Here is a 57,671-nt window from a genome sequence, read left to right on the forward strand (position 1 = left end):
AATTGTAGAGGTAGTAAAACAAACACAAGAAAATATAAACGAAGAGACTACCAAAGAAACAATTGCAGAAAAAAGAGTAAATAATTTTATTGAATACACAAAAGAAAAGCCTAAACTTAATTTTGAAATCATAGGGCTAGCCAATGGTAAGAAAGATGATTTAACAAGAATTGAAGGAATTGGACCTTATGTACAACAAAGACTTAATGAAATTGGTCTCTTTAATTTTGAGCAAATAAGCAATTTACGCTCTACAGATATTGTTGTAATAACAGAGCTTATAGATTTCTTTCCAGAGAGAATTGAACGTGATAACTGGGTAGAACAAGCTAAAAAACTAAAATTCCAACATTCTCGATAATGACATTAGCAACACTAGACTGGGTATTAATTATTTCTTTTTTTGCTATTTTTCTAGTTATTGGTGTTGTTGTCTCCAAAAAAGCTGGAAAAAACACACAAGAATTCTTTTTGTCTGGCAGAAATATGCCATGGTGGTTGCTGGGTATTTCTATGGTTGCTACTACTTTTTCTGCTGATACTCCCAATCTTGTTACCGATATAGTTAGACAAAATGGTATTTCTGGAAATTGGGTTTGGTGGACTTTTTTAATAACTGGGATGCTAACTGTCTTTGTATATGCAAAACTTTGGCGACGCTCTAAAGTTCTTACCGATTTACAGTTTTACGAATTACGCTATAGTGGGAAAGAAGCTGCTTTTTTAAGAGGGTTTAGAGCCTTGTATTTAGGGGTTTTCTTTAATGTTATGATAATGGCATCCGTTTGTTTAGCTGCTATTAAAATTGGAGGAATCCTATTTAATCTAGCACCCTGGGAATGTGTTTTATACGCTTCTATTATCACAGTAGCATATAGCTCTTTTGGTGGGTTACGCGGGGTTATTTTTACAGATTTTATTCAGTTTATTATTGCAATGATAGGTTCTGTTTGGGCTGCTTACTATATAATTAATATGCCCGAAGTTGGAGGATTAGAGAATTTACTTACTCATGAAAACGTAGCCGATAAACTTAATTTTCTGCCTGACTTTAACGACACTAAGTCTTTACTTGTTTTATTAGTTATTCCTATTGCTGTACAATGGTGGAGTGTTTGGTATCCAGGAGCAGAACCAGGTGGAGGCGGGTATATTGCCCAACGTATGTTATCTGCAAAAGATGAAAAAAATGCAATTGGAGCTACCCTGCTCTTTAATGTTGCGCATTATGCATTACGTCCTTGGCCATGGATTTTAATTGCATTAGCATCATTAGTGTTATACCCTCAGCTATCAGACATTGGCGAAGAGTTTCCAAATGCGGTCTTAGGACATGATTTAGGATACCCTGCTATGCTTACTAATCTACCTGCTGGATTGTTAGGATTGGTAGTAGCCTCATTAATTGCTGCTTTTATGAGTACAATTTCTACACACTTAAACTGGGGCTCCTCTTATATTTCGTTAGACTTTTATAAACGATTTATGAAACCTGAAGCTTCAGAAAAAGAACTAGTAGCTGTTGGGAGAATTTCAACTTTAGTTTTAATGGCATTATCGGCTCTTTTAGCATTAGTGCTTAGTAGCGCTCTAAGTACGTTTGCTATCTTATTACAAATTGGAGCTGGTACAGGACTCATTTTTATTTTACGATGGTTCTGGTGGCGCATAAACGCATACAGCGAGATAACAGGTATGATTGTATCCTTTGTTGTTGCTCTATTTTTCGAATTTACAGAGTTTGGAATAGAAGATTACGAAAAACTTATCATTGGAGTAGGAATTACAACTGTAAGCTGGATTCTTGTAACCTTATTAACGCGTCCAACCAATAGTAAAACGTTAAGTTCATTCTATAATGCTGTAACTCCATATGGAAGTGGCTGGAAAAAATTTAAAACACACGCAGCTCAAAAAAACATCTCTCTAAAAAACACTACAGATGTTTTTACAATAGACTTCGCTTCTATGTTACTAGGAATTGTCTTTGTGTATTCTTCACTATTTGCAACAGGCTATGTTATCTATGGAAACCTAATGGGAGCTATAATACTTATTGGGATTGCTGCCATTTCAGCATTTAGTATTTTTAAACTTTGGAGGAAAAGAAACAGAAATAAACTTCCTCAATCATAAAAAACTTTTTATATAATTTATCATTAAATATATTTCTGCCTTCGCAGAAACTATATTAAAACCCTAAATCTCTTTCAATTTCTTCCATCTCCACTATGTCTCCTGCTTCTTGAAGTGTTGGCACTACTATCATTTCCATAGGTATATCATCTACACTTATAGCATCGCTTACTAAAACGAAAGATTGTTTTGTTTTCCTGTGTAGGTTAGAAACTTTTAAAAAGAATAATAATTCTTCAAGTGATAGGTTTTCATTTTCAGTTAAATCAATTACCACATTCTGACCTTTAAACTTATTAGGAATCTGGTATTCTAAAAATGAAGCAAATTCTTTTAAATTACCTCTATCATCAGCTAGAATTACGTAAGAGTCTTTATTTTCTATTTTCATCTATATATACTATTTGAATAAGGGAGATGGAGTGCCCTAATTATTTATCTTGTGTGAGTTTGTAAGTTTTGTTACTGAAGATTTCATTTAAATTCTTGAAAGTAAATAGCTATTTACTCTTTATGTTGAATTTTTGAAGCAAGCAAATATAATACCGCCATTCTAACAGCAACACCGTTTTGTACCTGGTCTAAGATAATTGCCTGTTCGCTATCTGCTACATCACTTGATATTTCCACTCCTCTATTAATAGGACCCGGATGCATTACGATTATTTTTTTGGATAGACTATCTAGTATTTTTTTGGTTAAACCAAATTGCTGTGTATATTCTCTTGTAGAAGGGAAATAACTAATGTCCATTCTTTCATTTTGCACACGAAGCATATTCGCCACATTACACCACTCCAATGCTTTTTTCAAGTTTGGCTCAAAGACAACACCTAATTTTGAAATATATTTTGGTATTAAGGTCTTAGGGCCACATACTTTTACATTTGCACCTAATTTTTGCAAGGCAAATATATTTGATAATGCTACTCTACTATGCAATATATCACCAACAATTACAACATTTTTACCCTTTACTTCTCCAAATTGCTCTCTAATTGAATAGCTGTCTAATAATGCCTGGGTAGGGTGCTCATGGGCTCCATCACCAGCATTTACAATACTTGCGTTGATGTGTTTTGACAAAAATACACCAGCTCCAGGGTTAGGATGACGCATTACAATCATATCAACCTTCATAGATAGGATGTTATTTACCGTGTCTATAAGTGTTTCACCTTTTTTAACAGAAGAAGATGCTGCCGAAAAATTTATTACATCTGCAGAAAGTCTTTTCTCTGCTAATTCAAAAGAAAGCCGAGTACGCGTACTGTTTTCAAAAAATAAATTGGCAATTGTAATATCTCTAAGCGAAGGGACTTTTTTGATAGGACGATTAATCACTTCTTTAAAATGATCTGCAGTTTCAAAGATAAGTTGTATATCATCTTTGGTAAGATACTTAATTCCTAATAAGTGGTTTACACTTAATTCGCTCATTATTACTTTTTTTAACTCTTAACTAAATACACAGCATCTTTTCCTTCATTTTCTTTCCAACACACTTTCACTTTTTCTCCATTAATAGCATCTACTTGTCTACCTCTATAATCAGGTTGAATAGGTAGGTGTCTACTAAATCTTCTATCAATTAAAGTAAGTAGTTCAATTTCGCTAGGACGTCCAAAAGACTGTATTGCTGTTAATGCAGAGCGAATACTTCGCCCTGTAAATAATACATCATCTATAAACACAATTTTTTTATCCTCTACAATAAAATTAATGTTGGTTTTGTTTGCCTCAAGTGGTTTATCGCTTCTTCTAAAGTCATCACGGTAGAACGTAATATCAAGATATCCTAACTGAATATTTTTTATTTTATATACAGTCTCTAGTAGTTCTTTTAATCTATTTGCAAGAAAAGTTCCACGTGGTTGAATACCTATTAGAACAGTTTCAGTAAATGTATCGTGATTTTCAATTAATTGGCAAGCCAGGCGATGTAGCGCTATGTTAATTTCGGTAGCGTTTAATAACACTTTTTGGCTCATAGGAAGTCTCTGAATATCTATTCAGAAAGCAAATTTAAGGGTTTTAATTTAAAATATATCAAATTGTTCGTATTACTGTAAATAAAAAAACCTCTCAAAATTGAGAGGTTTTTAAAATTTATAAGAAAAAACAGATTATTTACCGTCCATTTTATCTTTAAGCTCCTGTAGTTTTGAATTAGCATCCCCTAATGTTGGTTTTGCTTCTTCAGCTTGCTTCGCTGCTTTTTTAGCTGCTTGCTTAACTATTTTCGCTTCTTCTTCTTTATGAATAGTCATGTGAGAAGCTACCACTTTCTTATATTCTTTATTGAATTCAATAATTTGGAATTCTGCTTCTTCACCTTTCTTTAAATTATCACCATCTTCTTTTTCTAAGTGACGTGTTGGAACAAAGGCAGTAATATCATCATTTAATACAACTGTAGCTCCTTTATCTACTATTTCCTCAATAGTGGCAGTATGTTTTGTGCCAACTGCGAAGTCTGTAGCATATTTATCCCAAGGGTTTTCTTCGGTTTGCTTATGTCCAAGGCTTAACTTACGGCCTTCTACGTCTAACTCAAGTACAACAACCTCTAGTGTATCCCCAATATTCGTAAACTCACTTGGGTGTTTTACTTTTTCTGTCCAAGAAAGGTCGCTAATGTAAATAAGACCATCTATACCTTCTTCAAGTTCTACAAAAACACCAAAGTTTGTAAAGTTACGTACAATCCCTTTGTGTCTTGAACCTACAGGGTACTTCTTAGTAATATCTGTCCATGGATCTGGCGTTAATTGCTTAATACCAAGTGACATTTTACGTTCTTCACGATCTAGTGTTAATACCTGTGCTTCTACTTCGTCTCCAACATTTACAAAGTCTTGTGCACTACGTAGGTGTGTTGACCAAGACATTTCACTTACGTGGATGAGTCCCTCTACTCCTTCTGCAACTTCAATAAATGCACCGTAATCTGCGATTACAACTACTTTACCTTTTACCTTATCTCCAACCTTAAGCTCATCACCAAGGGCATCCCATGGGTGTGCGTTTAATTGTTTAAGACCTAATTGGATACGTGTTTTATCCTCATCAAAGTCAAGAATAACAACGTTTAGTTTTTGGTCTAATTCTACAATCTCGTTAGGGTGGTTAATACGAGACCAAGAAAGGTCTGTAATGTGTACTAATCCATCAACACCACCAAGATCTACAAAGACTCCGTAAGAAGTAATGTTTTTAACAACACCTTCTAATACTTGTCCTTTTTCTAATTGACCAATGATTTCTTTTTTCTGTTCTTCGATATCCGCTTCGATAAGTGCTTTATGAGAAACAACAACGTTTTTAAATTCGTGATTGATTTTTACAATCTTGAATTCCATTGTTTTCCCTACATACGCATCGTAATCACGAATAGGCTTCACATCTATTTGAGAACCTGGTAAGAATGCTTCGATACCAAATACGTCTACAATCATACCACCTTTAGTACGACATTTAACGAATCCGTTAACGATAGTTCCTTCATCATGTGCTTTATTCACACGATCCCAAGCCATTATTGTTCTAGCTTTACGGTGAGAAAGAATTAATTGCCCTGTGCTATCTTCACGAACATCAATTAACACTTCTACCTTATCCCCTACCTTAAGGTCTGGGTTGTAACGAAACTCATTTAAAGAGATAACACCTTCAGACTTTGCATTGATGTCTATAATAGCATCACGATCTGTAATGTGAATCACTTCTCCCTCTACAACTTCGTTATCTAAAGTATCAACAAAGTTTTCTGCAACTAACTTTTCAAACTCTTCTAGTTTACCATCATCAATAGGATCAATTCCTTCCTGATAATTGTGCCAGTTAAAGTCTTCAAGAAATTTTTCTGGATTTGCTTGTTGAGGTGTAAGTTCCTCTTTTGGAGTTTCTACTTTTGTTTCTTCAACAGTTTCTGTTGCTTCAACAACTTCTTTAGTAGCTTTTTCTTTTACTTCGTCAGCTTTTTTTGTTGCTTTCTTAGTAGTTTTTTTTGGAGCTTTAGCTTTCTCTGCTACTGCTTCCTCTTTTTTTGCTTTATCAGCCATAAATTTAATTCGAAGGATTAAATTTCTTCCGTGACTACGGAAGTCTTAAAAAATGATTTCCTTCGAGCTTTGTATTCTGTGTTGTTACAAGAAGTTAGTACGACAATCCCACAGAAGGGTTTAGTTTTGATTTTATATAGTTCCTTTTACTCTTGCTTTGTCGTTAAAAGGGCTGCAAAAGTAATAATATTATATCAAATATCATATTTATTGTATCTAAACATTAGTAAAACTACTGTTTTTTGTTAAAATATGTTAAAATAGTACCTTGCATAACATAATACTGTAACAAAAATAGTAGTTATTAGTCTTGTAAGTATACATCAAATAATTTAAACAAATAAATCATGAAAACTTTAAACAATTACACGCTAAAAGACACTCCTAAAAACACTTTAGGAAATGCTTGGAACTCAAAAAGAAGGTTCTAAATAATTATTAATATATCAATCAAAAACAATCAAATCATGAAAAAGTTAAACAGTTACACGCTAAAAGATACTCCAAAGACAACAATAGGAAAAGCTTGGAATTCTAAAAGGAGATTTTAATCAACGTCTCTAGAATTATTACATCAATCAAAAAAACGACAGTTATGAAATTTGGAAATTCATTATACAGAAAGGTTAAGTTGGAAACCCAAAGAAGACATTTACAACTTAAAAAAGAAATACAAAATCCTAACGTTACTTATGGGTTTGTAACTTTGAGATAAAAAAAGGCTTCATTTCTGAAGCCTTTTTTTATACTCTTCCAGCAATTCTATCTTTTGCTAGTTGTAAAATAATATGAAATTGATCTTCAAGATTCATTTCACTATTATCTATTTCAATAGCATCTTTGGCTTTAGTTAAGGGAGAGTCTTCTCTTGTAGAGTCTATGTAATCTCTTTCTTTTACGTTTTGCAAAACATCTTGAAAAGTAACCTCCTCCCCTCTATCTAAGAGTTCTTTATAGCGACGTTTTGCGCGTTCTTCAGCTGATGCATCCAAAAATATTTTTAGCTCCGCATCTGGAAATACAACGGTGCCTATATCGCGTCCATCCATTACAACACCCTTTTCTTTTCCCATTTGTTGTTGTTGATCTACTAGTTTTCTTCTTACTTCAGAAATAGTAGCAATAGGGCTTACAAACTGAGAGACCTCTAGAGTCCTAATTTCTTTCTCTACTGAAATACCGTTTAAGCAAATTTCAGCTTTATCTGTAGCTATATTCTTTTTAAAATATAATTTAATACTTGGCAAGGCAGTTATAAGTTTTTCAGTATCAAAAAAACCTTCAGAAATAATATTATTATTAATTGCATACAATGTAATAGCACGATACATAGCGCCTGTATCTACATATATATAACTAAGCCAGTCTGCCAACTGTTTTGCTATTGTACTTTTTCCTGTAGAAGAATAGCCATCAATGGCTATAGTAATTTTGTGCATTATTGAAGGTCGATATTTAAACCAAAAAAACTTGAATTTGCAGCTGTGCTATATTGTGAGTAAGCATAACTAAGGCGTAATTTATTCAATTTTATGGAGAAACCAGCACTCAATCCGGCAAATGCACGTTGTTCAACAATTCTAAGTTCTTCGGCACGGCGCAAATTATAGCCTAAACGAATATTGAATCCGCTTTCAGGAAACAACTCAATACCCACAATCATATGCCTAAAGGCATTATCAATAAAGTTAATTTTTTCACTTGTTGAATTTCCCTCTAAATCGTTTTCATCTCTGTTTGGGTTTGCAAAGGCTACTTTCCAGCGTTGCATATTTTCTAGTGTAAAATGCCAACGAATAGGTATGTTTTGAAGGGTTTGAGAAATACCTAAAATTAACTCGAAAGGTAGCGGCTCGTATATTTCATCGTAAGGTGTAAATTGAGTTCCTATATTTCTACCAACAGCAGTAATATGCAAATCCCAATCTTCGTAAATATACATAATAGCTAAATCTAGCGACCCTCCAAAAGATGAATACTGTTCTAATTTTGAAGAAATAAATCGTACGTTCGCTCCTACATGAAAGTTAGTAAAAGCAATATTTCGTGCATGCCCAAAAGATAATGCAACTTCTCCCCCACTAAAACTACTTGTGGCATTCCCTTGTTCATCAAACCCATCAAACTTTCCATAATTAATGTAAGTTATACCAGTATGTAATACTTGAGTTCGTCTATCCCATAGATAAGCATAAGCAGCACTACCGTAATTTACATCACCAATATAGTTTGAGTAATTAATAGATAATTGATTATCCATTGCTGGGTTAATGCTAGCTGGATTAAACAATCCTTGTATAGGATCATAATCATAGTTAGTTACTATTTTTCCACCTAAAGCTGCTTGTCTAGGATTGTTTACTAAATTAAGAAATTGATAGGTAGAACGTCCTCCCACTTGCGAAAATGCAGTAGTTGAAATAAGTAAGAATAATAAATAATATAGCTTCTTATTCATTAAGATGTTATCGTTCTAGAGTTAAAACGACTGCAATGATAATTTATTTTTGAATTAGAAAAAAGCTTTTACATTCTCTAGCTTCTACAATTTCTTGGCATTTTTAACCTTCTCTTTTGTCAATGCTAAATCTAAAACATCACTCATCTCTTTCACATAATGAAAGGTTAGTCCCTTAAGGTACTCAGGCTTAATCTCTTCGATGTCTCGTTTATTGTCTTCACAAAGTAAAATTTCTTTAATTTTGGCTCTTTTTGCCGCAAGTATTTTTTCTTTAATTCCTCCAACCGGTAATACTTTTCCACGTAATGTTATTTCACCAGTCATAGCAATGCTCTTTTTTACTTTACGTTGCGTAAACAAAGAAACTAGAGACGTTAACATAGTAATTCCGGCACTAGGCCCATCCTTAGGAGTAGCCCCTTCTGGAACATGAATGTGGATATTGTATTTTTCAAACACTTCAGGGTCAAGTCCTAATTTTTTTGCATTAGACTTTATAAATTCTAGTGCAATAGTAGCAGACTCCTTCATCACTTTCCCTAAGTTCCCTGTCATGGTAAGGTTTCCTTTCCCTTTTGATAGTATTGATTCTATAAATAAAATATCGCCCCCTACTCTAGTCCATGCCAAACCTGTAACCACTCCAGCTACATCATTATTCTCGTATTTATTACGTTGTAGTTTTGCAGGTCCTAATGCTTCCAAAACAACTTCATTAGTTACTTTTTTGTCATATTCTTCCTCCATAGCAATTTTCATTGCTGCATAGCGCACCATTTTTGCAATTTGTTTTTCAAGACCACGCACACCACTTTCCCTTGTGTACCCTTCAACTATTTTTTCTAACTGTGGTTTTCCTATAGACAAATCTTTTTTAGTAAGTCCATGCTCTACCAGTTGTTTTGGCAATAAATGTTTTTTTGCAATCTCTACCTTTTCTTCAATAGTGTAGCCAGAAACATTTATAATTTCCATACGGTCACGTAATGCAGGCTGTATAGGTGCTAAGCTATTTGATGTTGCAATAAACATTACTTTAGAAAGGTCATATCCTAACTCTAAAAAATTATCATAAAAAGCGCTATTCTGTTCTGGATCTAAGACTTCAAGCATAGCACTTGATGGGTCTCCTTGTCCGCCAACTGAAAGTTTATCTATCTCATCTAACACAAAAACTGGATTACTTGTACCAGCTTTTTTAAGGCTTTGAATAATACGTCCCGGCATGGCACCAATGTAGGTTTTTCTATGCCCTCTTATTTCTGCTTCATCTCTTAAACCACCTAAAGAAATACGAACATATTCTCTACCAAGCGCTTCAGCAATAGACTTTCCTAAAGATGTCTTACCAACTCCAGGAGGTCCATATAGACAGAGAATAGGTGATTTCATATCATTCCTTAGCTTTAAAACTGCTAAATATTCTATAATGCGTTTTTTTACATCATCTAAACCATAGTGATCTCTATCTAATATTTTCTTTGCTCTTTTTAAATCGAATTTATCTTTACTAAACTCTTCCCAAGGCAAATCTAATACTAGCTCAAGATAATTACGTTGTATGCTATACTCGGCTACTTGAGGGTTCATGCGTTGCAATTTAGAAAGCTCTTTTTTGAAATGCTTTGCTACATCTTCATTCCACTTTTTAGACTTCCCTCGTGTGCGCATTTCTTCAATCTCAGCTTCAGAAGAAGTTCCTCCTAACTCTTCTTGAATTGTTTTTAATTGCTGATTTAAAAAGTATTCTCGCTGTTGTTGATTAATATCACTTTGAACTTTAGACTGAATATCATTTCGTAACGACAGTTTTTGTCGTTCTATATTCATGTACTTTAACGTTTCAAGTGCTCTATCTTTTAAATCATTTATTTCTAAAAGCTTTTGCTTCTCTGCAACGTCTATATTGAGGTTAGAAGAAATAAAATTTATTAAGAACGAATTACTTTCAATATTTTTTATTGCAAAGGCCGCTTCAGAAGGTATATTAGGACTTTCCTTAATTATTTCTAGAGAAAGTTCTCTAATTGAGTTAATGATTTCATTGAACTCTTCATTCTCTTTTGCAGGCTTAGCCTCCTTTACAGAGTTAACTTTTGCAGTTAAATAGGGTTCCTTGGTAATTATCTCATTTACCTTAAACCTTTTTTTTCCTTGAATAACTACTGTTGTATTTCCATCTGGCATTTTGAGTACGCGTAAAATTCGCGCAACTGTCCCTGTTGTATTAATATCATCAATACTAGGGTCTTCTTTAGACTCATCTTTTTGAGACACAACTCCAATAGTTTTATTTCCATTATTTGTGTCTTTTATGAGTTTAATAGATTTATCACGTCCAGCAGTAATAGGTATTACAACTCCTGGAAATAATACTGTATTTCTTAACGGAAGAATAGGAAGAATTTCTGGAAGCTCTTCTTTTTCCATAGCATCTTCATCTTCTGCAGATAATAATGGAATTAAATCTGCCTCGTCTTGCAATTCTTGAAATGACAAACTGTCTATTGTTTTTAATTTTGTTTTGGACATATATATAAGTACGACATTGTGTCACCGAAATAGAGTGTACAACAATGCTATTTTACAATTAGTATTTTATTAATTTACTGAAATACAAATAATTACATATTATTACAGTAATACTTCACCCTAATAACGCCAATAGTTATGCCACATACTAAAAATTTATATAACAAATTTTAAATACAACTGTAACAATTTAATACAAGGCGTATCTTTATAGAAAACCATACAAGTTTTTGTCATTAACCAACCAAAATATTGAATCGTTATTACCCCTTTGTAAAAAAGGAAATCAGCTAGCACAACTAGAAGTGTACAACCGATACCAAAAAGCTATGTACAATACAGCAATACGCATTGTAAAAGATACCGCAGAAGCAGAAGATGTAATGCAAGAATCTTTTATTACAGCTTTTAACAAACTACATACTTTTAAAGGGGACGCAACATTTGGAGCTTGGCTAAAAAGAATTGTTGTGAATAATAGTATTACACAATATAAAAAATCACAACGCTATGTAGCTATAGCAGAAGAAAACCTATTAGAGGTTGAAGAGGCCGGAAGTAGTATTACAGAAGAAGAATACAAATCCATGAAAGCATCTCAAGTTCTCGAAAGTATGGAGTCTATTCATGACAATTATAGACAAGTATTAAGTCTTCATTTTATTGAAGGTTTTGATTATGAAGAAATCTGTGACATACTACAAATAAGCTATGCAAATTGTAGAACACTAATTTCTAGAGCAAAAGAAAGTTTACGAAAAAAAATAGCACTTGCATCATGAAAAATGATATAGAAAAAATTTTTAAAGACTTAGACGGTAGTTTTGATGTACACGAAACTCCTCTTGGACACCAAAGTAGGTTTTTAGCAAAGCTGGACAACAATAGAAAAGCACCCGTTAAAAAAATAAATTGGTGGAAACCATTATCAATAGCTGCTTCATTAACACTTTTGGTCACACTTGGATTTAACTTTTTTACATCTAAAGATCAAGTTAGTGGAGAATTAGCTAGTGTTTCTCCAGAAATGGAAAAAACACAATCCTTTTTTATAACAACCATCAATAAAGAAGTTTTAAAGCTTAAAAGTTTTGAAAACGCCGAAACCAAAGTTTTAATTGATGATGCACTTTTACAAATAAATACACTTGAAAAAGAGTATCAAGGATTAAAAAAAGATTTGATAGAGAGCGGTAATGATAAGCGAGTAATTTATGCAATGATTACCAACTTTCAGAAGCGAGTAGATTTACTTGAACAGGTTATTACAACCATAGAAGAAATAGAAACACTTAAAGAATTAAAAAATGAAACAATTATTTAACACACCCTTGCTATTATTATTGCTAGTACCAGCTTTGGTATTTGCAAATAATGATAAGTTTAAGGGAAAGTACACAAAAGAGAAAAAGATAAATAAAGAGTATTCAGTAAATGCAAATGCTGGGCTAAGAGTGAACAACAGCTATGGAAATATAGATATTGTTACTTGGAGTGAAAACAGAACGGTAATAGAAGTTACAATTAAGACAAATGGTGACGATGAAGAAATGGTAAAAAAGCGATTGGATGAAATTACTGTAGATTTTACTGCCAATGGATCTTTAGTTACTGCTACAACTAACTTTGGAAACAAAAAGAAAAACAATTCTTGGAGCTGGTGGGGTGATGGAAACAAGAACAAAAAAGTTTCTATGGAAGTAAACTACAAAATTAAATTACCAAAAACGAATACTGTAGATCTTGATAATGACTACGGAGCAATTAATATTAATGACTTAGATGGTAATGCAAAAATTAATTGTGACTATGGGCAACTCATCATTGGATCTCTTAATGCTGAAGATAACTACCTAAATTTTGACTATACAAACAAGTCAGCAATTGGATTTATGAAGAGCGGAAAAATAAATGCAGATTATTCTTCATTTAGTTTAGGAAAAACTGAATCTTTAGAATTAACCGCAGACTACACAAAATCTGAAATAGGAACAGTTACTAATATCAATTATAACTGTGACTATGGAAAAGTGCAAATTGGCAAAGCAGGAGATATAATAGGTCGTGGCGACTATGTAAATCAAAGCATAGGGACTGTTTCTGGAAGTATTAATTTAAATACAGATTATGGTTCTATCTCTATAGATAGATTAACCAGTACGGCTAAAGATGTAACTATTCGCTCAGAATACACCGGAGTTAAACTAGGCTATGATAGTGGTTACAGTTTTAATTTTATTATCAACCTAGAATATGCTGGACTAAATGGAGAGGAAAACCTTGTAGTAACTAAATCCTCAAAAGATGGTTCAGATAAATCATATGAAGGATATCACGGAAACAACAATAGTGGAAACACTATGAATATTAATTCAGATTACGGCGGCGTAACACTTAAAAAGTACTAATTAAACAAAAGATTATAACCATGAAAAACTTGAAAAAAGCAGCATTTCTATTCCTTACTGTAACATTTATTACTAATGCTTCAGCACAATGGGGAAAAAATAAAAAAGTAGTAGGAAATGGTAATGTAACTACCAAAACAGTTTCTACAGGAGAATATGATGCAATAAAAGCACAAGGCTCTATGGATTTTATTCTAGTAGATGGTAACGAAGGTTCCATTTCGGTAACAACAGATGATAACTTACATGATTATATCATTATTGAAACTAATGGAGATGAACTTATTATTAAAAAGAAAAAAGGCGTAAACCTTAGAACTAAAAAAGGAATTAAAATTGAAATTCCAATTAGAGACATTTCTGAAGCAACCCTAACAGGAAGTGGAGATTTATATGGTAAAACTAAAATTAAAGCCAATAATTTTGCAACTAAACTTACGGGTTCTGGAGATGTTAGGTTAGAAATTGATGCAAGTAATGTTTATGCTAAAGTTACGGGTAGTGGCGATATGAGTTTAAGAGGGTCTGCTTCAAATTTTGAACTAACACTTACTGGTAGTGGAGATTATGATGGTAAAGAATTAAAAGCAGATAATACGGAAGTTACAGTATCTGGTTCTGGAGACGCTAGTGTATATGCAAAAAATAGTATTAAAGCTAGAGTTAACGGCTCTGGAGATATAGAGTATTACGGAAACCCATCTAACAAAGACACCAAGGTTAACGGCTCTGGAGATATAGATGGAAATTAATACAGAGGAAGTCATTCATCAAATCAAAAAAGCGGCTCTAGAGCCGCTTTTTTAATTGTATAAAGTTTGCTTACTTTTTTATAACTGTAAAAAGAACAATCCGTTGGTAATTTCATAAACTGTTGGGTCAACACCTGCCGGGTCTGTAGCTGTATATATAAAGCTTGCTTCCATTTCTCCTGTTTCAGGATCATAACTGCTTACTACAAAAGTTCCTGCTACTGACGTGAAGTTAATTTCTCCATTTTCAAAATCTGGATTATATGACGCTGTAACTTCATCTCCGTTTACAGCTTCAGCAACAAACGTATATGAACCAGTTGTAATTTCAGTTGGAAAAGAGATTCTAATTTCTTGTTCTGCTGGGTCTATAGTCCTAACTGTTGTGTACTCTATTTCGTTAATTACAGAATTAAATGTTTGTATATTATCTGGTGTGTAAGTCACATCATCTACATCTGCAACAAAAGGTTCTGTAGATGGCTCAGGTGTGTAGTTTACAGAAAAGCTACCCTCTGTTACTTCAACTGAATCTGCACCTGTTCCTGTTTGATCTACTCCTGTAAATTCAAAAGTAGCGGTAATTTTACCTCCTTGCGTACTAAACTGTGTAATTGTAATTGTACCAGGGTCTGAGGTTAAATTAGGAGAACCATCTCCTAAATTAAATATTCCAATAAGCTGGGTACCATCAGATATATTTACCATGTCAAAAGTCCCTACTCCAGTAGCTTCTGGTATATCTATACGAATATTTCTACCGTTTTCATTTACAGCAATAATTTTAATTACTGGAACTTCTGCAATAACTTCTCTAGTTACATTAATCTCTACTGGCACAAAATCAGAATCATTAACTCTAGCAAAGAACTCATCTACCTCTTCACCACCCGTATCTTGATCAATTGTGTAAGGAATTTGATTAAAAGAACCTCCTTCGACAGCTATAGTTTCAATTACAGGGTTTCCATTATCATCAAACAATGGATTTCCAGAACTGTCTTGTGCTTGTCTAACCCCTAAAAAATCAAAAGCACCTGTAACAAAAAGTTCTTCTGTGTTAAATTCTGTAATTGTTAAAGACCCTGTACCACTTTGTGCTCCAAGGGTTGTGTATGGTTGATCCGCTTCTTCAGCAAGTACATAAGATGCAAAATTAGGAACTCCACTTCCGGCAGTTAGATCAAAAGTACCAACATTAGCATTTTCAAAAAATAGTGTTACAGTATCACCCGCATCATTTGTTGCGATAATTGACATAGAGCCATCTTCAAATAAAGTAGCAGTAATATCTGCTGCTTCAAAAGTACCATCACCAGGATTACATAAAAATTGTCCAGGTTCTGCAGTAACATTTACTTCATCAATAAATTCTCCAGATAGCGGTTCGTTATCACAAGATGAAAGTAAGATAAGGGAAAGTAGTAAAACTAAACTTTTAACAAGTCGAAGTTTTTTCATAACTAAGTAGATTTATTTGGTAATAACAGCAAACATAAATAAAAATTGTCTATTTGGTGGAAAATCTTGGTACTCTAAGCAATAAAATAACACCAATTCCGAAGAAAACGATAAGAAATAAAACAGAGTTCCTCATACTTCCTGTTACTTGATCTATAAAACCATAAATTAACATCCCAATGACTATTCCTATCTTTTCAGCAACATCATAAAAACTAAAATAGGATGTAGTATCGTTTGTTTCTGGGAGAAATTTAGAATATGTTGAACGAGATAAGGATTGAATACCACCCATCACTAAACCTACTACTCCGGCAGTAACATAAAACTCCATTGAACTAGTTATAAAATAAGCAGTAATACAAATTGCTACCCAGATACCATTAATAACAATAAGCGTATTGATATTTCCAAACTTGGTAGATGCACGAGAGGTTAGTATTGCTCCAACTACAGCTACTAATTGGATAATGAGTATACTAAGTATAAGCCCTAATGTTTTTTCATCGTCACCTCCCCAATTAATCTCTTGTTCTCCAAAATAAGTGGCTACAAGCATAACTGTTTGTACTGCCATACTGTAGATAAAAAATGCTCCTAAATATCTTTTAAGTTGAAAGTTTTCAGAAAGTGAATTATATACCTTCCTTAATTCAGAAAAACCATTAAATAAAACTTTACTAGTAACTTTTCGATTTGATTTGTTTCCTTTCGGTAAAAAATAAAATGAATATTGACTAAAACCAATCCACCATACTCCTACAGTTACAAAAGAAACTTGCATAGCCTTAATCGAAGCTGCCCCTTTTGCGGTATCCAAAGCAGTTTGAATTTCAGCTTCTGTACCATTCTCCAAAATTGAATTTGAAATACTAATATCAAACCCAAATACAGAGGGAAACATTACCATTGCTAAATTAAAAATAAGTAATACGACACTCCCAATATAGCCTAGAGAATATCCCTTCGCGCTAATACTATCTTGTTGTTCTTTAAATGCCACATCTGGCAAATATGAATTATAGAACACCAAACTTCCCCAAAAACCAATTAATCCTAAAAAATATAAAAGCAAGCTTGTGTATATATGCTCTAAACTAAAAAAGTACAATCCAATACAAGACAAACCTCCTAGATAACAAAAAAACTTCATAAATGTTTTCTTGTTACCTACATAATCTGCAATTCCAGATAGTAATGGAGATATAAATGCAACAACTAAAAAAGCTGCTGCAGTCACATAACTAATAAGAGGTGTGCTTCTTATTTCACCTCCAAAAACAACTATAGTTTCAATTTCTGCTTTACTAAATAGCGCTCCATAAAATATTGGAAATACAGCAGAGGCAATAACTAAGCTATATACACTATTTGCCCAATCATAAAATGCCCAAGCATTTAATAGTTTTTTACTTCCTTTTGCTAAGTCTGCCATGAGGTTAAATTTAAAAAGCCACCCTTTAAGGTGGCTCTAAAGTAACAAATTCTGTTTTAAGGCAATGTTATTTTCTAAAAGAAGTAACCCCAAATTTTCGTGCCTCTGCACGAGCTTCTGGTGCCCATTGTTTAATGTTATTAATACGGGTGTCACTAGAAGGGTGCGTACTTAAAAACTCTGGTGGAGCTCCTCCTCCAGCATTTGCTTTCATACGTTGCCAAAGCTCTGCGCCCACTATAGGGTCATATCCTGCTATAGCCATTAGTGTTAAGCCAATACGGTCTGCTTCAGTCTCATGACCCCTACTAAAAGGAAGCATAACAGCAACATTGGAACCTATACCATATGCTTGATTAAAAATTTGCTGATTTTTTGGGTCCTTACTTAAGGCTACATTACCAGCTACAGCACCTAAAGCCTGTAATTGTCCTGCACTCATACGCTGTTGCCCATGGTTAGCTAATGCATGAGCCACTTCATGACCCATCACGGCAGCTACTCCTGCTTCATTTTGAGTGATTGGTAATATACCTGTGTAAAAAACTATCTTTCCGCCAGGCATACACCATGCATTTACTGCTGGATCATCTACAAGGTTGTAGTCCCATTGGTATTCTGACAAATAACCAGCATAACCATTTGCCGTAAGGTAACGTTCTGCTGCAACCGAAATTTTTTGTCCAACATTTTTAATCATTCTAGCGTCAGATGTTCCTGTGACTACTTTGTTTTCAGATAAAAAAGCATCATACTGTTGAAATGCCATGGGAAGTAACTGTGAATTAGGTACTAATGCAAGTGTTTTTTTACCTGTAAAAGGGTTTGTTGTACAGGCAGAAATTGCCAAAATAACTATAAGAAGTGCTACTACTTTTTTAAGTTTCATAATGTCGATGTGTTAATTATCTATAAAATTAAGGATATATACTATCAAACAAAACAAAAAGTATGCAAAAAAGTATTCTCAAGATTATTTTTCGATAAAAACACTAATTGTGTTGATAAAACAAAAATGGAACGGCTTTTGTTATCCTTATACAAAACACACTTATTATGAAAAAAATATTTATCCTTTTTACAATCGCAGCCACTACTTTATTTACATCTTGTACAGATGAAACTATTATTGAAGAAAACTTCTTCTTGGCACAAACTTTTGAAGTAACTACAACATTATTTTTTAATTCAAATACAAATATTTACGAAACAGATTTTATATCTATCCCTAGTAATATAGAGGTTTTTGAGAGTGATGCAATCTTAGCATATCGATTAGAAGCTGTTGCCAATGGTAACGATGTGTGGAGTCAATTACCTCAAAATTTCTTTTTAAGTAATGGAGATATCATTCAGTATGTGTTCAATCATACTTTCTTTGATGTTCAGGTGCAATTAGATGGCCAATATGACCCTAATACGTTACCTGTTGATTTTACAGACAATCAAACATTTCGTTTTGTAGTGGTGCCATCAGAATTTGCAAATGCAAATATGACAATGGAGCAAGCTATTGAAACCTTTAATCTTCAATACTAATTGTATTTTTTTATGATAGTATTTACAATTTATTACGACTATTCGTAAAAAATCATCGTATATTAAATACAATCATTAAAATACACACATTGTTATGAAAAAAATTAGTCTCTTACTCTGTATTATTTTACTATACAGTTGTAAGTCACCTGCACAAGACAAAGAAAAAGAAGTTACATATCCTGTTTCTAAAACAGAAACAGAATGGAAAGCAGAACTTACCGAAATGGAATACTATGTACTTAGAGAAGCAGGTACAGAACGACCATTTACAAGTGAGTTAAATAAAAATCACGAAAAGGGAACCTACGTATGTGCCGCATGCCAAACACCTTTGTTTAAAAGTCAGCATAAATTTGATAGCGGTACTGGTTGGCCAAGTTTTGATAGAGAAATTGAAGGTAATGTTGCTTTTTCAACAGATTATAAGGTTGGTTATGCACGTACCGAAGAACATTGTGCAACATGTGGTGGCCATTTAGGACATGTATTTAATGACGGTCCTAGAGATACAACTGGAAAAAGACATTGTATAAATGGTGCAGCCCTAGATTTTATACCAGCAAAAGATGGAAAATAAGAAATATCCTATTCACAAAACTGAAGACGATTGGAAAAAAGAGTTAGGTGAAGCTAGGTATAAGATTCTTCGTGAAAAGGGAACAGAACGTCCTTTTACTGGAGAATATAATTTAACTTTTGAAGATGGCACCTATGCATGTGGAGCATGTAAAACACCATTATTTAAAAGCGGTAGTAAGTTTGAAAGTGGTTGCGGCTGGCCTTCTTTTGATGAATCTATTGAAGGTGCTGTAGAATATGTAAAGGACACTACCTTTGGAATGATGCGTACAGAAATAGTATGTGCAACCTGTGGCAGTCACTTAGGACATGTTTTTAATGATGGTCCTACACAAACTGGACAACGTTACTGTGTTAATTCCTTATCAGTAGACTTCCAAAAAAAATAACATAAAAAAGAAATACAACAAAAAATCCCAAATTCTGATAGTATTTGGGATTTTTCTTTTGGAATTTGGTTTTTGTAATTTGAGATTTTTTGGTTATCATTTCGTAAATTTGTGCATTATAACAACCATTTAATTATACAAAATGAGCAAATACGATATTATAGTTTTAGGTAGTGGCCCAGGTGGCTATGTAACTGCCATAAGAGCATCTCAACTAGGATTTAAGACAGCTGTTATTGAAAAAGAAAGCCTTGGAGGTGTTTGTTTAAATTGGGGGTGTATCCCTACTAAGGCATTGCTAAAAAGCGCACAAGTATTTGATTATTTAAAACATGCAGAAGATTATGGACTCATAGTAAAAGATGCAGACAAAGACTTTACTAAAGTAGTTGAGCGTAGCCGTGGTGTAGCAGATGGGATGAGTAAAGGAGTTCAGTTTTTAATGAAAAAAAATAAAATTGATGTTATTGAAGGTTTTGGAAAACTAAAACCAGGAAAGAAAGTTGACGTTGATGGAAAAGAATATAGTGCAGATCACATTATTATAGCAACAGGAGCTCGTTCTAGAGAATTACCTAATTTACCACAAGATGGAAAAAAGGTAATTGGATATCGTGAAGCGATGACACTAGAAAAACAGCCAAAAAGTATGATAGTGGTTGGTAGTGGTGCAATTGGAGTAGAGTTTGCACATTTCTACAATGCAATGGGAACAGAAGTTACTATAGTTGAATACTTACCAAACCTTGTTCCATTAGAAGATGAAGAAGTATCAAAACAGTTTGAACGTTCTTTTAAAAAGTCTGGAATTAAAGTGATGACTCAATCTTCAGTAGAAAAAGTAGATACCTCAGGTAAAACAGTAAAGGCTACAGTAAAAACTAAAAAAGGGGAAGAAACATTAGAAGCAGACATTGTTCTTTCTGCTGTAGGTATTTCATCAAATATTCAAAATATTGGCTTAGAAGGTGTTGGTATTGTGGTAGATAGAGATAAGATAATGGTAAATGACTGGTACCAAACTAATATACCTGGCTATTATGCAATAGGTGATGTTGTACCCGGTCCAGCCCTAGCTCACGTTGCTTCTGCTGAAGGTATTACTTGTGTGGAAAAAATTGCCGGAATGCATGTAGAAGCTATGGATTATGGAAATATTCCTGGCTGTACGTATGCAACCCCAGAAATTGCAAGTGTAGGAATGACCGAAAAACAAGCAAAAGAAGCTGGTTACGATATTAAAGTAGGAAAATTTCCCTTTTCTGCAAGTGGTAAAGCAAGTGCTGCTGGTACAAAGGATGGATTTGTAAAAGTAATTTTTGATGCAAAATATGGTGAATGGTTAGGTTGCCATATGATAGGTGCTGGCGTAACAGACATGATTGCTGAAGCAGTTTTAGGACGAAAGCTTGAAACTACAGGACATGAAGTACTAAAAGCAGTTCACCCTCACCCAACTATGAGTGAAGCTGTTATGGAAGCTGTAGCAGATGCTTATGACGAAGTAATTCACTTGTAAGAAAAGTGTAACAATATGTAAAAAGGACTGTAAATTACAGTCCTTTTTTTATAGAATATAACCAACTCCTAGAAAAGTAATATTTGGAGATAACTCCTCGAAACCTTGTGTGTACTTAAGGTTTAGCTGAAATGTTTCAGTAAAATGATAAACTGCAGAAACATCTCCCCTTACTTTAAATTTGTTCGTAAAAAAATCAAAAAAATAATTTAAGCTTGGTCCCAGCAACAGACTAATATCATTATTAACATAGTATTCTACATAAATAGGAGCGTTAATGAATTCGAAGTCACCTATACCTTTATATAAAATTTCTGGCTGGAAATGAAACCTCTCACTAATAGGTACATTTATAAACAATCCGCCAAAATAGCCTAATTCAGATTTTGGTGTTTCTCCAAACTGGGATTGACTCTCATTAAAGAAAGTTAAATTAACTCCACCTTTACCCCCTATTTTGGTTTGGCTACTGCCAGAAACTGAAAAAAAGATAAATAAGAAAAAAGGAAGGTAAAATTTCATTTTAAATATATTACTCTAGAAAAGCCTGTAATGCTAAATCATAACTGTGTAAGCCAAACCCAATTACTATTCCTTTTGAGTGAGGTGCTACAAAAGATTGATGTCTAAAGTCTTCCCTAGAAAAAGTATTAGAGATATGTACTTCTATAACAGGTGTTTTTATTGCTTTTACAGCATCACCAATTCCTACAGAAGTATGTGTATAAGCAGCAGCATTTAATATTATACCATCGTAGTCAAAACCAACCTCTTGTATTTTATCTATTAATTCTCCCTCAACATTAGATTGAAAAAAAGTTAATTCAACTTCTTTATGCTTAAATTGAAGTTGCGAAAAATAGTCTTGAAAAGTAGTTTTTCCATAAATTTCTGGCTCTCTAGTACCTAGCAAGTTTAAGTTAGGGCCATTAATGATAATAATTTTCATACACCAAATATAAATAAAAAAGGAAGCTAGCTATAGCTTCCTTTTAACAAATAGTAAGTAAAAGTAGTTATCCTAAAAGAACCAACCAACAGATATGCTTAGGACACTATTTTTTGCATCAAAAGTTTCACCTTCAAAATCTTCGAAAATAGAATTAAAGCCTACAGTATAACGTAGTTGAGCAAATGCTCCTATATCTTCTAAATAATACTGAGCTCCAAAACCGCCAGATAAATCTAAAGTATTAACTCCTTCGATATCTTCTGTTTCGCCATCAAATTCATCCTGAGCAGTAATATTAATTCCAATTTGTGGTCCTGCTTGTAGACTTAGACCTTCAACAACAGTAAAGCTAAGCAGAACAGGAACATTCACATAACCTAGCTTAGTCTTAAACTCACCATCTTCATCATCTTTTGCTCCTTGTCCAGAGAAAACAACTTCTGGTTGTATTGCAATAACATCAGACAAGCCTATACTTGCAACTGCCCCTACATTAAACCCTGTGAGACTTGATGCATCTTCTACATCATCTCCAACAATTGAAGCAAAATTAACCCCAGCTTTAACACCAAACATTGTTTCTTGAGCGTTTACACTCGTAATACTAATTACTGCAATTGCAGCGAATACTAATAGTTTTTTCATAATTGAATAGTTTAAATAAGTTATACTTCAAATCTACTAGTAGAATAAAATTTAAAAAATACCCATTACAAGGTATATTTTGATTAAAAAAAGGGAAGCATTTGCTTCCCTAATAAATTTTGATTGAGATATTTTCTTAAAATGAAAAACCAATCGAAAAGGACAATACAGAGTTTGTTAAACTATCACCAAAAACTTCATCATCATCTCCTACATCAGAGACACCAAACATATATCTTCCTTGAAAAAATAACCCATTAGTTAGCCTGTATTCTAAGCCTCCTCCAATACTAATATCTGTTCCAGAGACACTATCACTAACATCCTCGGTTCCTTCAAGTTCATTTCCGCCATCTCCTTCAACTTCAACCTCCTGCTCTGCTGTAGCTGTAAAACCTATTTGGGGTCCTACTTGGATACTTAAACCATCGGTTATATAATATTTACCCATAATTGGAACATTTATGTAGTCAAGCTTAAATTTACTTTCAACTTCGACATCTCCAAATTGGTCTTTAGATTGTAATCCCTGTTGAGAAAAAATTATTTCTGGTTGTATAGAAAATTTTTCAGAAACTGGGACCTCAACAAGACCTCCAATATGAAATCCTGTTTTTCCATCTGCATCTTCAATGTCTTCTCCTGTTAGTTTTGCTAAGTTAACACCAGCTTTGGCTCCAAATCTAACCTCACCTGGAGCTTGCGCATAAATCATTGAAAAGGTGAAAAATATAGCTACGAATAATAAAATTTGTTTTTTCATAAGTATTATTTTTAAAATTTAAGCTAAAGTATATATTGAAAATCTTAAAAATATCGAATGAAATGATAAGTTTATGCAAAAACAAAAAAGAGCTCAATGAGCTCTTTTTTTAAAAAAATAGTAGGTTTCTAATTAGTTAAAGAACCAACCCACAGAAATTGATGCTACAGAGTTTTTTGCATCTACATCAGATATTACATCAGAAAAACCGATGACATATCTAGCTTGGAAAAACAATCCTAAATCAGGAAGTCTATACTGTGCACCAGCGCCAAAACCTAAGTCAAGTGTTTCGTTATCTTCTAAATCCATAGTTTCACCATCAAATTCAGCTTGAGCATTAATGTTAAACCCAACTTGTGGTCCACCTTGTAAGCTTAAACCATCAGCAATTTGAAAATCTGCAAAAATTGGTAAGTTAACGTAATCTAGTTGTAATGTTACATCATCTGCTTCAGAACCTTGCATCGAGAAAATTAACTCTGGTTGAACAGAAAATAATTCAGATATCCCAATATTAGCAACACCTCCAACATGAAATGCTGTTCTTCCATCAAGATCATCTGCATCATCACCATTAAGTCCAGCAAGGTTTAAACCTGCTTTGGCTCCAAAGGATACTCCTTGAGCGTTACTTGTTGTAACTGCAAATGCAATAATGGCAGTAAATAAAAATAGTTTTTTCATAATTCTTGTTTTATTAGTTAATTAATATCATAAAGTTACTAAAAAATTAAAGCTATCGTATAGGACAATTGCCGTATTTTCTTAACATAGTTTTTAACATACTGACTATCAATAAAAAAAGCAGGCAAATTGCCTGCTTATATTTATTAATCCTATGTAAGTTCTTATAAAAAAGAATACCCTAATGATAGTGTAATTACACTATTTTTCCCTTTGTCAAAACCATCATTATCTGGCACATCGCTTAAACCAAAGTTGTAACGTCCTTCTACCCTAATCCCTAATGGGATGTCCAGTCCTACCCCTACTACTCCAGACAAGTCAAAATCATTGGTAGCAATATCATTTATAGTCTCACCTACTACAGTTTGAGTGTCATCATCTATTAAAATTCCGAATTGAGGTCCTAATTGCACATTTACAATATCGGTTAGGTAATATTTTAAAACAATAGGAACATTTACATAGTTAAGGTCAAACTCTCCAAGTTCAAACTCAGCTCCTTGTTGGGAATATAGTAGGTCAGCCTGTAACCCAATCTTATCGTTAAACTTACCCCCTACAAATACACCTCCTACAAAGCCTGTTCTATTATCAAGTCCAGAGGCATCTGTTATTGTTGCAAAGTTTACCCCTGCTTTTATACCTAAGTCTAATCCTTGCCCAAAAAATGTAGAAGTGCTAATTAAAGCGAGAGTAATTAAAATTAGTTTTTTCATAAATCATATTTTTAAGATGAATACTATAAAGATACTAACGAAAAAAAGACTACCATTATTTCTTTCCTTATTTTTACGTTAAAAGATTTTCATAATGAAGTGGAGTAATGCCATTAATGACTATAAAAACTTTTTAAAGATAGAGCGAGGACTTTCAGAAAACTCTATCACTAATTATGTTTTAGATATAAAAAAATTAGTAGTCTGGTTAGAAGAAAATGATATAAACCTCTCTCCTATTTCAATTTCAGAAGAAGAGATACAAGCCTTTATTTATTCCATAGCAAAAAAAGTACAACCAAGAACTCAAAGTAGAATTATATCTGGTTTACGTGGTTTTTTTAACTATTTAGTTTTTGAAGAATACCGCAAAACAAACCCATTAGAACTTATTGAAAGTCCAAAGATAGGTAGAAAACTACCTGACACTTTATCAATTACTGAAATAGATACTCTAATTAATACAATAGATTTAAGCAAACCTCAAGGAGAACGCAACAGAGCTATCCTAGAAACTCTTTATGGTTGTGGGCTACGTGTAAGCGAATTGATTAACCTCAAAATATCAGATTTATTTTTTGAGGAAGGTTTTATTAGAGTAACAGGAAAAGGTGACAAGCAGCGACTTGTGCCTATAAGTGATACAACAATAAAGTATATTGAAATTTATAAGAATGAGATTAGAAATCATCAAGAAATAAAACCACAAGCATTAGACACCTTATTTCTTAACCGAAGAGGTAATGGTCTAACTAGAGCTATGATTTTTACGATAATTAAACAGTTAACCGAAAAAGCAGGAATACAAAAAACAATAAGTCCACATACCTTTAGACACTCCTTTGCTACACATCTTCTTGAAAATGGCGCAAACCTTAGGGCTATCCAGCAAATGCTTGGACATGAAAGCATTACTACTACCGAAATTTATACTCACATTGACAATACCCATCTTACTGAAGTAATTAATAAATTCCACCCAAGAAAGTAAACGCGTTAAAATACTGCTAAATCAACTCTTTTACTTTATAATGCTTTCCTGGTTTTGTAACTTTAAAAGAAAACTAGATAATATATGAAAACATTAAAATTTGAAAATAACGATACCATGCACGCTATTGGGTTAGGTACATGGAAAGCAAAAGGAAACGAGTTAAAGAAAGCTATAAAATCGGCTCTTAATACTGGAGTAAGGCACATAGACACCGCTGCCATATATGGCAATGAAGAAGAAATTGGAGAGGTCTTAGCCGAAGTTTTTAAGGAAGGAACAATTAAACGTGAAGATGTCTTTATTACTTCAAAACTTTGGAATGATGCTCATAGAGAAAGTCATGTGATTCCAGCACTTCAGGATTCATTAAAAAAACTACAGCTAGATTATCTGGATTTATATCTTATCCATTGGCCAGTAGCTTTTAAGCCGGGTGTTAGTTTCCCTTCTACTCCATCAGATTATTTATCACTTGAAGAAGTTCCAATTGAAGAAACTTGGAAGCAACTTGAAATTGCTAAAGAAAATGGCTTCACACGGCACATTGGAGTTTCAAACTTCAGCAAAGAAAAGCTTAAAGATTTATTGGAGAAAGCTAAACATAAGCCAGAAATGAACCAAGTAGAGATGCATCCTTTACTGCAACAAAATGAGTTAGTTAGCTTTTGCAAACAAGAAAATATTTTTCTTACTGCCTATTCTCCCTTAGGATCTGGCGACAGAAGTAATGAAATGAAAGCTGAAGATGAGCCAAGTCTTATGGAAATTGATTCCATTAGAGAAATTGCAAAAAAACATGATGCTACACCTGCTCAAGTCTTAATAAATTGGCATGCTAATAGAGGGACGGCTGTTATACCAAAGTCTACAACTCCAAGTCATATTGAGTCTAACTTTAGAGCTGCAAAAGTTGAGCTAGATAAAGAAGACATGGAAACAATAGCTTCCTTAGATAAGAATTACCGTTTTATTACTGGAAAGTTTTTTGAGGCACCAGAGAAAGGATACGTTAATATTTATGATGAATAAAAAATGAAAATTCAAATAATAAATCCCAAATATCAGTACTGATATTTGGGATTTATTATTTAAGTTAATCTACTTCGCAATATTTACAGCTCTAGTCTCACGTATAACAGTTACTTTAACTTGGCCTGGATATGTCATATCTGTTTGTATTTTTTGTGAAATCTCAAAAGAAAGTTGTGCAGCCTTGTCATCGCTAACTTTTTCGCTTTCAACCATCACACGCAATTCTCTACCCGCTTGTATTGCATAGGCTTTATTAACTCCGTTAAACCCAAAAGCAATATCCTCTAGATCTTTAAGACGCTGTATGTAAGAGTCTAAAACTTGTCGTCTTGCACCTGGTCTTGCGCCACTAATTGCATCACAAACCTGAACAATAGGAGATAACAAGCTAGTCATTTCTATTTCGTCATGGTGTGCCCCAATAGCATTACATACCTCGGGTTTTTCACCATACTTTTCTGCCCATTGCATTCCAAGGATTGCATGAGGCACTTCAGTTTCGGTTTCTGGAACTTTACCAATATCATGTAATAACCCAGCGCGTTTAGCAAGCTTAGGGTTTAATCCAAGCTCTGCTGCCATAACACCACATAGTTTTGCTACTTCTCTAGAGTGGTGTAGTAAATTTTGTCCATAAGAAGAGCGGTAACGCATACGCCCTACTGCTTTAATAAGTTCTGGGCTTAGTCCATGGATTCCTAGATCGATAACAGTACGTTTTCCAACATCAATTATTTCTTCTTCAATTTGTTTTGATGTCTTACGTACTACTTCTTCAATTCGTGCCGGATGTATACGTCCATCTGTCACTAATTTATGTAATGATAGCCTTGCGACTTCTCTTCTAACCGAATCGAAACAAGATAATATAATAGCTTCAGGTGTGTCATCTACAATAATCTCAACGCCTGTTGCCGCTTCAATAGCTCTGATATTTCGTCCTTCTCTACCAATTATTCTTCCCTTTACATCATCACTCTCAAGATTAAAAACAGATACACAATTATCTATCGCTTCTTCTGTTCCAATACGCTGTATGGTATTAATAATAATTTTCTTGGCTTCTTGCTGAGCTGTCATTTTAGCTTCTTCTACAGAATTCTGAATAAAAGCCATTGCATCTGTCTTTGCCTCTTCCTTAAGGCTTTCCATAAGTTGTGTTTTTGCATCTTCGGCAGAGAGACTAGAAATAACTTCTAATTGCTCTATTTGACTACGGTGCATTTTTTCAACTTCACTTTGCTTTTTTTCTAAATAATCTAGCTTATCGTCATAACTCTTCTTCTTATTTTCAATATCTGCATTAAGTTTTTTAGTTTTTGCTAACTCACTAGAGATTTGAGACTCTTTATCTCGTGTACGCTTCTCTGCATCTGCCATCTTTTTATCACGATTTAAAATTACTTTCTCGTGTTCGGCTTTGAGTTCCAAAAACTTTTCTTTTGCTTGAAGTATTTTGTCTTTTTTTATGGTTTCGCCTTCAGATTTTGCATCCTTTAAAATAGAAGAAGCACTCTTTTTAGCATTTTTAATAAGTTGTGACGCATTGTTTCTTTCTAGAACCTTTGCTATTAAAAAACCAGCTGCAATACCAACAACAGCGGCGATTATTATTAGTAATATATTATCCATTTGATTATATAATTAACTCAATAGTTTAGTTACTATTGAAAGTACTCGTGATAATGAGTACAAATAAAAAAGCCTACATTAATTATGTGATTTTGAATAAACTCCTTAAAGAAAAGTTTAGGGCTAACAAGTTGGTCAAGTATCCGCTCAATGACGGCTCGCTTTTGCAACTTCAACTCACCCTTTTTAAAGAATTCACGTTGAGTTTACCAAAAAATAAAATTAATGTAGGCAGTAACCTTATATGTAAAGAACGTTATGAAAACTGTTCCAGTAACAATTGATTTAAAGCGGTAAGCTTCTCTTCTACTTGTCTAGAATCATTTTCTTTATCTATTGTTTTTTGTTCTACTTGGGCGGCAAACTGCAAGGCACTCATTGCCAATACATCCTGTTTGTCACGCACCGCGTAGCTACTTTCAAACCTTTTAATCATTTGCTCAATTTTCTTAGCGGCTAATCTAAGACCTTCTTCTTGAGAAGGGTCTATTGTTAAAGGGTATACCCTGTCTGCAATAGAGAGTTTTATTTTTAATTGGTTTGACATTTTATTGTTTTATTCAGAAAGTTGAGTTATACAACTGTCAATTTCCCGAACTAAAGCATTTATTTTGAGCTTTGTATCTCTTTTATATTCATTACTGCCAAGCATTGAATTTGCCAACTGCAACGAATTACACTTCTCACGCCAAGTAGCAATTTGCGTTTCGCTTTCTTGTTGTTTTTCTTTCAGCAAATTAAGTTCTGCTTCTAATTTTGCATTTTGCTGCTTCATCTTTTGATGTTTGTGCAACAGTTTGCTTACTCTATTTTCCAGCAAATCAACAATTTCTGAAAGGTTACTCATCACAATTTCATTCAATACTATCTACACAAAGTTAAGATACCGCTGTTAATATGACAACTGTTTCTTATTATTTTTTGTATTATTGAGCAAGATAAACAATAAAACTGCCAAACTCCCCTTATTTAATAATGCTAGAAGAAAATTATAATTAATGAAAAAAGTATTTATTGCATGGCTGCTTTTGGCAACAGCCGTTCAAGCTCAAAAAAACATTCCTACAGATTATTTTGACAACCCAATTAAAATTCCATTAATTCTTTCTGGAAGTTTTGGTGAGTTGCGAAGTAATCACTTTCATAGCGGTCTCGATATTAAAACACAACAAAGGGAAGGCGTTCCTATTTATGCACCTGCCGATGGCTTTGTTAGTAGAATTAAAGTTGCACATTATGGTTACGGAAAAGCACTTTACATAAAACATCCCAACGGCTACAGTACAGTATATGCCCATTTGCAAAATTACGCTGGAGACATTCAAGAATATGTAAAGCAACAACAATATAGTAAAGAATCTTTTGAGATTGAATTGTTCCCAGAAGCAAATCAGTTATCAGTAAAAAAAGGCGATCTTATAGGTTATACAGGAAATAGTGGTAGTAGTGGTGGTCCACACTTACATTTTGAAATACGTGACTCAGCATCTAGACCTATGAATCCTATGCTTTTTGGTATTGAAATTCCCGATACTAAAATTCCATTAATTAATAGCGTATTTGCTTATCCTCTTGGGGAAAATGCCCATGTAAACAAGTCAAACAAACCAACTAAAGTTAGGTTACAACTTCAAAAAGATGGTAGTTACAAGGCAGAAAGCATTCAAGCGTTTGGTGATATTGGTTTTGGAGTTTCAAGTTATGACCAACAAAATGGTGCTTCAAACAAAAATGGTGTTTATAAAATAACTACAACGTATAATGGTGAGCAACAAATAGAAGTGCTTTTTGATAAGTTTTCCTTTTCTGAAACAAGATACTTAAACAGGTTTATAGATTATGAATACTTCAGAAAAAATAAAAGCCGTGTTCAAAAGCTTTTTAGAGAACCTAACAATCCATTAAGTATTATAAATGATACCCCAGAAAATGGAATTATTTCTATTGAAGATGGTTTTAACTCTACTTTTTTAATTGAAATTGAAGATTTTAAAAAAAATAAAATAACTATTAGAGTTCCCATTTCAGGTAAAAAAGATACTCCTATTACAAAAAACAACAACTTACCTGAAGATTATGTATATGCAGACCAAGCAACATCTATTACCAAAGGTAAGTACAGTATATATATTCCTGCAAATGCATTATATGAAAATGAATATCTAGATATTGATGTAAAAGGAGATACACTTCATTTTCATGAAGATATTGTACCTATTCATAAAAATGTAACTATTTCTGTAGATGCATCAAATTATTCGGATACAGACAAAGGAAAACTTTATTTAGGAAGGCTTAACTATAGAGGAGAGCCATATTATAATACTACTTATAGAAAAGGGGATAAACTTTCTACCAGAACAAGAACAATGGGCTCATACGTTTTAGTTTCAGATACAAAGAGTCCAAAAATTCAGCCTGTTAATTTTACAGATGGAAAGTGGATTAGCAAAAACAAAACACTAAAAGTTAAGATTGAAGATGACTTGAGCGGCATTAGTAGTTATAGAGCAACTATAAACGGAAAGTTTATTTTAATGGAATATAATTACAAAACAGACGTTTTAACTTATGATTTTGATGATAACATAATCTCAGAAACCGAAAATAATTTGAAAGTAATTGTTACCGATAATGTGGGAAATAGTGCTACATTTGAGGCAACTTTTTTCAGGAAATAATTAGACCATTTTACTTTTGAAAGCAAAACTACTACCACTACTACTACTTTTTTTAGTTTCAGCAACTAGCCTTACAGCTCAACAAGCAACCATTAGAGGGATCATCCTAGATGAGGATAACAACCCTGTTGGTGGTGTAAATATTTCATATAATGGAGGTGGGGCACAAAGTAATCTTGATGGGTTTTATGAACTTAAAATACCTGCAAACCAAGATGTAAAAGTTACATTCTCTTATGTTGGACTAAAAAATATTATACAAACATTCAATCTCTCAAAGTTTGAGGATGTAGAATATATTCCTGTTATGATGGTTGATGTAGAACAACTTGGCACAACTATAATTACAGGTAGAAAAAATAAACGTATAGAAGGTGTTACCGTACTTGACATTAAAGCCGCAGAAAATATACCTACCGCAAATTCTGGAGTTGAAAGTCTACTAGCATCGTTACCGGGTGTTTTTATTAATGATGAATTAAGTACACAATATTCCGTAAGAGGAGGTAATTTTGATGAAAACTTAGTATACGTAAATGAAATTGAAGTATACAGACCTTTTTTAATTCGTAGTGGACAGCAAGAAGGATTGAGCTTTGTAAATAGTGACCTTACAAAGTCAGTTGATTTTTCTTCAGGTGGATTTCAAGCAAAATTTGGAGACAAATTATCATCAGTATTAGATATTCAGTATAGAAAACCTACGCGATTTGAAGCATCCGCAGATTTGAGTCTTTTAGGTGCAAATGTATCTGCAGGAGGTATAAGTGATGATGGTAGATTGACTGGTCTTATAGGCTTACGTTATAGAGACAATAGCTTATTTGTAAACTCTAAACAAACAGACGTTAATTTCTTTCCTGTGTTTGCAGATGCACAAGCCTATTTAACGTATAAGTTTAGTGACAAATTGCAAGTTGATTTTCTAGGAAACCTTGCTATTAACGAATACACCTATCAACCTGTTACAAGACAAACCAACTTTGGTACGTTACAGGATCCTATCGCACTTTTAATTTTTTATGAAGGACAGGAAGAGGATAGATATGACACCTATTTTGGTGCTTTGAAAGCAAGTTATGAGGTTTCTGAAAACTATACAGCAAAATTCATAACATCTGCTTACCAAACACAAGAGCAAGAGTATTTTGACATTCTGGCGGAATATAGAATTGGAACACCAAACACTAATATAGGGAGTGAAGATTTAGGAGAAGTTGAGTTTACTGAAGGGATTGGAGCTCAATTACGTCATGCAAGAAACGACCTTGACGCATTAATTATTAATGCAGAACATAAAGGTTTGTTAGACATTAATGACAATAACTTTGAATATGGTATTAAATATACCCACGAGGATATTAGAGATCGTATTCAAGAATACGAAATTATTGACTCTGCAGGGTTTTCGGTTCGTCCTCCCCTAGCAGATTTTGCAAATAACCAACCTTATGAACCATTTACAGAAGATATAGTTCCTTTCACACAAGTAAGAGCAACCAATAGTGTGCAAATTGACCGCATCTCTGGATATGGACAATGGAGTAAAAAAACATCTCTAGCCAATGGAGACTTGTGGCTAAATGCTGGGGTGCGTTTTCATAATTGGACCGTAAGTGGTGACAATTTAGAAAGTAATACTCAAACTGTAGTTAGTCCAAGAGCACAAGTTGCATATAAACCTGATTGGGATATGGATATGCTTTTTAGGCTTTCGGGCGGGTTATATCATCAGCCACCCTTTTATAGAGAACTGCGAGACCTTAGTGGAACTGTAAGGCCAGAAGTAAAGGCGCAACAATCTGCACACATTGTTCTTGGTAATGATTATAGCTTTAAGCTTTGGGGAAGGCCTTTTACTTTAAATAGTGAGGTTTATTACAAAGACCTAACAGATGTAAATACCTATACGTTAGAAAATGTTAGAATTAGATATAGAGCTAATAATAATGCAACTGCTTATGCTTATGGTCTTGATACAAGACTAGCAGGAGAGTTTGTGCCTGGAACTGAAAGCTGGGTAAGCTTTGGGTATTTAAAAACTGAAGAGAATCAAGATGGTCGTGGAAATATTGCAAGACCAACAGACCAGCGGTTAAAATTTGCTGTTCTTTTTCAGGATTATGCCAAATTTATACCAGATTTAAAATTATACTTAAACCTTACATACAATACAGGTTTACCGGGAGGATCTCCAGCTTTTGCAGACCCTTATGACTTCCAAACTCGTTTACGTGACTATCGTAGAGTAGATATTGGGACTTCTTATGTTTTAGTAGATGAAAATAAACTAAAAGAAAGTGGATGGCTTAAGGTCTTTAGGGAGTTTACTATTGGAGCCGAAATCTTTAATATTTTTGATGTTAGAAACTCGATTACAAATACCTTTGTTAGAGATGTAGACACACAACAACAGTTTGCTGTGCCTAATTTTTTAACTCCAAGAGTATTTAATGTACGTGTAAAAATGAAGTTTTAATAGCGCTTTTTAGTTTTCCATAAACTCTTTTAAAGTAGCCACTACATAATCAATCTCATCTTTTGTATTGTAACTTGAAAATGAAAAACGTAGGGAAGGTTTCCCTTTATCCTCATCGGGAAGTATTTCGTACAATACATGAGATCCTTTACTACTTCCGCTTTGGCAAGCACTCCCTTTAGAGCAAGCTATTCCCTTTAAGTCTAATTGAAAAAGCAACATCATTGCCTTTTCTGGTGGTAATGGCAAGCAAACATTTAAAAGTGTATATGTACTCTTTTTATTATCATGACAACTACCATTAAACTTAATCGCAGCAATTTCAGAAGTAAGTTTTTCTTTAAAATAGTTTTTTAAGTCTATGATATATGCCTTTTCTTCGGCTAGATTCTTATAAGCAATGTTTAGTGCTTCGGTCATTCCAGCGATAGCATAAACTGCTTCCGTACCAGCCCGCAACCCTCTTTCTTGTGAGCCTCCAAAAATTAAAGGCTGTAATCCTGTATTTTTTCTTACAAAGGCAAAACCAGCTCCTTTAGGCCCATGAAACTTATGAGCTGCAGCTACTGCAAAATCAATAGGGACTTCAGAAAAATCTAATTCAAAATGTCCTACAGATTGCACCGTATCACTATGAAACAAGGCATTGTTAGATTTACACAACTTTGCTACACGTTTAATATCTAGAATAGTTCCAATTTCATTGTTTACATGCATTAAACTAACAAGGGTCTTCTTTTCTGAAGCTTGTAAAAGTTGCTCTAATCCTTCATAATCAACTGTACCACAAGTTCCATGAGTAACATATTCAACCTCAATATTTTGATATTTTTCTAATTGCTGTACTGCATATAAAACAGCATGATGCTCTATTCTACTAGTTATAATCCTAGTAACTTCTAAATCTCGAACACAACTATTAATAATAAAATTATCTGCTTCTGTTCCTCCTGATGTAAATATAATTTCTGGAGCAGTAACGTTTAGATGTGAAGCAATTTGTTTTCGGCAATTCTCAAGTATTGATTTAGATGACCTTCCGTAAGAATGTGTAGATGAAGGATTTCCAAACTCATTTTTTAATACGTTAGTCATACAAGAAATGACTTCATCACGTACTTGTGATGTAGCTGCACTATCAAAATATACTTTTTTCATGCGAGCAAAAATAGGAATTAAAATATTTCTAAGTACCCATCAGTTATAAAGAAATGCTTTTCTTTGTATTTGAGTTTGAAAATTTATGTATTAAATGAAAAAAGTCTTTTCAATTTTAGCAACAATGCTGCTAATTCTATCTTGTGATGATGGAGAAATAATTGTAACCACATTTGATTTTGAGAATGTAAATCTACAAAGTTGTCAAACTAATGATGGAGTAGTTTTTTTTAGTATTAATGATGGAGCTTTAGAGAGTATAGCACTAGACTTAACAATAGCTGAAGAAGATTTTTTAATAGAAGGCACACAAGACTACCAGATTGGCAGCACAAGTAATGTTGTTGATTATAGAATTTTTAACGAAACGGTATCCTCGAGTTACTTTTGCAATAGCATCCCTCCTACTACACCATCAGTTTCTATAAACTATACTAGCAGCTCCGGGGTTGCACAACTAACAAATACAGTACTGCTTGATGATAATGACGGATTAGGTACTGAAATTGAAGGAGATGACACAGATACAGACGAAGATGGAATACCTGACTTTTATGACTTTGATGATGACGGAGACAATGTTCCAACTGGGGTTGAAATTGGAGCTGATGTAAATAATCCAAGGGATACTGATGGTGATGGAACTCCAGATTACCTTGATATAGACGATGATGGTGATGGAGTTTTTACAATTAATGAAGATTTAAACATGGATTTAGACCCCACTAACGATATTTCTGACAATAGTATAGGTCCAGATTATTTAAACCCTAATGTTAGTATAGAAACTACTATAAACACCTATAGAGAACATAGTTATAGCGTCAACACTTCTACTGCTTTATTTATTGAAGATTTAGTATTAGTGGGGGAAGGAGAGGAAATAACACAAGAAAGTCTAGATTTAGGTGAGATTATTGATATATTAACTGGAACAATTACAATAACTCCAGAGTTTTAATTTTTGATATTCTGATAGATGTAAACCTCAGTAGCACCCCTACCATATTTCTTAAAATCTGCATCATAATATTTTACATTGTCATAACGTCTAAACAAATACTCCAGCTCTGCTTTAAGCACTCCTTCTCCAACTCCATGTACAAAAACTACTTTTTGTATTCTTTTTTTAATAGCAAAATCTAGTTGCCGTTTTGCCGTATCTAATTGAATTGTTAACATATCATAATTACTCATCCCTTTTTGATTGTTCACTAATTGATGAATATGCAAATCTACTTCCATAGGCGGCAGCTTTCGTTCCTTTGGCTTTACTTTATAAGATTTTTTTCTTTTTGGAACTTCCTTTTCTGAGATAACATCTTCTAAATCCCTATTAATGAGCTCTTTTTCAATTGCATAGCTCTTATCAACTACTAACTCATTTTTCGAATAGCTCATTACAAAACCATCTTTTGTTAATATAGAAACTGTGTCTTCAGTTATTTTTTGTACAACTCCAGAAATATCCTCGTCAAGTACTGAAACTTTATCATTTATTTTCATAGAAAGCTACTTTACGGCACAAATTTCTGAATTTTAAATCTTTAAAAAGATGTATTTCATCGATAATTTGTCTTTTTTTATATACAGAATGTATTTTTTTTATATTTTTAACGCGCTATTAATAAGGTATTCACCCCCAAACAGAATACTTTCAAATATTTAATTATGAAAAACCTACTACTCAGTTCAGTTTTACTGCTAACTTCTGCTGCTGCTTTTTCTCAGCTGTATGTTGCCCCCAACGCTAGTACTAGTACAGATTCTTACATTTATGTAGACAATCAAATTTTATTTGTAGAACAAGATGTAAATCTTGTGTTAAATAATAATAATCCTACTGTAACAGAAGCAAGCATCTACTTAAGAAACCAATCACAGTTACTTCAAGGAACAACCAGTTCAAACAATGATGGTACTGGTCTTATCTCGGTTATTCAGGATAGTAGATCAGATTCTTATGATTACAATTATTGGTGCTCACCTGTAGGAAATCCTACTCAAGGCGGAGGAGTTGCTGGAAATAGAAATTTTGGAGTATTAAGTATTAATGACTCTCTTGGATTAACCGAGGCAGCTGTAACTCAAACTACACCTGGATATAATGGATCAGGCTCTGGTGATGGATCCGCATCTGGAGTTAACCCACTTACCATTTCTAGAAGATGGCTATATATGCGTCCTGCTAATTCGGGTTGGACATCCATAAACAATAACAATGTTGTGCCTGCAGGTTTAGGGTTTACAATGAAAGGTACAAACGTAACGAGTCATGGAAATGTTCACGCAGACCCTAATAACCAAAGGTATGATTTTAGAGGAAGGCCTAATAATGGTGACATAACAGTAACAACTGCTAATGATGGCAGCATATTATCAGGTAACCCTTACCCATCTGCTCTAGATTTAAATAGGTTATTTTATGATACTACATCATCTGATATTGATGGTACTATGAATGATGGAAATTCTGAAATTCTTCAATTTAGATTTTGGGATGAGGATAGATCAATAAACTCTCACTTATTTGAACAAAACAAAGGAGGTTATGCTACTTGGATTCCTGGACCAAGTAATCCAAACGGGACTAATCCAGGAATCTATACAGTCCCTACTTTTGTATCATACGATGCTGCCGGAAATCCAATGCCAATAGATCCTATGAATGATGATACTGGTTTGGCATATCAAAGACGTTTTTCTCCAATAGGTCAAGGATTTATTATTAAAGCAGGTCCTTCCATAGGTGGTGATGTAACTTCAAATCAAATCACTATAAGAAATGAACATAGAAGATTTGTACAAGAAGGACTGGCAAACAATTCTCAGTTTAGATCTCAAGGAGAAATAGAGAATCAAGACAAATTAAATGGAAGTAAATCTAGTAGTGATATGGGATTTGTGAGGATTTATACCATGTTTGGTGATTCTCACTATCGCGATATGGTACTAACCGTATCTCCTGGCGCTTCTTATTATTTTGACAGAGGCTTAGATGCTCTTCACCCTAACGATGGAGGTGATACTGATGCTTATTTTCCTGCTTATCATACCGAGAATTCATCTGAAAGAGAAAACCTTGTTATACAGGGAGTACCAGACGATTATGACATGATTTTACCTTTTGCTGTCAAAGTTAGCGGCAAGAAAAATAGAATTGATATTACAGCTGTTGAAGAGGAAAATTTACAAGGTCGAAATGTTTTCTTATATGATAGTGAAATCAATCATTATCAAATGATAACTTCTGGTAGGATTGCAACATTAGAAATCGAAGCAGGCACCTATGAAGATAGATATTTCTTGGTTTATAAAGATATAGATAAGATCGAGAAACAAAATTACGAGGAAACTAAAGATGCTATTACAGCTTCAATGGATTTCTTCCAGAACAACAGAGCTTCGCAACTTGAAGTTGGCAACCCAGACAATTATGAAATTATGTCCGCAACTTTATTTGATATGGCTGGAAGAATGGTTTACAGAAAAACTAATTTAGGTAATGCTAATCAATTTCAGTTACCAACTGGTAATTTAAGTGATGGAGTTTACATAGTTAAATTAACAACAAGTGATAATATTGTGATTGACTATAAGATGTCTGTTAAAAACTAAATAAAAATATATTTTAAACAATGGAAGAATACATGCTCCCTTGTTTAAACAAAGAACTTTTCGGCTTAGAATGTTTAGGCTGTGGCATACAACGTGCCACAGCTTTTTTATTTAAAGGAGAGTTTATTGCAGCATTCAAAATATATCCTGCAATCTACACGCTTATATTACTAATTTGCTTCTTAGTCTTTTCTCTATTTTTCAAAATAAAGTATTCTGAAAAAATAAAAGCAGGTTTATTAATTCTTAATATACTAATCATACTAATTAATTATCTTGTAAAAAACTTTTTATAACCATAACAATTAGAAATGGAAAAACAAAAACTCAACACAACTCTCGTTTACATTCTCTCTATTGTAAGCATACCATGTTGTTTTTGTGCAGGACTTGGCTTTATACCTGCAGCAATTGGGTATTTTATAGCAAATTCGAAAGTAAAAGAATATTTATCTAATCCAGATGGTTTTGAAAATGGAGCTGCAATGAAAACTGCAAAATTAATTGCCATGATTGCACTAATTATCAATATTCTATATCTAATTTATACTATATACACTATCTATACTGTAGGATTGGACGAACTTATGGAGCGCTCAAGACAAATGATGGAAGATTATGGTATAAATCAATAATTTCAGCTTTAAAAATTAAGTAAAATATCATATTTTTGTAGGGTTTTTCTGTAAATTCCCAATTTTTTATCAATTTCATCGATAAAACGTGTCTTTTTATAGTTAAAAAGCAATCTTTCCTTATATTAGTAGTACCCAAATTAATTAAACCTACTTATATGAGACAATACTACCCCAAAATAGGATTGTTTGTTTTAACATTATTTATATGTCTTACATGTAATGCTGCCATAAAGACAAATGCAATAACAGATGTTTCTACTACAAATCAAGTTAGTGTCGTAAATGAAAATGGTATTTCAAAAGCAACAACTAGTCAAGTAAAGAATTTAGAAGAATCAACTTCAAATTCTTTTAGTACTGGATTCTACTATGGAATTTTCGCAATGACTATTATAATAAGTTTGCTATGCTTTTTCTTATTTCAAGAAAAATTATATCTTATTTTGGTTGGTATACAAGTCGCTATAGCAACATTATTATTAAATAATGATGTGTCCATTTTCCTGGATTCAGGTTTAATTACAAGCATCACATTACTTTCGGTAGCTTGCATATCTATTCCGTTTACTAGTAAATTCTTTTCTTTAAACGAAGGGAACATACTTAAAACAATAGCAAATGCAAGTGCAATTATTGCTTCAATATTTCTATTGAGCTTCTTTATTACTGGAGTTAAAACATTTTTAGATATTACTAATATTTTATCTTCTGCTGTATTAATATCCTTGTTGGTAATAGGAGTTTCTAAATTTTCTGAAAACGGATATTCCAAACTGTATGTAATTGCTTCAGCAGTACCAATTGTTTTTGTAATAAATTTCTATGCACTACAACCTATTGGTGTAAATTTAATTAATACCGAATTATTTCATTTAAAAACCGCTTTCCTACTTCAAGTATTTCTTATAACATATACCATTCTATATAGAATGAAATCAATAAAAGAATTAAACGAAATACGAAAAATAGAAATGCAGTTATACATTAAAAATCAAGAAGCCATGAGTAGAAAAAACATAGAGTCGCTAATGCAAGACGTATACCTTGAAAACTTAATTATGAATCATGACCTTGATGGGATGGATATAAAACTGCTTCAGTACATTTCTGAAGGAAAAAACAATACCAAAATAGCAAGAAAGCTTAAAGTAAGTGAAAATGACTTACAAGATATTATTACAGAGTTGTACTATAAGCTAGGTGTTGAAAAACAAGTACAAGAGGATCATGATTTAATAGATAGTCAACCTGACTATATTTACAATTAAAACCCTGACTTAGCTCTATAGCTAATCATGTTGTAGTGAAGGATATATACTTTGTTGAATATATCCTTCTTTATTTTGCATAAAACTTTTTATACCTGAAATAAGAGAAAAAGCTTAACAAAACAAAGAATGCAAGCAAGTAATATACAAAACTAGGTGTTACAGGGACATCGCCACTTGCATATGAGTGTAGACCTGTTAAGTAAAAGTTTACTCCAAAATAGGTCATCATTATAGATGCATAAGCAAAAATTGCCATCACATTAAAAAACCATCTACCTCGTAAACCTGGTACTAAACGCATGTGTATCACAAAAGCATAAACCATAATACTTATAAGTGCCCATGTTTCCTTAGGGTCCCAGCCCCAATAGCGTCCCCAACTTTCGTTAGCCCATTGTCCACCAAGAAAGTTACCAATAGTAAGCATTACAAGACCAACGGTTAAAGACATTTCAGTAATAATGGTAATTTCTTTGATATTAAGGTCCATTTTAAGCTTATTCTTCTTAGTGGTAAGCAACATAAGTAGTAATGCAGTAGTCCCTAAGATTAAGCCTAGTGTAAAAGGCCCATAACTTGCTACAATTACAGCTACATGTATCATTAACCAATAACTATCTAAAACAGGCTGTAAATTGGCTATAGATGGGTCTAACCAGCTCTGGTTAGCAACCCATAAAACAATTGAAGCAACAAATGCTGTAGAAGCAATAGTTAACATACTTTTCCTTCCAAAAGCCAATCCAAAAAAGACAGTAGCCCAAGCTACATAAATTATAGACTCATACGCATCACTCCATGGAGCGTGACCACTAATGTACCATCGCATAATCAACCCTAATGTCATTAAAACAAAAAGTGCCCAAATACAATACTTGCAGAGATTTATAATGTACTTAAGTATTCTTTTTTCTGAAAAAATCTGAACAATAATCCCAATAAACATAAAGGCTCCAAACATCAAGAAGTAATGATAGAGTCTGTTAAATAAGTTTACTTTGTTATACATTATTTCGGCATCAACCTTCTTTTCTGAAGGTAATACTTCACTACCGTATTTTTTCTGAAAATTTGTAATCCCTTCTAAAATCTGTTCGGCTTCACTATAATCTCCAGAAGCTCTTGCTTCTCGTAGCTTCTGAAAATACGCTGGTAAAATGGTTCTTGTAGCAATGGAATCCATTCCTTTAAAGTTTGCCTCTCCAAGTTCTGGGTAGGAAACCCATCTATTACCTTCATCATTAGGCAAAGGGAAAATCTTTAAAATACCACCACTTAATGCTTCATTTAATAAATAATAATTTTCATGAGCTTTAATAAAATCTTTTTCAAACTGATTTTTATTAGTTTTAGCACTAGCCGTTTCTAAGTAAGGCTCTAATTTATAATTTCCCTTAGCATCAAATAAATCTAAAAGTGCAATACGTTCTGTCCCTTCTGGTACCCCAGCTATTTTGCGTATGCTATCATTTCCTCGCTTTAAAGCAATGATGGGAACTTCTACCCAAAACCTAGGGAACTCTGTCATGGATATAAACACCTGATTAGCGTCTAAACCTTCATAGCTATCCTTTCTACTAATTTTTCTTAATAATTCACTAGCAAAGGTATTTACAGGCTTCATACGACCATCGTCCTGTATTATTAGTTTTGCAAACTTTGCTGCATGCTCTTTTGAAACTGCATTTGCTAGAATTAAAGAGTCAACAGTTACTTTAGGTGTTGTTGTATGTTCATGATTATCTTCTTGTGCAAAAACACTTAATGAGAAGAAAATAAGAAGTAAAGATGTAATCTTGCTCTTCTTATTTTTAACTTTATCTAACATCTTTTTAAGTGAACCAAATCGTGTATTTCTATCAAAAAGAATAGCCATTAGGCCAAAGTACAGCAAGAAATAACCAATATAGGTAATCCAAGTTCCCCAGAAATCATGATTTACAGAGAGTATTGTCCCTTTCTCATCGGCATCAAAACTAGCTTGAAAAAAACGGTAGCCACCTTTATCTAGTACATGATTCATATAAATCTCTTCGTCTTTTAAATTATCTCCATCTACTACAGTTACTTTACTTTTAAAGGATTTATAGCCTTTTTCCGTACCAGGGTATTTTTCAGCAATAAAATCATTTAAAGTAATTGCAAACGGTAAATCAATTGTTTTAGAACCATAGGTCATATATACTTTTAAACCTCCAACCTCTGCTAATTCTGGGTCTGGACTTGTTCCCTTCCCTCCTAGCAATTCAACTGTTTTAGTTTCCCCTCCAGAAGAAACATCAAGGATTAATGCGCTTCTATTAGTCTTTTCTGGCAATTCTGCTTTTACAATCCCTTGTTTTCCACTAACAACAGGTTCTGGAATTACAAATGCCATTCCGGCTAATTGATACAACGAACGCAACTGTAAATTCTGAATACTGTCCTTTACAACGTCTCCTTGTTTTTGGTCTGCCATACGCATATAGTTCCCTTCAAAAGGAGTTAATAGTGTGTATGAACCATCTTCTTCGTGATATGTAATATTGATGGCTCCTTCGGTAGGTTTATTGAAAGCAAACAGCACATTATGAATATTAGCAACCTCCCCAATTTTAAGCCAATGGTCATGGCGATTTCCATCTCCAGCTTCTACAATTTTTAAATGTGGTTCACCATCTTCAGTAAGAATAAGTCCTTCTTTAGCATTACTAATAAAATCTCTGTATTTTATAGTTACTGGTTGTTTGTTGTAATCTGTACTAATTGAAAAATTATTATCTAATCTTTCTGAGAGATTAAGTTTTTTAGGATTCAAATTACGTCTCATTGCAACTCCATTATCTAAAGAATCACCATCTATAAATGTTTTTAAATATGCATGTTCTGAAAGTATTTGATTCTCTGTAGCTCCTTCACGAATGCTTATAACGCCTTCATAACCAATATATCTCGTTACAAATGCACCAACAATAATTAGTATAAAAGACAGGTGCAGCGTAAGAGTTGCCCATTTTTCTTTTCGCCAAAGTCTAAACTTGAAAATATTACCTATAAAGTTTACTACAAAAAGTCCCATAATAGCCTCAAACCACCAAGCATTGTATATAAGTGCTCTTGAATAGGGTGTTGGTGAGGTTTCTTGTGAAGCATCCATAAAGGTTCCTATACCCATGGCAACTGCAAAAACAATAAATAAAATAGCGGTGAGACGAGTAGAAAATAGGATTGAAGCAATCTTCTTTTGCATAGTGCGAAATTTTATGCAAAAATAACTAAAAACACTCGTTTAAAATAGTTAAATGATGCATTTTAAAATCACTTTAGGTTATGTATTTTAGCAATATGATTAATGTATGTCTTCTGGGGTTTGGCTCTGTAAACTTTCATCTTGCTACTGCCTTTGTTGCTTCTAAAAAAGTAATGATAAATTGTATTTATAACAGATCTGAAATTGAGCTTCCTGAAACTTTTAAAAATATTCCTTTTACAACAAAACTTAAAGAGATTCCCGAATCACAGGTGTACATTATTGGTATTACAGATGATGCTATACAAAGTTTTTCAAATGCTATTCCATTTAAAAACAAGTTAGTAGTTCATACTTCTGGTGGTGTATCAATAAGTAAATTAAATTCAAAAAACCGGAAAGGAGTTTTTTATCCTTTGCAAACATTTTCAAACAGTAGTGAGTTAGATTTTAGTAAAATTCCCATTTGTGTAGAAGCCGAAAATGAAGAAGACACAGCACTACTTATAAAATTAGGGAGTACAATTTCAGAAAATGTTCAAAAAATTAATTCTAACAAACGAGAAACACTTCACCTAGCTGCTGTATTAGTAAATAACTTTACTAACCATTTATTTTATATAGCTTCAGAAATTACAAAAGAAAATAACTTAGACTTTTCATTGCTACAACCTCTTATAAAAGAAACTGTACAAAAGCTAAAAACACTAAATCCCATAGAAGCACAGACTGGGCCAGCACTTAGAAATGATAACCAAACAATAGAAAAACATTTACATTTGTTACGAGACGAGCAACAAAGAGAGCTATACAAGCAATTAACAGAATCAATTCAAAAAACACATGGAAAAAAGTTATAAAGAATATCTAAACCATATTACAACCTTTGTTTTTGATGTGGATGGAGTACTTACAGATGGGACTATACAAGTGACTACAACTGGAGAGCTATATAGAACCATGCATACAAAAGATGGCTTTGCTCTTAAAACTGCCATAGACAAAGGCTATAATTTGTGTATTATTTCTGGCGGAACTAATGAAGGTGTTAGAAATAGACTAGCTGGATTGGGTATTAAAGATATTCATCTTGGAGCACATCATAAAAAGAATGAGCTTACAGACTACTGTGCTTCAAAAAATATAGATTTAAGCAATGTTTTGTATATGGGTGATGATATCCCAGATCTTGAAGTTATGCAATTAGTAGGGCTTCCATGTTGCCCCCAAGACGCTGTTCCAGAAATAAAAGCTGTTAGCAAATACATTTCACATAAAAAGGGAGGATTAGGTTGTGTACGAGAAGTAATAGAACAGGTATTAAAAGTACAAGACAACTGGATTAAAGGGAAAGCAACTTCTGCAAAGTATGATTAGGTTCTATGATTTCCTACTTTAAAATTATTAGACCAATAAACTTAATGATGATTGCAATAACAATGGTTATTGCAAAATATGGCTTCATAGAGGTATTACAAGTAGGGACTGCTCTTTCTCCTTTTTATTTCTTTTTATTAGTTTTTTCAACAATTTGTATCGCAGCAGGAGGATATGTTATAAATGATAGCTATGATGTAGAAATTGATAAAATTAACAAGCCTAAAAAAGTTTTGATTGGCATTAAAATTTCTCAAAGAAGTGCAAGTGTATACTACGTTGTACTAACATTACTAGGAGTTGTAGCAGGTTTTATTATCTCTAATCATATAGAAAAACCAGCTTTTTCAGCCTATTTCATAATAATCGCTGCACTACTCTACTCTTATGCTAGTAATCTCAAGTCTAGACTTTTAATTGGTAATATTTTAATAAGTATTCTTGTTGGTATGACACTCATCACAATTGTTTTGTTTGATATACTTCCAGCAATTAATATAAAAGCAACCGAGCGACAAATGGCCGCAAGTTCTATTTTACTGTATTATGCTGGTTTTTCGTTTTACATAAATTTAATAAGAGAGCTTGTAAAAGATTTACAAGATATTAATGGTGATAAAAATGGTGGTAGAAATACACTTGCAATTGTGCTAGGAAGAAAGCGCACTACCCTGCTTGTTTTTGTTTTAGGACTTCTTGCAATTATAGGGCTCGTTACTTATACGTATACTTTTTTATATCAATATCAATTTATAGCACTTTATTTTTTAGGAGGAATAGTAGCTCCGTTAATTATATTTTGTATAAAATCTTGGTCTGCTGAAAGTGAAAAAGACTATAAAAATCTATCAATATTAGCAAAGGCTATTCTTTTTATTGGAATGCTTTCATTATTATTTTATCCCCAAGTACTTACTTAATTATGCTTAAACACTATCTAAAAAACTATAACATTATCCTTGCTTCTGGTTCGCCTAGAAGACAAAACTTTTTTAAAGAATTAGATATAAATTATACAATAGATGTTCGCCCTGTAGATGAAGTGTATCCCCATACATTAAAAGCAGAAGAAATAACAAATTATTTATCAAAATTAAAGGCAAACGCTTTTAAAAATCTTTCAGAAAAAGATATTCTAATTACTAGTGACACCATTGTATGGAAAGATGATAAACCAATTGAAAAACCTTCAAATAAAGAAGAAGCTATAAAAATGCTTAAAAATTTAAGTGATGACTACCATGAGGTCTACACCTCGGTGTGCTTTACTTCCAAAGGTTTTCAGAAAACTGTTTATGATGTAACAAAGGTTTGGTTTAAAGCACTCACAGAAGAAGAGATTAATTATTACCTAGACAACTATAAGCCCTTTGATAAAGCAGGAAGCTATGGTATACAAGAGTGGATAGGGTACATTGGTATACAAAAAATAGAAGGATGCTATTTTAATGTAATGGGGCTACCAACACGACTTGTTTACAAAACGTTAATAGACATTGCTACAGGTTGATTTGTTTGTAAATTTGTGTAAAACAAGTTCTATGAACCTTTACTTCTCTTTTTTATCTACATTAAGCCTTTTAGTTTTATTTTCAGGTTGTACTTCAAAACAAAAAGACACAACACTATTAAATACCGAAATTGTTTCAGCTTCTAATACAGTAAAAAAAAGAGAGTTGTCACAAGATTTTAATGAATATTGGTATGCTGGTAATGCAGAAATAACTTCATATAAACTATCACAAGAACGTTATGGAGAATTAAGAGAGGGTAACGCGGTAACTATTTTTGTTACTGAAGATTTTGTGCCTAAAAAACAAGTAAAAGCAGACAGTCCTTCCGAAGAAAACATCCCAGTTTTAAAATTAAACAGAACCAAAAAATTTCTAACAGGTATTTACCCATACTCCATCATGACAAGTACCTTTAGTCCTGTTGCTTCAACAGAAAATGCATTGAAGGTAACAAACTCTGTACAAGAGTGGTGCGGACAAGTTTTTATGCAACTTAATAATAAGTCTGAGTATGAAATAAACTCCTACTCGTATTTTGAAAGTGAAGGTGACCAATCCCTTCAACTAAAAAAAGATTGGCTAGAGGATGAAATCTGGAGTCTGATTAGAATACACCCAGAAGAATTACCAACTGGAGATATTATGATGATACCTTCTTTTGAGTCTATTCGTCTTCGCCATAAAGAAATAAAAGCCTATACAGCCTTCGCAAACTTAAAGCAAGGTGATTCTATAAGTTCATACTCATTAAACTATCCTAATTTGCAAAGAGAACTTAAAATTTACTTTCAAAGTGAATTTCCGTATCAAATTGAAAAATGGGAAGAAATAAATGGAGCTAACAATACCGAATCTCTTAAAACAACTGCTACTAGGCTAAAAACAATAAAGACAGCATATTGGAGGCAAAATAATAACAAAGATGTTGTACTTCGAGATTCTTTAGGGCTCTAATGTAAAATCAACCTTTTTAAGTATATTTGGGAAAAATTGCAATCCTAATGACTACAACTACATTTTTAAAAAGAAGTCTGTATACTTTTACATTCTTTTTTACAGCTACTTTATTTGCACAACAAGTAGTCCCACATTACAAAACCCAAGAAGAGAAAGACCAACTCTCATCTTATAATTTTAAGAGATCCGTACTAACAGATCCTCCTGTTGGAGAAGTTCGTACAATGGCAGAATGGGAAGAAGTAGAATACCTCGTAGTTACATGGGAACCTAATTTTCCGAACATATTAAGACAAATAGTAGCAGCTGCTGTAGAAGAGTGTAAAGTAATTATTACTACACAAAATGAAACTTCTGTTTCAAACTATTTATCTTCTAATGGAGTAGATTTAACCAATGTAATTTTTATGGATGAAGATTGGGACACCATTTGGATTCGTGATTACGGCGGGAATACTATTTATTCTGATGATGTAGGCGATAGAGCACTTGTAGATTGGATTTATAATAGACCAAGACCTAATGATGATATAATTCCATCAGCACATTCTAATTTACAAGGAATTCCTATTTACATAACAGACTCCGGAACAAACGATTTAGTTAATACTGGAGGTAATTTTATGAGTGACGGACTTGGAAATGCCTTTGCTTCAGAATTAATACTAGAAGAAAATGAACCTGGAAATCCATATGGGGTATCACCAAAAACTGAAGCAGAAATTGATGCTATAATGGAAGCTTACATGGGAATTGACAACTATATTAAAATGACTGCACTTCCATTTGATATTATTAATCATATAGATATGCACATGAAGCTACTAGATGAAGAAACATTGCTAGTTAGTGAATATCCAGAAGGTGTTGCTGATGGTCCACAAATTGAAGAGAATATAAATTATGTACTTTCCAACTTTATGAGTCCATTTGGGACACCTTATAAAGTGAAGAGAATCGCAGCCCCACCAAGTGAGTCTGGCAACTATCCAGATAATGGAGGTTTTTATAGAAACTATACAAATTCAATATTCATTAATAAAACTATTTTAATTCCTCTATATCGTCCAGAAGTAGATGGTCCTGCTCTTGCCCAATGGGAAGAAATGATGCCAGGTTATAATATAGTAGGAATCGATGTGGATAATCCTGGAGAAAACCTAATTGCTCAAGTAGGAGCTATACATTGCATTACACACAGCATTGGAGTTTCAGACCCATTATGGATTGTACATCAACCTATTGCAGATGCGGCACCTAGTGAAACTGTAACTGTAGATGCGATGATAAAGCATAATTCTGGTATTGCTAGTGCTTCAGTTTTTTGGAGAACTGAAGGTAGCACAAACTATACTGAAGTACCAATGACATTAGATAGCGGTGATACTTGGACAACAGACCTTAGTATTCCAAGTTCTGAAGAAGAAATAGAGTATTATATAAAAGGAACCGCAACATCTGGAAAAACCATTAATAGACCCATTGTAGCACCAGAAGGGTATTGGAAAATTAATGTGGATGGAGTTTTAAATACTGAAGAGTTTACTACTGAAAGTATAAGAGGCCCATATCCCAACCCAACAGATGCTACAGTAAAGTTTACATTACCTACTAGAGCCGAAATTAATAGCGTAAGTATATATAACATTCTTGGGCAAAAAGTTCAGGAGATTACTATCCAAAGAGATATTTCAATCTTAGAACTTTCATTAGAAAATTATGAAACCGGAATGTATTTTATTCAGTTTAATGCATCTCAAGGAGCAGTAACTAAAAAAGTGGTTAAGAAGTAGTTTTAACTGTTAAAGAAATCTCAACAAATATTGCTAAGGGTGTATTTTGGGTATCTTTGAGATAACAATCTTAAAAACTTAAAATACACCTTTATGCGTTATATACTTACGTTACTGGTACTGTTTATTTATAGTCCTTCCCTCCTAGCACAACAACCTCAAAAGCCAACAACTTCAGAAATTTACCATAACCTTCAAAAATTAAATTTTGTTGGAAGTGCGATGTATATCGCTGCACACCCTGACGATGAAAACACACGGTTAATTTCTTATCTATCAAATGATGTAAAAGCCAGAACTGCTTATTTATCATTAACACGTGGAGATGGCGGGCAAAATTTAATAGGACCAGAAATTAGAGAATTATTAGGTGTTATCCGTACACAAGAATTAATTGCTGCTAGAAAAACCGATGGAGGTGAACAGTTATTTACAAGAGCCAATGATTTTGGGTATTCTAAACATCCAGATGAAACCTTAGCCATTTGGAATAAAAAAGAAGTTTTAAGTGACGTAGTACGAGCTATAAGAAAGTTTAAGCCAGATATTATTATTAACCGTTTTAATCATAGAAACCCTGGCACAACACACGGACACCATACCTCTTCTGCCATGTTAAGTTTTGAAGCTTTTGATTTAGTAGGAAATACAGCCGAGTATCCAGAAACAGTAAAACAATTTGGTGCTTGGCAACCTAAACGCCTTTTTTTTAATACTTCTTGGTGGTTTTATGGAAGTAGAGAAAATTTTGAGAAAGCAGATAAGTCTAATATTCTAGAGTTAGAAACTGGAACTTATTATACCTCGCTAGGTTTATCTAATGGTGAAATAGCTTCTTTAAGTAGAAGCATGCACAAGTCTCAAGGTTTTGGAAGTACAGGAAGTCGTGGTAGTGCCACAGAATATTTAGAGTTTTTAAAAGGAGATTTTTCAAAAGAGGAGGCCACTAATAATGGCTCTAGTCCAGATTTATTTGCAGGTATCAATACTACTTGGTCTCGACTTGATGGAGGAAAAGAAATTGGAGCTATTTTAGAGCCACTTGAAGAAAACTTTAATTTTAAGAATCCTGCTAGTATGCTTCCAGACTTATTAAAAGTGTATGAGTTAGTAAGACAATTAGAAGATGACCATTGGAGAACTATAAAAAAAGCACAGTTAGAACAACTTATTTTAGATTGTGGAGGTATTTTTCTTGAAGCAGTTGCAAATACCAATAGTATTAATCCTAAAGGAAGCTACCAAGTAAGTATAGAAGCTATAAACAGAAGTAATTACCCTGTGGTTTTGCAAAGTATAAAAACGCAAGACGGAACTACGCTTTCAACGCCTGTTACCTCATTGTTACCAAATGAGCGTTCTACTTTTGAAACTAACATTACTTCTTCCAACAAAAAGGTGTCTACTCCGTATTGGCTAAATGAGAAAGGGAGTTTAGGTATGTACAAGGCTCCTTCTCCACTAATTGGAAAACCAGAAACACCTGCTCCAGAAAAATTGTTATTTACACTTCAGTTAGGGCGTTCTCAGATAGATATAACTAGAGATGTGGTTTATAAATATAATGACCCAGTAGATGGTGAAGTCTATCAACCATTAGAAATAGTACCAGAAATAACCACTAGTATTCCTGAAAAGGTATTAATTTTCGCAGACGATAGTCCAAAACAAATTCCAGTAGTAGTAAAAGCTGGTAAAGAAAACATTAGTGGTTTTATACAATTAAATCATCCAGATGGCTGGACTGTTTCACCTGCGCAACAAACTTTTGAATTATCGCAAAAAGGAGAAGAGAAAACAGTATTGTTTACTGTAATACCTCCTAAAGAGCAAAGCGAAGGGTTTTTAAAACCACTCGCAGTAGTAGGAGATGTTTTTTATGATAAAGAATTATTTACATTAGATTATAACCACATTCCTTATCAAAGAGTCTTACTTCCTAGCGAAGCTAAAATTGTGCGTATTCCAATTGAAAAAAAAGGAGAACACATTGGATATATAGAAGGTGCTGGAGATGCTATTCCTGAAAGCTTAAAGCAAATAGGATATCAAGTTACTACTATAGTTCCTAATGAGATTACATTAGAGAACCTTCAGCAGTATGATGCAATTGTAGTTGGAATTAGAGCATATAATACTATACCAGAATTAGCCTTTAAGCAAAATGCTTTCAGAAGTTATACTGAAAATGGTGGAACCTTGATTCTTCAGTATAATACAAATAGAAGAATGGTTACTGAAGATATTGCTCCTTATCCTTTAAAACTTTCTAGAGATAGAGTAACAGATGAATTTTCTGAAGTTAAGTTATTAGCTCCAAAACACCCTGTACTTAACGAGCCCAATATCATAACAGAAGCAGATTTTGAAGGTTGGGTACAAGAAAGAGGACTCTATTTTCCTAATGAATGGGATGCTAAATTCACTCCAATTTTAGGAATGAGTGACGAAAATAGTACAGAAACTAAAGGTTCACTCTTAGTTACTAAACACGGAAAAGGATATTATATATATACAGGACTTAGTTTTTTTAGAGAATTGCCAGCAGGTGTGCCAGGAGCTTATAGATTATTTGCTAACTTGTTGTCTTTAGGTAATTAATATGGAAGAAACTGATATTGTAGAAAAAGTAAGAGACAAATTTGTTTGGAGAAAGAAATACACACTTGTATTACTTGCCAATGCATTTTATATCTATTTGTTTTACCTACTAACTCAACACTATGCATAACTTTTTAGCACTTAGCACGCTTCATAAGTACGACTGGTGGATACTTTGTGGAACACTTATATTTATTGTGTTTTATGGAGTTTATAAAACTCGTAAAAATAAAAACGTTACAGATTACCTAAAGGGTGGTAATGATGCACGTTGGTGGACCATAGGCCTAAGCGTAATGGCAACTCAAGCAAGCGCCATCACTTTTCTTTCTACACCTGGACAAGCATTTCATGATGGGATGGGCTTTGTGCAATTTTATTTTGGGTTACCTATTGCAATGGTAATTATTTGCCTTGTTTTTATTCCAATTTACCATAAATTAAAAGTGTTTACTGCTTATGAATACCTAGAAGGGCGTTTTGACATAAAAACGAGAACTCTTGCTGCCCTTTTATTTTTAACGCAACGAGGTATTGGCGCCGGAATAACAATTTTTGCACCATCAATTATACTCTCGGCTGTATTAGGCTGGAATCTATTATATCTAAATATCATAATTGGTATTCTTGTTATTATCTATACTGTAAGTGGTGGTACTAAAGCCGTAAGTGTTACTCAAAAACAACAAATGGCCGTAATCTTTTTAGGATTGTTTGTTACATTTTTGTTGATACTTAATTACCTTCCGCTAGATATTAGTTTTAGTAAAGCACTAGATATTGCAGGTGCTAATGACAAAATGAAAGTTCTCGACTTTTCATTTGATTGGGAAAATAGATATACTTTTTGGAGTGGAATTATTGGAGGTACCTTTTTAGCCTTATCGTATTTTGGTACAGACCAAAGCCAAGTACAACGTTATTTATCTGGTAGGTCTTTAAAAGAAAGCCAAATGGGCTTAATTTTTAATGGATTACTTAAAGTACCAATGCAGTTTTTTATACTACTTGTTGGAGTAATGGTCTTTGTATTCTATCAATTTAATAGCTCCCCATTACACTTTAACCCTGCTGCCGTAAATGATGTAATGGCTTCAGAATATGCTGAACAATACCAGGATTTAGAAACTGAAAAAGAAGCGTTAGACTTACAGTTAGCAGAAAAGCAAATTTCGTATGCAAAAATAAATGACACTTCTGAAGAAAAGGAGCAACTTCTAGAAGAAATTAAAATTATTAATATTACTAAAGATGAACTAAGAGAACAATCTAAAGAATTAATTAAGCAAGCAAATCCAGATGCTGAAACTAATGATAAAGATTATGTATTCATTCATTTTATTTTAAATCAACTTCCGCGTGGTCTTATTGGATTGCTACTAGCAGTAATTTTAAGTGCTGCAATGTCATCAACAGCTTCTGAGTTAAATGCATTAGGCTCTACAACAACAATAGATTTGTATAAACGAAATATACAAGGTAGAACCGAAAAACATTACGTACGTGCCTCTAAATGGTTTACCTTACTTTGGGGTGTGATTGCTATTTTAGTAGCTTGTATTGCTAATTTATTTGAAAATTTAATAGAGCTCGTTAATATTATAGGTTCTATTTTCTATGGAAATGTGCTCGGTATTTTTCTTCTTGCATTTTTTGTGAAGTTTGTAAAAAGTAAAGCTGTTTTTATAGCTGCATTAATTACACAAGCTATTATTATTTATGTTTGGTGGATAGACGTAATGCCTTACTTATGGCTTAACTTAGTGGGTTGTGCATTGGTCATGGGAATTGCAATATTCTTACAGGTTTTTATAGGAATGCCTAGTCAAAAGAAAGCTTCGTAGTTGAAAAATATTAAATTATGAAAACGCCTAAACAACTAGCCAAACACCTAAGAGAAGTCTATTTTGGAGGAAACTGGACAGCTGTTAATATAAAAGACACCCTTGCAGATGTAACTTTTAAAGAAGCGACAACACAAATAGATAGTACAAATACAATTGAAACCTTAGTATATCATCTGCACTATTATGTAACCCTAGATTTACGGGTGCTTGAAGGAGGTCCCTTAGTGGGGAGTGACAAAGAGAGTTTTATACATGATTCGGTTACGTCTCAAAAAGAATGGGAAGATTTTCTTGAAGTTAGATATATTGAAGCTAAAAAATTTGTAAAGTCTATCGAATCTCTTTCAGAAGAAACACTTTGGAAAGATTTTGTTGCTGAAAAACATGGTAATTATTACCGAAACCTTGCAGGTATTATTGAACATACACATTATCACTTGGGACAGATTGTATTGCTAAAAAAACTAATCAGAAATGGAAATTAAGACGTTAAAAGAAATCGCAATACCTTCTGAAGAGAAAAGGCTTCAAAAATACTTTTCTTGTTATAAAGAACTTGTCAACGAGTTAAAAACAAAAGACATTGAAACCAGTATTGTTTCTGAAATTAATGAGCAAATTGACACTATAAATAATTATACTAAAGACTATAAATCACTTAGAAAGTATATCTACAAAAGCAGAAATAAAATTTTAAAAGATCTTGAAAAGAAACATAAAATTGTTGCTAAAAATTATTACCGAAATATCTGGATGGCAATAGGTTTGGCTGCTTTTGGAGTTCCTATAGGTATTGCAATTAGTACAGCTATAGGCAATATTGCTTTAATGGGTGCTTTCTTCCCAATAGGAATGGCTATTGGAATAGCAGTTGGCATTTCTATGGATAAAAAAGCTGAAAAAGAAGGTAGACAACTCAATACAGTTTATAATTAAGCAACAAATACTAAATAAAGGCTTCTTAATCCTAGTAATAATGCAATACTAACAACACAAACTCCAACAATGTTTTGGAGTTTTGTATTTACATGGGATCCTAAAACTTCTTTTTTATTGACTATCCAAATTAAAAATCCTGCAACTACAGGGAGTAAAATACCATTTGCTACTTGGGCAAAAGTTATGATAGTTATAGGCTTAAATCCTATGGACGAGAAAATAACACCTAACACTAATATAAGTCCCCAAACACTCCTAAATTTATTTGATTTTAAATTGGTATCCCAACCAAAACAACCTCTTGCCACGTATGCCGCTGCTAACGGAGCTGTAATTGCAGATGTAATTCCTGCAGCAAATAAACCTATACTTAAAAAATAAGTTGCAAAACTACCATACAAAGGTTTCAAGCCTATTGCCAAGTCTGATGCATTAGTAACAACACCACCTTCTCCATTTGTAGCTGTAATGATAATTGCAATAGATACTATTCCACCCAAAATAATTGAAAAAAACAAATCACGTCTAGCTGCTTTTAAATCCGCTACTCCATTCCATTTCTCTTTTACAAGAGAAGCGTGTAAAAACAAATTATATGGGACTACAGTTGTACCAATTAATGCAATAATTGTGAGAATCCCTTTTTCGGGAATTTTTGGCATTAAAAGTCCTTTAAAAATTTCAGCTAGGTTAGGTTTTGTAATAATTGCAGTTAATAAAAAAGATAGACTCATAATTACAACTAAGCCAACTAAAAATCGTTCTATTATTTTATAATTTCCTATATAGAGTAAAACAAAAGCGATTATTCCAATTATAATACTAAGGTAATTTATGTTTAACCCAATTATACTATAGGTTGTGGTCTCAATAAGAGTTTCCAAACCTAGTACTCCCCCACTTATGTTACCTGCTTCATAGGCAGCATTGCCAATTAAAACAGCACCAATAATAAGCCCCATGGCAAGCCAACGTAGTGATGTTGATTTAATTTGAGTTGTAATTGTTTCAGCAAGCCCTTTCCCTCCAACTAGGCCTAAACGCATTGCCATTTCTTGTAAAACAATAGTGGCAATAATAGAGACTAGCATTGCCCAAAGCAATGTAAAGCCATATGTTACCCCTGCAATGGTACAAACTGTAACTGTACCAGGACCAATAAAAGCCGCAGCTACTAAAGTTCCCGGACCTATATTCTTAAAAATATTTTTCATTATTGGTTTTTAGTTAATGCATAGATTGCAAAACTCCCTAACCAATGGCCACCTTCATAACTATCACCTACTAAATTGGGCAAAGAATAATTTACATGCATATTAGCCACATTGGTAAGATGTGAATACTCTGGGTAGTTATTAGCTAAACTATATAAAACCCAAGCTCTGCTAAAGTTTAATCCATCGAGATGTACTAGTTTCCCATCAGTTCTATCACTTACTCTACCTACTTCTAAAGCATAGTCACTACTACTCAATTGGGGCATGAAGTTAGTAAGCCAATCTGTAAACTCTTCCCTTGGCAATACACGAAGCATAATATCTATTTCCTCTAAACAAGGCGATAAAAAGTCATAGCCACTTGGCTCCCAACTTATAGGACAATTACTATCTTTTGCATAAAACTCTTTTGCGCGTTTTTCAATAAGTGAAGCTAGTTTTCCATTTTTAACCGTTACTGCATAGTCATACGCGAATGTTAAACCAAAAGCCGTATTAGTATGCTCGCCAACTCGAATGGGATACACCAATTTTGGTAAAAACTCGATATACTTGTTTACTATTAACTGTGATAAAGGTGCTAAGTTACTTTCCAGTTCTCTTGCCAAAGGATCTTCCCAAGTATGCAATGCTTCACTAAGCTTTAATAACCAAGCCCATCCGTAGGTTCGCTCAAAAGATTTATTGTGTTTTCCTTTGAAGTAAGCAACTTCTATTGCTACATTTTCCTTAGTAATATTTCGCTTTAAAATAGCTCTTACCTCCTCTGCTTTGTCTAAGTCTGGAAATTTATCCAAAAGTGTAACCATTGACCAATATCCATGTACAGCACTATGCCAATCAAAACAACCATAAAAGATAGGGTGTAATTCTTTTGGTTCTTTTAAATCTGAAGCACTCCCAAGGGTTTGTCCTAATTTATATGGGTAAGTATGTTCCACGCATTGTAAAGGGAGTTCTATTAATTTATTAGCATCCTTTAATGTAAATGAAGGAGAAGGTTCCTCTTTTATAATTACTGAAGTGCTTTTTTCATTCTCTTTAGAAGGCATCTCCTTTCTCTTAATATCACAAGAACTAACAAGGAATAGTGCTAAAAACAGCAGTAAACAATTTTTCATCTGTATTAATATAAATTATATATACTGCTAAAGGTATCAAAAAAAAAGGATGCTCAATGAGCATCCTTTTTAATTTAGTATATAAAAAACTTATTGTTTTACTTCTTCGAGTTTAATCTCTTCGGCATTTTTATCAACAAGTTTTACTTCGTCAAAGTCCATGTTTTTAAATTGGTTAAACTGAGTTTCGGCATCGCCAACTACTAGATACGCCATTTTGGACTCATCTAGATATTTATTAGCTAACTCTCTATGTTGCTCCAGCGTCATATTTCTAATTATTTCCTCTTCTTTTTCAATATAATTAGGAGGTAATTGATAATTACTCATTTCCTGTAACATACCAAGTAAAGCGCCTTGTGTCTCAAAACGTCTTGCATTAGACTTTATAAGTGCATTTTTAGTAAACTCAAGGTCTTCTTCACTTATTCCTTCTTTATACTTAGCAATTTGATCTTTAAAGATTTGTACAGACTCTCCTGTTGTGTTTGTTCTTACACTTGAAGATGCTGTAAATGTTCCAGGTATT

At 33.3% G+C, this 57,671-nt stretch carries 55 protein-coding genes and 1 other RNA gene (2 of these 56 cut by a window edge); 30 read left to right on the plus strand and 26 right to left on the minus strand.

The window, feature by feature from the left end; translation table 11 throughout:
• Positions 1-361, plus strand: the 3' portion of a protein-coding gene (locus tag RM538_RS03035) for a helix-hairpin-helix domain-containing protein (protein ID WP_311331917.1). It extends 233 nt beyond the left edge of the window; 361 of the gene's 594 nt are visible here — the last part of the coding sequence; its start codon lies off the left edge, out of view; it ends in the stop codon at positions 359-361.
• Positions 361-2,136 (plus strand): sodium:solute symporter family protein, encoded by a 1,776-nt coding sequence (locus tag RM538_RS03040; protein WP_311331918.1) that lies wholly within the window; start codon positions 361-363, stop codon positions 2,134-2,136. The genes RM538_RS03035 and RM538_RS03040 overlap by 1 nt, the downstream gene beginning before the upstream one ends.
• Positions 2,137-2,191: 55 nt before the next feature.
• Here the strand turns inward: RM538_RS03040 and RM538_RS03045 are convergent, their stop codons facing one another.
• The 7 genes from RM538_RS03045 to lon all read right to left on the minus strand — a co-directional run bounded on the left by RM538_RS03045 (position 2,192) and on the right by lon (position 11,193).
• Positions 2,192-2,527: a ribonuclease Z gene (locus RM538_RS03045; RefSeq protein ID WP_311331919.1), complete on the minus strand. Its 336-nt coding sequence runs from the start codon at positions 2,525-2,527 to the stop codon at positions 2,192-2,194.
• 113 nt (positions 2,528-2,640) lie between these two features.
• Entirely contained in the window at positions 2,641-3,576 is a 936-nt protein-coding gene (locus RM538_RS03050; protein ID WP_311331920.1) for an aspartate carbamoyltransferase catalytic subunit, read from the minus strand.
• A gap of 11 nt (positions 3,577-3,587) precedes the next feature.
• Positions 3,588-4,127: a bifunctional pyr operon transcriptional regulator/uracil phosphoribosyltransferase PyrR gene (pyrR, locus tag RM538_RS03055; protein ID WP_311331921.1), complete on the minus strand. Its 540-nt coding sequence runs from the start codon at positions 4,125-4,127 to the stop codon at positions 3,588-3,590.
• Between the two features lie 135 nt (positions 4,128-4,262).
• Complete coding sequence (gene rpsA, locus RM538_RS03060) at positions 4,263-6,200, minus strand: 30S ribosomal protein S1 (RefSeq protein WP_311331922.1); 1,938 nt, start codon at positions 6,198-6,200, stop codon at positions 4,263-4,265.
• Positions 6,201-6,943: 743 nt separating this feature from the next.
• Positions 6,944-7,639: a (d)CMP kinase gene (cmk, locus tag RM538_RS03065; protein ID WP_311331923.1), complete on the minus strand. Its 696-nt coding sequence runs from the start codon at positions 7,637-7,639 to the stop codon at positions 6,944-6,946.
• A complete protein-coding gene (gene porQ, locus RM538_RS03070) occupies positions 7,639-8,658 on the minus strand; it encodes a type IX secretion system protein PorQ (RefSeq protein ID WP_311331924.1) in 1,020 nt (339 codons plus the stop codon). The genes cmk and porQ overlap by 1 nt, the downstream gene beginning before the upstream one ends.
• 84 nt (positions 8,659-8,742) lie before the next feature.
• Positions 8,743-11,193, minus strand: a complete 2,451-nt coding sequence (lon, locus tag RM538_RS03075) for an endopeptidase La (RefSeq protein WP_311331925.1) — start codon at positions 11,191-11,193, stop codon at positions 8,743-8,745.
• 230 nt (positions 11,194-11,423) lie between these two features.
• Here lon and RM538_RS03080 point away from each other — a divergent pair, with 230 nt between their 5' ends.
• From RM538_RS03080 to RM538_RS03095, 4 genes are read left to right on the plus strand one after another with little or no spacing between them, the layout of a single operon-like run.
• On the plus strand, positions 11,424-11,975 hold the full coding sequence (locus RM538_RS03080; protein ID WP_311331926.1) for an RNA polymerase sigma factor: 552 nt from the start codon (positions 11,424-11,426) through the stop codon (positions 11,973-11,975).
• Entirely contained in the window at positions 11,972-12,517 is a 546-nt protein-coding gene (locus RM538_RS03085; protein WP_311331927.1) for a hypothetical protein, read from the plus strand. Before RM538_RS03080 ends, RM538_RS03085 begins: the two co-directional genes overlap by 4 nt.
• The gene (locus tag RM538_RS03090; RefSeq protein ID WP_311331928.1) at positions 12,501-13,601 is read left to right on the plus strand and encodes a hypothetical protein; all 1,101 of its coding nucleotides are present in this window, start codon (positions 12,501-12,503) and stop codon (positions 13,599-13,601) included. The genes RM538_RS03085 and RM538_RS03090 overlap by 17 nt, the downstream gene beginning before the upstream one ends.
• A gap of 20 nt (positions 13,602-13,621) precedes the next feature.
• The gene (locus RM538_RS03095) at positions 13,622-14,353 is read left to right on the plus strand and encodes a head GIN domain-containing protein (RefSeq protein WP_311331929.1); all 732 of its coding nucleotides are present in this window, start codon (positions 13,622-13,624) and stop codon (positions 14,351-14,353) included.
• 78 nt (positions 14,354-14,431) lie between these two features.
• On the opposite strand, the gene RM538_RS03100 is transcribed toward RM538_RS03095, so the two are convergent.
• The 3 genes from RM538_RS03100 to RM538_RS03110 form a co-directional block, all read right to left on the minus strand.
• Positions 14,432-15,814 (minus strand): DUF6252 domain-containing protein, encoded by a 1,383-nt coding sequence (locus tag RM538_RS03100; protein ID WP_311331930.1) that lies wholly within the window; start codon positions 15,812-15,814, stop codon positions 14,432-14,434.
• 49 nt (positions 15,815-15,863) lie between these two features.
• Positions 15,864-17,249 (minus strand): MFS transporter, encoded by a 1,386-nt coding sequence (locus RM538_RS03105; protein ID WP_311331931.1) that lies wholly within the window; start codon positions 17,247-17,249, stop codon positions 15,864-15,866.
• A gap of 67 nt (positions 17,250-17,316) precedes the next feature.
• Entirely contained in the window at positions 17,317-18,138 is an 822-nt protein-coding gene (locus RM538_RS03110; RefSeq protein WP_311331932.1) for a M48 family metallopeptidase, read from the minus strand.
• Positions 18,139-18,305: 167 nt separating this feature from the next.
• Between RM538_RS03110 and RM538_RS03115 the strand changes: the two genes are divergently transcribed.
• From RM538_RS03115 to lpdA, 4 genes are all read left to right on the plus strand, one after another.
• On the plus strand, positions 18,306-18,788 hold the full coding sequence (locus RM538_RS03115; RefSeq protein WP_311331933.1) for a collagen-like protein: 483 nt from the start codon (positions 18,306-18,308) through the stop codon (positions 18,786-18,788).
• Between the two features lie 94 nt (positions 18,789-18,882).
• Positions 18,883-19,368 (plus strand): peptide-methionine (R)-S-oxide reductase MsrB, encoded by a 486-nt coding sequence (msrB, locus tag RM538_RS03120; protein ID WP_311331934.1) that lies wholly within the window; start codon positions 18,883-18,885, stop codon positions 19,366-19,368.
• The gene (gene msrB, locus RM538_RS03125) at positions 19,358-19,759 is read left to right on the plus strand and encodes a peptide-methionine (R)-S-oxide reductase MsrB (protein ID WP_311331935.1); all 402 of its coding nucleotides are present in this window, start codon (positions 19,358-19,360) and stop codon (positions 19,757-19,759) included. Before msrB (RM538_RS03120) ends, msrB (RM538_RS03125) begins: the two co-directional genes overlap by 11 nt.
• A gap of 142 nt (positions 19,760-19,901) precedes the next feature.
• Positions 19,902-21,278 (plus strand): dihydrolipoyl dehydrogenase, encoded by a 1,377-nt coding sequence (gene lpdA, locus RM538_RS03130; RefSeq protein ID WP_311331936.1) that lies wholly within the window; start codon positions 19,902-19,904, stop codon positions 21,276-21,278.
• A 48-nt stretch (positions 21,279-21,326) separates the two neighbouring features.
• Here lpdA and RM538_RS03135 read toward each other — a convergent pair whose 3' ends face one another.
• The 6 genes from RM538_RS03135 to RM538_RS03160 all read right to left on the minus strand — a co-directional run bounded on the left by RM538_RS03135 (position 21,327) and on the right by RM538_RS03160 (position 25,044).
• On the minus strand, positions 21,327-21,800 hold the full coding sequence (locus tag RM538_RS03135; protein ID WP_311331937.1) for an outer membrane beta-barrel protein: 474 nt from the start codon (positions 21,798-21,800) through the stop codon (positions 21,327-21,329).
• Positions 21,801-21,810: 10 nt separating this feature from the next.
• Positions 21,811-22,227, minus strand: coding sequence for a type II 3-dehydroquinate dehydratase (gene aroQ, locus RM538_RS03140; protein WP_311331938.1), 417 nt, complete (start codon positions 22,225-22,227; stop codon positions 21,811-21,813).
• A 72-nt stretch (positions 22,228-22,299) separates the two neighbouring features.
• Positions 22,300-22,875, minus strand: coding sequence for a porin family protein (locus tag RM538_RS03145; RefSeq protein ID WP_311331939.1), 576 nt, complete (start codon positions 22,873-22,875; stop codon positions 22,300-22,302).
• Between the two features lie 136 nt (positions 22,876-23,011).
• Positions 23,012-23,638 carry a porin family protein gene (locus RM538_RS03150; protein WP_311331940.1) on the minus strand — a complete coding sequence of 209 codons (627 nt, stop codon included), beginning with the start codon at positions 23,636-23,638 and terminating at the stop codon, positions 23,012-23,014.
• Between the two features lie 132 nt (positions 23,639-23,770).
• Positions 23,771-24,325 (minus strand): porin family protein, encoded by a 555-nt coding sequence (locus RM538_RS03155; RefSeq protein WP_311331941.1) that lies wholly within the window; start codon positions 24,323-24,325, stop codon positions 23,771-23,773.
• 164 nt (positions 24,326-24,489) lie between these two features.
• Positions 24,490-25,044, minus strand: a complete 555-nt coding sequence (locus RM538_RS03160; protein WP_311331942.1) for a porin family protein — start codon at positions 25,042-25,044, stop codon at positions 24,490-24,492.
• Between the two features lie 94 nt (positions 25,045-25,138).
• Here RM538_RS03160 and xerD point away from each other — a divergent pair, with 94 nt between their 5' ends.
• Positions 25,139-26,035, plus strand: coding sequence for a site-specific tyrosine recombinase XerD (gene xerD, locus RM538_RS03165; RefSeq protein ID WP_311331943.1), 897 nt, complete (start codon positions 25,139-25,141; stop codon positions 26,033-26,035).
• An 84-nt stretch (positions 26,036-26,119) separates the two neighbouring features.
• Positions 26,120-27,067 (plus strand): aldo/keto reductase, encoded by a 948-nt coding sequence (locus RM538_RS03170; RefSeq protein ID WP_311331944.1) that lies wholly within the window; start codon positions 26,120-26,122, stop codon positions 27,065-27,067.
• 69 nt (positions 27,068-27,136) lie between these two features.
• Here the strand turns inward: RM538_RS03170 and rny are convergent, their stop codons facing one another.
• The 4 genes from rny to RM538_RS03190 all read right to left on the minus strand — a co-directional run bounded on the left by rny (position 27,137) and on the right by RM538_RS03190 (position 29,549).
• Positions 27,137-28,702, minus strand: coding sequence for a ribonuclease Y (gene rny, locus RM538_RS03175; protein WP_311331945.1), 1,566 nt, complete (start codon positions 28,700-28,702; stop codon positions 27,137-27,139).
• A gap of 98 nt (positions 28,703-28,800) precedes the next feature.
• A non-coding RNA gene (ssrS, locus tag RM538_RS03180) (6S RNA) lies at positions 28,801-28,908 on the minus strand.
• Positions 28,909-28,958: 50 nt separating this feature from the next.
• Positions 28,959-29,249, minus strand: coding sequence for a cell division protein ZapA (locus RM538_RS03185; RefSeq protein WP_311331946.1), 291 nt, complete (start codon positions 29,247-29,249; stop codon positions 28,959-28,961).
• Positions 29,250-29,258: 9 nt separating this feature from the next.
• Positions 29,259-29,549: a hypothetical protein gene (locus tag RM538_RS03190; RefSeq protein ID WP_311331947.1), complete on the minus strand. Its 291-nt coding sequence runs from the start codon at positions 29,547-29,549 to the stop codon at positions 29,259-29,261.
• A 151-nt stretch (positions 29,550-29,700) separates the two neighbouring features.
• On the opposite strand from RM538_RS03190, the gene RM538_RS03195 reads away from it, so the two are divergent.
• Together RM538_RS03195 and RM538_RS03200 are read left to right on the plus strand one after the other, a co-directional pair.
• The gene (locus tag RM538_RS03195; RefSeq protein ID WP_311331948.1) at positions 29,701-31,383 is read left to right on the plus strand and encodes a M23 family metallopeptidase; all 1,683 of its coding nucleotides are present in this window, start codon (positions 29,701-29,703) and stop codon (positions 31,381-31,383) included.
• 16 nt (positions 31,384-31,399) lie between these two features.
• Positions 31,400-33,862 (plus strand): TonB-dependent receptor, encoded by a 2,463-nt coding sequence (locus tag RM538_RS03200; RefSeq protein WP_311331949.1) that lies wholly within the window; start codon positions 31,400-31,402, stop codon positions 33,860-33,862.
• Positions 33,863-33,871: 9 nt separating this feature from the next.
• On the opposite strand, the gene RM538_RS03205 is transcribed toward RM538_RS03200, so the two are convergent.
• Positions 33,872-35,020: a cysteine desulfurase family protein gene (locus RM538_RS03205; RefSeq protein WP_311331950.1), complete on the minus strand. Its 1,149-nt coding sequence runs from the start codon at positions 35,018-35,020 to the stop codon at positions 33,872-33,874.
• Between the two features lie 94 nt (positions 35,021-35,114).
• On the opposite strand from RM538_RS03205, the gene RM538_RS03210 reads away from it, so the two are divergent.
• Positions 35,115-35,981 (plus strand): hypothetical protein, encoded by an 867-nt coding sequence (locus RM538_RS03210; protein WP_311331951.1) that lies wholly within the window; start codon positions 35,115-35,117, stop codon positions 35,979-35,981.
• On the opposite strand, the gene RM538_RS03215 is transcribed toward RM538_RS03210, so the two are convergent.
• Entirely contained in the window at positions 35,978-36,526 is a 549-nt protein-coding gene (locus RM538_RS03215; RefSeq protein ID WP_311331952.1) for a DUF8465 domain-containing protein, read from the minus strand. The two genes, RM538_RS03210 and RM538_RS03215, sit on opposite strands and share 4 nt — an antisense overlap.
• Positions 36,527-36,691: 165 nt before the next feature.
• On the opposite strand from RM538_RS03215, the gene RM538_RS03220 reads away from it, so the two are divergent.
• The 4 genes from RM538_RS03220 to RM538_RS03235 all read left to right on the plus strand — a co-directional run bounded on the left by RM538_RS03220 (position 36,692) and on the right by RM538_RS03235 (position 40,544).
• Positions 36,692-38,638 (plus strand): DUF8693 domain-containing protein, encoded by a 1,947-nt coding sequence (locus RM538_RS03220; protein ID WP_311331953.1) that lies wholly within the window; start codon positions 36,692-36,694, stop codon positions 38,636-38,638.
• Between the two features lie 32 nt (positions 38,639-38,670).
• Complete coding sequence (locus RM538_RS03225) at positions 38,671-38,934, plus strand: DUF2752 domain-containing protein (protein ID WP_311332156.1); 264 nt, start codon at positions 38,671-38,673, stop codon at positions 38,932-38,934.
• Between the two features lie 15 nt (positions 38,935-38,949).
• The gene (locus tag RM538_RS03230) at positions 38,950-39,273 is read left to right on the plus strand and encodes a CCC motif membrane protein (RefSeq protein ID WP_311331954.1); all 324 of its coding nucleotides are present in this window, start codon (positions 38,950-38,952) and stop codon (positions 39,271-39,273) included.
• A 158-nt stretch (positions 39,274-39,431) separates the two neighbouring features.
• A complete protein-coding gene (locus RM538_RS03235; protein WP_311331955.1) occupies positions 39,432-40,544 on the plus strand; it encodes a 7TM diverse intracellular signaling domain-containing protein in 1,113 nt (370 codons plus the stop codon).
• 70 nt (positions 40,545-40,614) lie between these two features.
• Here RM538_RS03235 and RM538_RS03240 read toward each other — a convergent pair whose 3' ends face one another.
• Complete coding sequence (locus RM538_RS03240; RefSeq protein ID WP_311331956.1) at positions 40,615-43,776, minus strand: cytochrome c biogenesis protein CcsA; 3,162 nt, start codon at positions 43,774-43,776, stop codon at positions 40,615-40,617.
• Positions 43,777-43,856: 80 nt separating this feature from the next.
• On the opposite strand from RM538_RS03240, the gene RM538_RS03245 reads away from it, so the two are divergent.
• From RM538_RS03245 to RM538_RS03295, 11 genes are all read left to right on the plus strand, one after another.
• The gene (locus RM538_RS03245) at positions 43,857-44,636 is read left to right on the plus strand and encodes a Rossmann-like and DUF2520 domain-containing protein (protein WP_311331957.1); all 780 of its coding nucleotides are present in this window, start codon (positions 43,857-43,859) and stop codon (positions 44,634-44,636) included.
• Positions 44,620-45,153 (plus strand): KdsC family phosphatase, encoded by a 534-nt coding sequence (locus RM538_RS03250; protein ID WP_311331958.1) that lies wholly within the window; start codon positions 44,620-44,622, stop codon positions 45,151-45,153. The genes RM538_RS03245 and RM538_RS03250 overlap by 17 nt, the downstream gene beginning before the upstream one ends.
• Before the next feature lie 5 nt (positions 45,154-45,158).
• Positions 45,159-46,073: a geranylgeranylglycerol-phosphate geranylgeranyltransferase gene (locus RM538_RS03255; RefSeq protein WP_311331959.1), complete on the plus strand. Its 915-nt coding sequence runs from the start codon at positions 45,159-45,161 to the stop codon at positions 46,071-46,073.
• Between the two features lie 2 nt (positions 46,074-46,075).
• Positions 46,076-46,663: a Maf family nucleotide pyrophosphatase gene (locus RM538_RS03260; RefSeq protein ID WP_311331960.1), complete on the plus strand. Its 588-nt coding sequence runs from the start codon at positions 46,076-46,078 to the stop codon at positions 46,661-46,663.
• A 31-nt stretch (positions 46,664-46,694) separates the two neighbouring features.
• On the plus strand, positions 46,695-47,621 hold the full coding sequence (locus tag RM538_RS03265) for a septum formation inhibitor Maf (protein ID WP_311331961.1): 927 nt from the start codon (positions 46,695-46,697) through the stop codon (positions 47,619-47,621).
• Positions 47,622-47,668: 47 nt separating this feature from the next.
• Positions 47,669-49,417 carry an agmatine deiminase family protein gene (locus RM538_RS03270; RefSeq protein WP_311331962.1) on the plus strand — a complete coding sequence of 583 codons (1,749 nt, stop codon included), beginning with the start codon at positions 47,669-47,671 and terminating at the stop codon, positions 49,415-49,417.
• Between the two features lie 93 nt (positions 49,418-49,510).
• Entirely contained in the window at positions 49,511-52,018 is a 2,508-nt protein-coding gene (locus RM538_RS03275) for a PIG-L family deacetylase (RefSeq protein WP_311331963.1), read from the plus strand.
• A 1-nt stretch (position 52,019) separates the two neighbouring features.
• A complete protein-coding gene (locus RM538_RS03280; RefSeq protein WP_311331964.1) occupies positions 52,020-52,148 on the plus strand; it encodes a hypothetical protein in 129 nt (42 codons plus the stop codon).
• Positions 52,141-53,862: a sodium:solute symporter family protein gene (locus RM538_RS03285; protein WP_311331965.1), complete on the plus strand. Its 1,722-nt coding sequence runs from the start codon at positions 52,141-52,143 to the stop codon at positions 53,860-53,862. The genes RM538_RS03280 and RM538_RS03285 overlap by 8 nt, the downstream gene beginning before the upstream one ends.
• 17 nt (positions 53,863-53,879) lie before the next feature.
• Positions 53,880-54,350 (plus strand): DUF1572 domain-containing protein, encoded by a 471-nt coding sequence (locus RM538_RS03290; RefSeq protein ID WP_311331966.1) that lies wholly within the window; start codon positions 53,880-53,882, stop codon positions 54,348-54,350.
• Positions 54,340-54,801 carry a hypothetical protein gene (locus tag RM538_RS03295; RefSeq protein ID WP_311331967.1) on the plus strand — a complete coding sequence of 154 codons (462 nt, stop codon included), beginning with the start codon at positions 54,340-54,342 and terminating at the stop codon, positions 54,799-54,801. Before RM538_RS03290 ends, RM538_RS03295 begins: the two co-directional genes overlap by 11 nt.
• Here RM538_RS03295 and RM538_RS03300 read toward each other — a convergent pair.
• The 3 genes from RM538_RS03300 to RM538_RS03310 all read right to left on the minus strand — a co-directional run.
• A complete protein-coding gene (locus RM538_RS03300) occupies positions 54,798-56,021 on the minus strand; it encodes an Nramp family divalent metal transporter (RefSeq protein ID WP_311332157.1) in 1,224 nt (407 codons plus the stop codon). The genes RM538_RS03295 and RM538_RS03300 overlap by 4 nt on opposite strands.
• Complete coding sequence (locus RM538_RS03305; protein WP_311331968.1) at positions 56,018-57,142, minus strand: DUF2891 domain-containing protein; 1,125 nt, start codon at positions 57,140-57,142, stop codon at positions 56,018-56,020. The genes RM538_RS03300 and RM538_RS03305 overlap by 4 nt, the downstream gene beginning before the upstream one ends.
• Positions 57,143-57,232: 90 nt before the next feature.
• Positions 57,233-57,671, minus strand: partial view of a M16 family metallopeptidase gene (locus RM538_RS03310; protein WP_311331969.1) — the end only. It continues 2,432 nt past the right edge of the window; only the last 439 of its 2,871 coding nucleotides appear in the window; its start codon lies off the right edge, out of view; the stop codon is at positions 57,233-57,235.

The organism is Patiriisocius hiemis (assembly GCF_031846325.1).
Lineage (GTDB): Bacteria > Bacteroidota > Bacteroidia > Flavobacteriales > Flavobacteriaceae > Patiriisocius_A > Patiriisocius_A hiemis.

Coding starts and splice junctions, on each gene's coding strand:
- RM538_RS03040 (WP_311331918.1), top strand. CDS start 361: ATGACATTAGCAACACTAGACTGGGTATTAATTATTTCTTTTTTTGCT.
- RM538_RS03045 (WP_311331919.1), bottom strand. CDS start 2,527: ATGAAAATAGAAAATAAAGACTCTTACGTAATTCTAGCTGATGATAGA.
- RM538_RS03050 (WP_311331920.1), bottom strand. CDS start 3,576: ATGAGCGAATTAAGTGTAAACCACTTATTAGGAATTAAGTATCTTACC.
- pyrR (WP_311331921.1), bottom strand. CDS start 4,127: ATGAGCCAAAAAGTGTTATTAAACGCTACCGAAATTAACATAGCGCTA.
- rpsA (WP_311331922.1), bottom strand. CDS start 6,200: ATGGCTGATAAAGCAAAAAAAGAGGAAGCAGTAGCAGAGAAAGCTAAA.
- cmk (WP_311331923.1), bottom strand. CDS start 7,639: ATGCACAAAATTACTATAGCCATTGATGGCTATTCTTCTACAGGAAAA.
- porQ (WP_311331924.1), bottom strand. CDS start 8,658: ATGAATAAGAAGCTATATTATTTATTATTCTTACTTATTTCAACTACT.
- lon (WP_311331925.1), bottom strand. CDS start 11,193: ATGTCCAAAACAAAATTAAAAACAATAGACAGTTTGTCATTTCAAGAA.
- RM538_RS03085 (WP_311331927.1), top strand. CDS start 11,972: ATGAAAAATGATATAGAAAAAATTTTTAAAGACTTAGACGGTAGTTTT.
- RM538_RS03090 (WP_311331928.1), top strand. CDS start 12,501: ATGAAACAATTATTTAACACACCCTTGCTATTATTATTGCTAGTACCA.
- RM538_RS03095 (WP_311331929.1), top strand. CDS start 13,622: ATGAAAAACTTGAAAAAAGCAGCATTTCTATTCCTTACTGTAACATTT.
- RM538_RS03100 (WP_311331930.1), bottom strand. CDS start 15,814: ATGAAAAAACTTCGACTTGTTAAAAGTTTAGTTTTACTACTTTCCCTT.
- RM538_RS03105 (WP_311331931.1), bottom strand. CDS start 17,249: ATGGCAGACTTAGCAAAAGGAAGTAAAAAACTATTAAATGCTTGGGCA.
- RM538_RS03110 (WP_311331932.1), bottom strand. CDS start 18,138: ATGAAACTTAAAAAAGTAGTAGCACTTCTTATAGTTATTTTGGCAATT.
- RM538_RS03115 (WP_311331933.1), top strand. CDS start 18,306: ATGAAAAAAATATTTATCCTTTTTACAATCGCAGCCACTACTTTATTT.
- msrB (WP_311331934.1), top strand. CDS start 18,883: ATGAAAAAAATTAGTCTCTTACTCTGTATTATTTTACTATACAGTTGT.
- msrB (WP_311331935.1), top strand. CDS start 19,358: ATGGAAAATAAGAAATATCCTATTCACAAAACTGAAGACGATTGGAAA.
- lpdA (WP_311331936.1), top strand. CDS start 19,902: ATGAGCAAATACGATATTATAGTTTTAGGTAGTGGCCCAGGTGGCTAT.
- RM538_RS03135 (WP_311331937.1), bottom strand. CDS start 21,800: ATGAAATTTTACCTTCCTTTTTTCTTATTTATCTTTTTTTCAGTTTCT.
- aroQ (WP_311331938.1), bottom strand. CDS start 22,227: ATGAAAATTATTATCATTAATGGCCCTAACTTAAACTTGCTAGGTACT.
- RM538_RS03145 (WP_311331939.1), bottom strand. CDS start 22,875: ATGAAAAAACTATTAGTATTCGCTGCAATTGCAGTAATTAGTATTACG.
- RM538_RS03150 (WP_311331940.1), bottom strand. CDS start 23,638: ATGAAAAAACAAATTTTATTATTCGTAGCTATATTTTTCACCTTTTCA.
- RM538_RS03155 (WP_311331941.1), bottom strand. CDS start 24,325: ATGAAAAAACTATTTTTATTTACTGCCATTATTGCATTTGCAGTTACA.
- RM538_RS03160 (WP_311331942.1), bottom strand. CDS start 25,044: ATGAAAAAACTAATTTTAATTACTCTCGCTTTAATTAGCACTTCTACA.
- xerD (WP_311331943.1), top strand. CDS start 25,139: ATGAAGTGGAGTAATGCCATTAATGACTATAAAAACTTTTTAAAGATA.
- RM538_RS03170 (WP_311331944.1), top strand. CDS start 26,120: ATGAAAACATTAAAATTTGAAAATAACGATACCATGCACGCTATTGGG.
- rny (WP_311331945.1), bottom strand. CDS start 28,702: ATGGATAATATATTACTAATAATAATCGCCGCTGTTGTTGGTATTGCA.
- RM538_RS03185 (WP_311331946.1), bottom strand. CDS start 29,249: ATGTCAAACCAATTAAAAATAAAACTCTCTATTGCAGACAGGGTATAC.
- RM538_RS03190 (WP_311331947.1), bottom strand. CDS start 29,549: ATGAGTAACCTTTCAGAAATTGTTGATTTGCTGGAAAATAGAGTAAGC.
- RM538_RS03195 (WP_311331948.1), top strand. CDS start 29,701: ATGAAAAAAGTATTTATTGCATGGCTGCTTTTGGCAACAGCCGTTCAA.
- RM538_RS03205 (WP_311331950.1), bottom strand. CDS start 35,020: ATGAAAAAAGTATATTTTGATAGTGCAGCTACATCACAAGTACGTGAT.
- RM538_RS03210 (WP_311331951.1), top strand. CDS start 35,115: ATGAAAAAAGTCTTTTCAATTTTAGCAACAATGCTGCTAATTCTATCT.
- RM538_RS03215 (WP_311331952.1), bottom strand. CDS start 36,526: ATGAAAATAAATGATAAAGTTTCAGTACTTGACGAGGATATTTCTGGA.
- RM538_RS03220 (WP_311331953.1), top strand. CDS start 36,692: ATGAAAAACCTACTACTCAGTTCAGTTTTACTGCTAACTTCTGCTGCT.
- RM538_RS03225 (WP_311332156.1), top strand. CDS start 38,671: ATGCTCCCTTGTTTAAACAAAGAACTTTTCGGCTTAGAATGTTTAGGC.
- RM538_RS03230 (WP_311331954.1), top strand. CDS start 38,950: ATGGAAAAACAAAAACTCAACACAACTCTCGTTTACATTCTCTCTATT.
- RM538_RS03235 (WP_311331955.1), top strand. CDS start 39,432: ATGAGACAATACTACCCCAAAATAGGATTGTTTGTTTTAACATTATTT.
- RM538_RS03240 (WP_311331956.1), bottom strand. CDS start 43,776: ATGCAAAAGAAGATTGCTTCAATCCTATTTTCTACTCGTCTCACCGCT.
- RM538_RS03245 (WP_311331957.1), top strand. CDS start 43,857: ATGTATTTTAGCAATATGATTAATGTATGTCTTCTGGGGTTTGGCTCT.
- RM538_RS03250 (WP_311331958.1), top strand. CDS start 44,620: ATGGAAAAAAGTTATAAAGAATATCTAAACCATATTACAACCTTTGTT.
- RM538_RS03255 (WP_311331959.1), top strand. CDS start 45,159: ATGATTTCCTACTTTAAAATTATTAGACCAATAAACTTAATGATGATT.
- RM538_RS03260 (WP_311331960.1), top strand. CDS start 46,076: ATGCTTAAACACTATCTAAAAAACTATAACATTATCCTTGCTTCTGGT.
- RM538_RS03265 (WP_311331961.1), top strand. CDS start 46,695: ATGAACCTTTACTTCTCTTTTTTATCTACATTAAGCCTTTTAGTTTTA.
- RM538_RS03270 (WP_311331962.1), top strand. CDS start 47,669: ATGACTACAACTACATTTTTAAAAAGAAGTCTGTATACTTTTACATTC.
- RM538_RS03275 (WP_311331963.1), top strand. CDS start 49,511: ATGCGTTATATACTTACGTTACTGGTACTGTTTATTTATAGTCCTTCC.
- RM538_RS03280 (WP_311331964.1), top strand. CDS start 52,020: ATGGAAGAAACTGATATTGTAGAAAAAGTAAGAGACAAATTTGTTTGG.
- RM538_RS03285 (WP_311331965.1), top strand. CDS start 52,141: ATGCATAACTTTTTAGCACTTAGCACGCTTCATAAGTACGACTGGTGG.
- RM538_RS03290 (WP_311331966.1), top strand. CDS start 53,880: ATGAAAACGCCTAAACAACTAGCCAAACACCTAAGAGAAGTCTATTTT.
- RM538_RS03295 (WP_311331967.1), top strand. CDS start 54,340: ATGGAAATTAAGACGTTAAAAGAAATCGCAATACCTTCTGAAGAGAAA.
- RM538_RS03305 (WP_311331968.1), bottom strand. CDS start 57,142: ATGAAAAATTGTTTACTGCTGTTTTTAGCACTATTCCTTGTTAGTTCT.